Annotated in this window: 41 protein-coding genes, 1 tRNA gene and 1 pseudogene (1 of these 43 cut by a window edge); 35 read left to right on the top strand and 8 right to left on the bottom strand. The window is 38.0% G+C overall.

Annotated elements, in window-relative coordinates:
• The 4 genes from BLR83_RS06530 to BLR83_RS06515 form a co-directional block, all read left to right on the top strand.
• The coding region (locus BLR83_RS06530; RefSeq protein ID WP_234793115.1) for a GHKL domain-containing protein at positions 1-240 on the top strand (240 nt) is incomplete at its 5' end.
• A complete protein-coding gene (locus BLR83_RS06525; RefSeq protein WP_234793114.1) occupies positions 233-1,615 on the top strand; it encodes a sensor histidine kinase in 1,383 nt (460 codons plus the stop codon). The genes BLR83_RS06530 and BLR83_RS06525, both read left to right, overlap by 8 nt.
• Entirely contained in the window at positions 1,612-2,988 is a 1,377-nt protein-coding gene (locus BLR83_RS06520; protein ID WP_074560925.1) for a sensor histidine kinase, read from the top strand. The genes BLR83_RS06525 and BLR83_RS06520 overlap by 4 nt, the downstream gene beginning before the upstream one ends.
• A 661-nt stretch (positions 2,989-3,649) precedes the next feature.
• Positions 3,650-4,384: a LytR/AlgR family response regulator transcription factor gene (locus BLR83_RS06515; protein ID WP_074560924.1), complete on the top strand. Its 735-nt coding sequence runs from the start codon at positions 3,650-3,652 to the stop codon at positions 4,382-4,384.
• A gap of 41 nt (positions 4,385-4,425) precedes the next feature.
• Here BLR83_RS06515 and BLR83_RS06510 read toward each other — a convergent pair.
• Positions 4,426-4,514, bottom strand: a tRNA-Ser gene (locus BLR83_RS06510).
• Between the two features lie 187 nt (positions 4,515-4,701).
• On the opposite strand from BLR83_RS06510, the gene rsgA reads away from it, so the two are divergent.
• From rsgA to BLR83_RS06485, 5 genes are read left to right on the top strand one after another with little or no spacing between them, the layout of a single operon-like run.
• Positions 4,702-5,574 carry a ribosome small subunit-dependent GTPase A gene (rsgA, locus tag BLR83_RS06505; protein WP_074560923.1) on the top strand — a complete coding sequence of 291 codons (873 nt, stop codon included), beginning with the start codon at positions 4,702-4,704 and terminating at the stop codon, positions 5,572-5,574.
• A 6-nt stretch (positions 5,575-5,580) separates the two neighbouring features.
• The gene (rpe, locus tag BLR83_RS06500) at positions 5,581-6,243 is read left to right on the top strand and encodes a ribulose-phosphate 3-epimerase (protein ID WP_074560922.1); all 663 of its coding nucleotides are present in this window, start codon (positions 5,581-5,583) and stop codon (positions 6,241-6,243) included.
• The gene (locus BLR83_RS06495) at positions 6,236-6,868 is read left to right on the top strand and encodes a thiamine diphosphokinase (RefSeq protein WP_074560921.1); all 633 of its coding nucleotides are present in this window, start codon (positions 6,236-6,238) and stop codon (positions 6,866-6,868) included. Before rpe ends, BLR83_RS06495 begins: the two co-directional genes overlap by 8 nt.
• Before the next feature lies 1 nt (position 6,869).
• The gene (gene rmuC, locus BLR83_RS06490; RefSeq protein ID WP_074560920.1) at positions 6,870-8,144 is read left to right on the top strand and encodes a DNA recombination protein RmuC; all 1,275 of its coding nucleotides are present in this window, start codon (positions 6,870-6,872) and stop codon (positions 8,142-8,144) included.
• Entirely contained in the window at positions 8,134-9,072 is a 939-nt protein-coding gene (locus BLR83_RS06485; RefSeq protein WP_006531898.1) for a 3'-5' exoribonuclease YhaM family protein, read from the top strand. The genes rmuC and BLR83_RS06485 overlap by 11 nt, the downstream gene beginning before the upstream one ends.
• Positions 9,073-9,172: 100 nt before the next feature.
• Here BLR83_RS06485 and BLR83_RS06480 read toward each other — a convergent pair whose 3' ends face one another.
• Positions 9,173-9,637, bottom strand: a complete 465-nt coding sequence (locus BLR83_RS06480) for a DUF3642 domain-containing protein (protein ID WP_159427754.1) — start codon at positions 9,635-9,637, stop codon at positions 9,173-9,175.
• Between the two features lie 360 nt (positions 9,638-9,997).
• On the opposite strand from BLR83_RS06480, the gene purR reads away from it, so the two are divergent.
• The 12 genes from purR (at position 9,998) to BLR83_RS06415 (ending at position 26,365) form a co-directional block, all read left to right on the top strand.
• Positions 9,998-10,813 (top strand): pur operon repressor, encoded by an 816-nt coding sequence (purR, locus tag BLR83_RS06475; protein WP_039696241.1) that lies wholly within the window; start codon positions 9,998-10,000, stop codon positions 10,811-10,813.
• Between the two features lie 243 nt (positions 10,814-11,056).
• Entirely contained in the window at positions 11,057-11,470 is a 414-nt protein-coding gene (rpsL, locus tag BLR83_RS06465; RefSeq protein WP_003066537.1) for a 30S ribosomal protein S12, read from the top strand.
• Between the two features lie 21 nt (positions 11,471-11,491).
• On the top strand, positions 11,492-11,962 hold the full coding sequence (rpsG, locus tag BLR83_RS06460; protein ID WP_004233289.1) for a 30S ribosomal protein S7: 471 nt from the start codon (positions 11,492-11,494) through the stop codon (positions 11,960-11,962).
• Between the two features lie 201 nt (positions 11,963-12,163).
• Positions 12,164-14,242 carry an elongation factor G gene (gene fusA / locus BLR83_RS06455; RefSeq protein ID WP_074560918.1) on the top strand — a complete coding sequence of 693 codons (2,079 nt, stop codon included), beginning with the start codon at positions 12,164-12,166 and terminating at the stop codon, positions 14,240-14,242.
• 207 nt (positions 14,243-14,449) lie between these two features.
• Complete coding sequence (gene gap, locus BLR83_RS06450) at positions 14,450-15,463, top strand: type I glyceraldehyde-3-phosphate dehydrogenase (RefSeq protein ID WP_021143165.1); 1,014 nt, start codon at positions 14,450-14,452, stop codon at positions 15,461-15,463.
• A gap of 181 nt (positions 15,464-15,644) precedes the next feature.
• Positions 15,645-16,841 carry a phosphoglycerate kinase gene (locus tag BLR83_RS06445; protein ID WP_033153373.1) on the top strand — a complete coding sequence of 399 codons (1,197 nt, stop codon included), beginning with the start codon at positions 15,645-15,647 and terminating at the stop codon, positions 16,839-16,841.
• A 132-nt stretch (positions 16,842-16,973) separates the two neighbouring features.
• Positions 16,974-17,519 (top strand): FUSC family protein, encoded by a 546-nt coding sequence (locus tag BLR83_RS06440; RefSeq protein WP_074560917.1) that lies wholly within the window; start codon positions 16,974-16,976, stop codon positions 17,517-17,519.
• An 81-nt stretch (positions 17,520-17,600) separates the two neighbouring features.
• Positions 17,601-17,972 carry a MerR family transcriptional regulator gene (locus BLR83_RS06435; RefSeq protein WP_015695674.1) on the top strand — a complete coding sequence of 124 codons (372 nt, stop codon included), beginning with the start codon at positions 17,601-17,603 and terminating at the stop codon, positions 17,970-17,972.
• A gap of 48 nt (positions 17,973-18,020) precedes the next feature.
• The gene (gene glnA / locus BLR83_RS06430) at positions 18,021-19,367 is read left to right on the top strand and encodes a type I glutamate--ammonia ligase (protein WP_074560916.1); all 1,347 of its coding nucleotides are present in this window, start codon (positions 18,021-18,023) and stop codon (positions 19,365-19,367) included.
• Positions 19,368-19,558: 191 nt separating this feature from the next.
• Positions 19,559-24,076 carry a glutamate synthase large subunit gene (gltB, locus tag BLR83_RS06425; RefSeq protein WP_074560915.1) on the top strand — a complete coding sequence of 1,506 codons (4,518 nt, stop codon included), beginning with the start codon at positions 19,559-19,561 and terminating at the stop codon, positions 24,074-24,076.
• Position 24,077: 1 nt separating this feature from the next.
• Positions 24,078-25,517 (top strand): glutamate synthase subunit beta, encoded by a 1,440-nt coding sequence (locus tag BLR83_RS06420; protein WP_074560914.1) that lies wholly within the window; start codon positions 24,078-24,080, stop codon positions 25,515-25,517.
• Positions 25,518-25,696: 179 nt separating this feature from the next.
• Complete coding sequence (locus tag BLR83_RS06415; protein WP_419177391.1) at positions 25,697-26,365, top strand: CHAP domain-containing protein; 669 nt, start codon at positions 25,697-25,699, stop codon at positions 26,363-26,365.
• Between the two features lie 99 nt (positions 26,366-26,464).
• Here BLR83_RS06415 and rnjA read toward each other — a convergent pair whose 3' ends face one another.
• Positions 26,465-28,147 (bottom strand): ribonuclease J1, encoded by a 1,683-nt coding sequence (gene rnjA / locus BLR83_RS06410; protein WP_074560912.1) that lies wholly within the window; start codon positions 28,145-28,147, stop codon positions 26,465-26,467.
• 1 nt (position 28,148) lies between these two features.
• Complete coding sequence (locus tag BLR83_RS06405; RefSeq protein WP_039696258.1) at positions 28,149-28,379, bottom strand: DNA-dependent RNA polymerase subunit epsilon; 231 nt, start codon at positions 28,377-28,379, stop codon at positions 28,149-28,151.
• Positions 28,380-28,567: 188 nt separating this feature from the next.
• On the opposite strand from BLR83_RS06405, the gene tsaB reads away from it, so the two are divergent.
• The 5 genes from tsaB to BLR83_RS06380 all read left to right on the top strand — a co-directional run bounded on the left by tsaB (position 28,568) and on the right by BLR83_RS06380 (position 31,859).
• Positions 28,568-29,260 carry a tRNA (adenosine(37)-N6)-threonylcarbamoyltransferase complex dimerization subunit type 1 TsaB gene (tsaB, locus tag BLR83_RS06400; protein WP_081340996.1) on the top strand — a complete coding sequence of 231 codons (693 nt, stop codon included), beginning with the start codon at positions 28,568-28,570 and terminating at the stop codon, positions 29,258-29,260.
• A 1-nt stretch (position 29,261) separates the two neighbouring features.
• Positions 29,262-29,678: a ribosomal protein S18-alanine N-acetyltransferase gene (gene rimI / locus BLR83_RS06395; protein WP_234793113.1), complete on the top strand. Its 417-nt coding sequence runs from the start codon at positions 29,262-29,264 to the stop codon at positions 29,676-29,678.
• A gap of 14 nt (positions 29,679-29,692) precedes the next feature.
• Positions 29,693-30,703 (top strand): tRNA (adenosine(37)-N6)-threonylcarbamoyltransferase complex transferase subunit TsaD, encoded by a 1,011-nt coding sequence (gene tsaD / locus BLR83_RS06390; RefSeq protein WP_074560910.1) that lies wholly within the window; start codon positions 29,693-29,695, stop codon positions 30,701-30,703.
• A gap of 144 nt (positions 30,704-30,847) precedes the next feature.
• Positions 30,848-31,543 carry an AzlC family ABC transporter permease gene (locus tag BLR83_RS06385; protein WP_074560909.1) on the top strand — a complete coding sequence of 232 codons (696 nt, stop codon included), beginning with the start codon at positions 30,848-30,850 and terminating at the stop codon, positions 31,541-31,543.
• Positions 31,533-31,859, top strand: a complete 327-nt coding sequence (locus BLR83_RS06380) for an AzlD domain-containing protein (RefSeq protein ID WP_074560908.1) — start codon at positions 31,533-31,535, stop codon at positions 31,857-31,859. The genes BLR83_RS06385 and BLR83_RS06380 overlap by 11 nt, the downstream gene beginning before the upstream one ends.
• On the opposite strand, the pseudogene BLR83_RS06375 reads toward BLR83_RS06380, so the two are convergent.
• A pseudogene (locus tag BLR83_RS06375) lies at positions 31,848-32,093 on the bottom strand (MarR family transcriptional regulator); the annotation flags it as partial. The gene BLR83_RS06380 and the pseudogene BLR83_RS06375 sit on opposite strands and share 12 nt — an antisense overlap.
• Here BLR83_RS06375 and BLR83_RS06370 point away from each other — a divergent pair.
• Positions 32,085-32,450, top strand: a complete 366-nt coding sequence (locus tag BLR83_RS06370; protein WP_074560907.1) for a GNAT family N-acetyltransferase — start codon at positions 32,085-32,087, stop codon at positions 32,448-32,450. The pseudogene BLR83_RS06375 and the gene BLR83_RS06370 overlap by 9 nt on opposite strands.
• 64 nt (positions 32,451-32,514) lie before the next feature.
• Here the strand turns inward: BLR83_RS06370 and rpsN are convergent, their stop codons facing one another.
• A complete protein-coding gene (rpsN, locus tag BLR83_RS06365; protein ID WP_024343539.1) occupies positions 32,515-32,784 on the bottom strand; it encodes a 30S ribosomal protein S14 in 270 nt (89 codons plus the stop codon).
• A 139-nt stretch (positions 32,785-32,923) separates the two neighbouring features.
• The gene (locus tag BLR83_RS06360; RefSeq protein ID WP_074560906.1) at positions 32,924-34,096 is read right to left on the bottom strand and encodes an aminoacetone oxidase; all 1,173 of its coding nucleotides are present in this window, start codon (positions 34,094-34,096) and stop codon (positions 32,924-32,926) included.
• 221 nt (positions 34,097-34,317) lie between these two features.
• Here BLR83_RS06360 and BLR83_RS06355 point away from each other — a divergent pair, with 221 nt between their 5' ends.
• The 3 genes from BLR83_RS06355 (at position 34,318) to BLR83_RS06345 (ending at position 36,348) form a co-directional block, all read left to right on the top strand.
• Complete coding sequence (locus tag BLR83_RS06355) at positions 34,318-34,863, top strand: DUF536 domain-containing protein (protein WP_074560905.1); 546 nt, start codon at positions 34,318-34,320, stop codon at positions 34,861-34,863.
• Between the two features lie 74 nt (positions 34,864-34,937).
• Positions 34,938-35,525, top strand: coding sequence for a 3'-5' exonuclease (locus BLR83_RS06350; RefSeq protein WP_074560904.1), 588 nt, complete (start codon positions 34,938-34,940; stop codon positions 35,523-35,525).
• 103 nt (positions 35,526-35,628) lie between these two features.
• Positions 35,629-36,348, top strand: a complete 720-nt coding sequence (locus BLR83_RS06345) for a MerR family transcriptional regulator (protein WP_074560903.1) — start codon at positions 35,629-35,631, stop codon at positions 36,346-36,348.
• Positions 36,349-36,389: 41 nt separating this feature from the next.
• Here BLR83_RS06345 and BLR83_RS06340 read toward each other — a convergent pair whose 3' ends face one another.
• Positions 36,390-36,689, bottom strand: coding sequence for a YbaB/EbfC family nucleoid-associated protein (locus BLR83_RS06340; protein WP_024343543.1), 300 nt, complete (start codon positions 36,687-36,689; stop codon positions 36,390-36,392).
• Positions 36,690-36,917: 228 nt separating this feature from the next.
• On the opposite strand from BLR83_RS06340, the gene BLR83_RS06335 reads away from it, so the two are divergent.
• The 5 genes in view from BLR83_RS06335 to phoU are tightly spaced (at most 9 nt apart) and all read left to right on the top strand, a layout consistent with a single transcriptional unit that may run on beyond the window.
• Positions 36,918-37,799, top strand: coding sequence for a substrate-binding domain-containing protein (locus BLR83_RS06335; protein ID WP_074560902.1), 882 nt, complete (start codon positions 36,918-36,920; stop codon positions 37,797-37,799).
• 9 nt (positions 37,800-37,808) lie between these two features.
• A complete protein-coding gene (gene pstC / locus BLR83_RS06330) occupies positions 37,809-38,654 on the top strand; it encodes a phosphate ABC transporter permease subunit PstC (protein WP_074560901.1) in 846 nt (281 codons plus the stop codon).
• Between the two features lies 1 nt (position 38,655).
• Positions 38,656-39,534, top strand: coding sequence for a phosphate ABC transporter permease PstA (pstA, locus tag BLR83_RS06325; protein WP_074560900.1), 879 nt, complete (start codon positions 38,656-38,658; stop codon positions 39,532-39,534).
• The gene (pstB, locus tag BLR83_RS06320; protein ID WP_074560899.1) at positions 39,527-40,276 is read left to right on the top strand and encodes a phosphate ABC transporter ATP-binding protein PstB; all 750 of its coding nucleotides are present in this window, start codon (positions 39,527-39,529) and stop codon (positions 40,274-40,276) included. The genes pstA and pstB overlap by 8 nt, the downstream gene beginning before the upstream one ends.
• On the top strand, positions 40,273-40,762 hold the 5' portion of the coding sequence (gene phoU / locus BLR83_RS06315) for a phosphate signaling complex protein PhoU (protein WP_074560898.1). Its footprint extends 164 nt past the window's final position; only the first 490 of its 654 coding nucleotides appear in the window; the start codon lies at positions 40,273-40,275; its stop codon lies beyond the right edge, outside the window. Before pstB ends, phoU begins: the two co-directional genes overlap by 4 nt.

The following is a 40,762-nucleotide window of genomic DNA, read 5'->3' as shown; positions in this document are numbered from 1 at the left end:
TATCAAGATGGTGACTTTGTTTTTATGATTGAGAATTCAACTAAGGAAAAATCGGTGGATTTAACTAAGATTTTTGAGCGTGGCTATTCAACCAAGGGAGACAATCGCGGACTTGGTCTAGCAACACTGATGGATTTCCAAGATGACTACGAAAATTTGTCAGTTGAAACCCGCAGTTCAGATTATACATTTACACAAGTAGTGAGAATATACGATAGAGAAGGTAAAAATATTGGATAATTTAATAATTATTTTTGGCCTTTTGGTTAATTTTATAGGTTTTATTATATTAGGAATTTTATTTCAACAGATAACAAAGGTTAAAATAACGTTTTTAGAGTGGATATTGATAATAATATTTGTTCAAACTGGTTCATTTTTAATGGACCCTAAAAAATGCTCGACGGTTATTTTAGTACTAATAAAAGATATTTCAGTGATTTTTTGTTTAATCTCACTTTCATTTCGCCATAATCCTAAAATAGGGATAAGATATCATATTTTTTATGCTTTGTATCCGATTAACCTTTATATGATTTTACAGGGAGTTTATGGTTATGGTATATTAGCAATCTTTTCAATAAAATTAAATCCATTCGCAATGACTTCACCATCGTTAGGAATTCTGATTGTCATGATGACTGAGGTTATTATTCCACCGATTTTTTACTATTTAATTTCAAAATGGTTGAATATTGATATTTCAAATGTTCGAAAAACGCTTAAAAATTACCTTAGTGCAAGAGCACTTAGGCTTGTTAATGTTGCTTTGCTGATTTTTTATCCAGGAATGGAATGTTTTGCCGCACTAACGCCTTTTGAGGATATGTCAACGAATAGAAATATTTATAGAGCAGTTATCTTCGTCTATTTCATCCTTCTTTTTATCTTTCTCTTTTATCTTAATTTCCGTCATGGGCAGGAGCAAAAAAATGAATTGCTTCGCAATCAGGAGATGGAGCTTGTGGCACTTGAAAATTATAGCAAGCACGTGGAAAGTTTGTATCAGGAGGTTCGCAGCTTTAGACATGATTACGCTAACGTCCTGATGAGTTTAAAAATGGGGATTGACCAAGGCAATCTTGATGACATCAAAAAAATTTACGAAGAAATCACGGCCGATTCGACGAAACTGGTCAAAAATAATAAATTTGATTTGACTCGTTTGGCTAACATCACAGACAGCGGCGTCAAAAGTCTCATGTCAGCTAAGTTTTTGCAAGCTGAAAATCAGGGCATCGAGATTAGCCTAGAAGTTGCCGAAAAAATGGGAACTCCTATGATTCCATTGATTTCTTATATTCGAATTTTGTCGATTTTGTTTGATAATGCCATAGAAGGTGCTTTGGAGTCTGCGGATCCTAAAATCTCAGTTGCTAACTTTTATCAAGATGGTGACTTTGTTTTTATGATTGAGAATTCAACTAAGGAAAAATCGGTGGATTTAACTAAGATTTTTGAGCGTGGCTATTCAACCAAAGGAGACAATCGAGGACTTGGTCTAGCAACACTGATGAATTTTCAAGATGATTACGAAAATCTGTCGGTTGAAACCCGCAGTTCAGATTACACATTCACACAAGTAGTGAGGATATATGAGGGAGATAGTAGATGATTGAGATTGTTGTATTTATTATTACAATGCTTTTGAATTTTGTGGGATTCGTTATAGTAGGGATTCTATTTCAACAAATAACAAAGGTTAAATTAACGTTTTTAGAATGGGTATTGATAATCATATTTCTTCAAGTAGTTTCTTTTTTAATGAATCCTCAGAAATATTCACAGGTTATTTTAGTATTAATAAAAGATATTTCCGTGATTTTTTGTTTAATATCACTTTCATTTCGTCATAATCCTAAAATAGGAATGAGGTATCATGTATTTTATGCTTTATATCCAATTAATCTTTATATGATTCTACAAGAAGTTTATTGTTATATTATATTTGCAATTTTTTCAATGAAATTGACTTCATTTACAATGGCTTCACCATCGTTAGGAAAAATAATTGGAATGATAGTTGCAGTTATTATTCCGCCATTTTTTTACTGCTTGATATCAAAATGGTTAAATATTGATATTTCAAATGTCAGAAAAACACTAAATAATTATCTTAGTGCAAGAGCGCTCAGGCTTGTTAATGCTACTTTGTTGATTTTTTATCCGGGAGCGGAATGTTTTGCGGCTATAGCACCTTTTGAGAATATGTCGACAAATAGAAGTGTCTATAGAGCGATAGTCTTCCTCTATTTCATTCTTCTTTTTATCTTCCTCTTTTATCTCAATTTCCGTCATGGACAGGAGCAGAAAAACGAATTGCTTCGCAATCAGGAGATGGAGCTTGCGGCACTTGAAAATTATAGCAAGCACGTGGAAAGTTTTTATCAGGAAGTTCGCAGTTTTAGGCATGATTACGCCAATGTTTTGATGAGCTTAAAAATGGGGATTGATCAAGGTAATCTGGATGACATCAAAAAAATTTATGAGGAAATCACCGAAGATTCGACGAAACTGGTCAAAAATAATAAATTTGACTTGACTCGTTTGGCTAACATCACAGACAGCGGCGTCAAAAGTCTCATGTCAGCTAAGTTTTTGCAAGCTGAAAATCAGGGCATCGAGATTAGCCTAGAAGTTGCCGAAAAAATGGGAAATCCTAGCATTCCATTGATTTCCTATATCCGAATTTTATCGATTCTGTTTGATAATGCCATAGAAGGAGCTTTGGAATCTGCGGAGCCAAAAATCTCAGTCGCTAACTTTTATCAAGATGGTGACTTTGTTTTTATGATTGAGAATTCAACTAAGGAAAAATCGGTGGATTTAACTAAGATTTTTGAGCGTGGCTATTCAACCAAAGGAGACAATCGAGGACTTGGTCTAGCAACACTGATGGATTTCCAAGATGATTACGAGAATTTGTCGGTTGAAACCCGCAGTTCAGATTACACATTCACACAAGTAGTGAGAATTTACGAGTCATAATTTTCTTAAAAAGCTAATTTTTGTCCTCTTAGGAATGTTTTTTGTCCTTTTAGGAATTGGGCGTCAAATTGGCACGAAAAAAAGGTATGATAGATATGGTTATCAGAGGATAACTTCTTAGTTGGAACATTGACAGATTAGATTTTTTATCGCTTTTGCTTTTTGGGTTAGTGGCAAATGAGTTTAGAAATCTTAAGAGTTTTATTGATCAATCAGCCTGCTATTTCAGGTCAGTTATTATTGGAGATTAGGGGGAAATAATAGCTGACATTATTGTCAAGTATTAGTTTAACTTTTGACATCTGTTTTTTCAGAGAATACTTACAATACTTTTAAAATCATTTCTGGGGAAGATAAAGGTGATTTATGCGCTAGTATTAGTGTTTTTCTGGGAGAAAAATCCATCCATAAAAAAAGAACTACTTGATATTAAAAGGAAATAGTTTGATGAGATTGTAGAGAGAAAGACGAGCGGAGCACTAGTATCCTTCATCGACCGCACACCAACCCTTTCTACGCATCGAGTCATGAGTGTTGAGTTTAGAAGATAAGACGTTTTTGTTTGCAACTAATAGTTTTTTAGTCCCTGTCGGTCGATAGGGATTTTTTATATGTTACAATAATAGATGATCAATGATGTTATTGTTTAAGGGAGAAAACAATGCTTGATATCTATGTATTGGAAGATAATGTAAATCAGCAGTTCCGTATTGAGAAAATGATTGGAGACTTACTTGAGACGAATCAGTGGGAAACTCGTCATTTTGATTTATTTAGTGAACCTGATTGTTTAACTAACCTAGTTGAGGAGTCTTTTCCTCAAATTTTTTTCCTGGATATTGATATTCACGGAGATAATACCAAAGGAATCGAAGTGGCTAAGGCGATAAGGGAAAAATCACGTACGGCAACAATTGTTTTTGTGACGACTCACTCTGAATTCATGTTATTAACTTATCGAGCACAGGTTAGTGCACTTGATTTTATTGATAAAACAGATAAAGATGATGCGATAAAAGATAACTTAAAAAAATGCTTGCAAAAAGTTTTTGAGGATCAAGGACTTAACATTCCTAAGGAAATATTTGTTTTTGAAAATAACAAAACGAAAATCCGCATTCCTATGGAAGATATCCTTTATTTTGAAACCGCAGAAAGCCATCGTCTAAAGTTGATTACAAAGACTGGGCAACGTCACTTTTATGGTTCAATCAAAGAAGTGATGCAAGCTAATCAGAAATTATTTAGATGTCATAAATCATATCTTATTAACCTAAATAATATTGTTAGGTTAGATAAAAAAGAAGGTTTGGTTTATTTTGACGATGATAAAGCTTGTTATGTTTCTAGAAAATATATCAAAGACTTAAGATCAAAAATGGAAAATCTGAAATAGAAAAAACGCCAGCTTGTTAGTTGGCGTTTTGTGCTTTAAAAAGGAAAGGACGGGATTTGAACCCGCGTGTGAAAGGATTCCACTTGCCAGATTTCGAGTCTGGTGCCGTACCAAGCTGGGCCACCTTTCCAAGCTCTAATAGGAATGTGAAGTGTACTTAATCAAAAACACTAGTTAAGTCCGCATTTCTAAAAGACAATGTCATTATACTCCTTTGGAGTAAAAAAGCCAATCAAGTGAAATCTTTTGGCTTGATTACTGAATAAACGCCCATTTTTTGCTATAATGGGACTATCAATCAAAAAAAGGAAATACATTTGCAAGGTAGAATTATCAAGTCTCTAGCAGGTTTCTATTATGTAGAATCTGATGGAGTTGTTTATCAAACACGTGCGCGTGGAAATTTTAGAAAAAAAGGTCAAACACCTTACGTCGGTGATTTTGTTGATTTTTCAGCAGAAGACCATTCAGAAGGTTATATTTTAGCGATTCATGACAGAAAAAACAGTCTTGTTCGCCCACCAATTGTCAACATCGACCAAGCGGTGGTCATCATGTCAGCTAAGGAACCTGATTTTAATGCTAATTTGTTAGATCGTTTCTTGGTTTTATTAGAGCATAAGGCGATTGAACCAATTGTTTATATTTCAAAAATGGATTTATTGACAAATCCTGATGAGATTGCAGCGATTCAAAAACAATACCAAGAAATTGGCTATCAATTTTGCACATCTTTAGACGAATTGCTTCCGCTCTTGACGGACAAAGTGACCGTCTTTATGGGACAGACAGGTGTTGGAAAATCAACGTTGTTAAACAAGATTGCTCCTGACTTAAAACTAGAAACAGGTGAAATCTCAGATAGTCTTGGGCGTGGTCGACACACGACACGAGCTGTTAGTTTTTATAATGTCAACGGTGGTAAAATCGCTGACACGCCAGGATTTTCTTCACTGGATTACGAAATAACTAATGCAGAAGATTTGAACAAAGCTTTTCCAGAGCTGCGTCGCTTAAGTCATTTGTGTAAATTCCGTTCATGTACGCATACTCATGAACCATCGTGTGCGGTCAAAGACGCCGTTGAGTCTGGAGAACTTTGGCAGTCACGTTATGATAACTATCTTCAATTTCTCAGTGAAATTGAGAATCGTCGCGAAACATATAAGAAAGTTGTAAAAAGAAAGTAGGTACTTATGTCAAACAATAAAATCGCTCCATCAATTTTAGCTGCTGATTATGCTAACTTTGCTTCAGAATTAAAACGTATTGAAGAAACAAGCGCTGAATATGTGCACATTGATATTATGGATGGCCAATTTGTACCTAACATTACTTTCGGTGCAGATGTTGTGGCTAGCATGCGTAAACACAGCAAACTCGTTTTTGATTGCCACTTGATGGTTGTCAATCCAGAACGATTTGTTGATGCTTTTGCACAAGCTGGTGCTGATATCATGACAATTCATGCAGAGTCAACCCTTCACATTCACGGTGCCCTTCAAAAAATTAAAAAAGCTGGCATGAAAGCTGGTGTTGTTATCAATCCAGGTACACCTGTTTCAGCTATTGAACCTGTTTTGAGCTTGGTTGACCAAGTGCTTATCATGACAGTTAACCCAGGATTTGGTGGTCAAGCCTTTATTCCTGAAATGCTTGACAAGGTTCAAAAAGTCGCTAAAATTCGTGACGAAAAAGGTTATGACTTTGATATCGAAGTTGACGGCGGTGTGGATAACAAGACTATTAAAGCTTGCTACCAAGCTGGAGCTAATGTCTTTGTTGCAGGATCATATCTCTTTAAAGCTAGCGATTTGACTGCACAAGTAGAAACATTGCGCGTGGCTTTAGATGACTAAGGTAGCTGTATTTGCTGGTGGTCAATTATCAGATTTCTCCACTGGATTTGATGTCTTTGTTGGTGTGGATCGAGGCAGTTTGTTTTTGTTAGAAAATCAGCTTCCACTGGATATTGCAGTTGGTGATTTTGATTCAGTTAATCAAGATGAATTGCAAGGGATTCAGCATGAGGCAGGTGTTTTTATAAAAGCTAATCCTGAAAAGGATGACACTGACACAGAACTAGCTCTAAAAACTGTTTTTGAGCAGTATCCGAAAGCCCAAGTGACTATTTTCGGAGCTTTTGGTGGTCGAATTGATCATATGATGTCAAATCTCTTCTTGCCTGGGGATCCTGATCTAGCACCATTTATGCGTCAGATAACGTTGCGAGACAAGCAAAACAGTATTCAGTTTTATCCAGCAGGGACTTGCCAAGTTTTGCCAGAAGCCGAAATGACCTATGTGTCTTTCATGGCTGATGGGGATGCGGATTTAACCATTGAAGGAGCTAAATATAATTTGAATGCTAAGAATTTTTTCAAAAAGAAAATCTATTCTAGCAACGAATTTTTAGACCAGCAGCCTATTACAGTTACCTTAGCATCGGGTTATCTTATCGTTATTCAAAGTAAGGATAGGTAATATGTTAGTAATGACTTTATTGTTAGGAGTCATCGGAGTTGCTTTGTTGATTTACCTTTTATCAAAAATTGCAAAGCTAACTGATGATTTATCACAAAAAATGGACGATAATGCAGATAATTTATCTGACCAAGTATCTTACCAACTTGATTTAGCTCAGAAAGATCAGGTCTTGGCTTTGAATAATCAGCTTAATCGTCTGCAAAATGATTTATACACACAATTAAATGATATTCGCGATGTGCTTCACAAAAGTTTGAGTGAAAACCGCGACCGTTCTGACCAACGCTTAGAAATCATTAATCGTAATTTGACAAATTCTGTCAAAGAAATGCAAGCGTCTAATGAAAAACGCTTAGAAGAAATGCGTCAGACCGTTGAAGAAAAGCTAGAGCAGACTTTGCAGAATCGTTTGAAAGCTTCGTTCGAGACAGTTTCAAAACAATTAGAATCTGTTAACCAAGGCTTGGGTGAGATGAAAACAGTCGCTCAGGATGTTGGTACCTTGAACAAGGTGCTTTCTAATACGAAAACACGTGGTATTCTCGGTGAGTTGCAATTAGGGCAAATTATCGAAGATATTATGACGCCAAGTCAGTACGAACGTGAAGTGCCAACCGTTTCTGGCTCAAGCGAACGCGTGGAATATGCCATCAAACTCCCAGGAGTTGAAGACGATGGTTATGTTTATTTGCCAATCGATTCAAAATTTCCGTTGGAAGATTATTATCGCCTAGAAGACGCTTATGAAAGTGGCGATAAAGAACAAGTTGAACTTTATCGTAAGTCACTTTTAAATAGTATCAAACGCTTTGCTAAAGATATCAATAAAAAATACTTAAATCCACCTGAGACAACCAATTTTGGTATTATGTTTTTACCGACAGAAGGATTGTATTCAGAAGTGGTTCGCAATGCTAGCTTCTTTGATAGCTTGCGACGTGATGAGAATATTGTTGTGGCAGGTCCGTCAACGCTGTCAGCTCTGTTAAATTCGCTTGCTGTCGGATTCAAAACTCTTAATATTCAGAAAAATGCGAACGATATCAGCAAGATTCTAGGGAATGTTAAGGTGGAATTTGAGAAATTTGGCAACATGCTTGTTAAAGCTCAAAAACAAATTAACACTGCAAATAATACCTTGGATAGCTTGATTTCCACACGAACAAATGCGATTATCCGTGCGTTGAATACAGTAGAATCTTACCAAGATCAAGCTACGAAAAGCTTGCTTAACCTCCCACCATTAGAAGAAGAGGACAATCATGAAAATTAGTCAAATGAAAAAAGACGAACTCTTTGAAGGGTTCTACTTGATAAAATCTGCAGAACTTCGTAAGACAAGAGCTGGTAAAGATTACATCGCCTTCACCTTCCAAGATGATAGTGGTGAAATCTCAGGAAATCTTTGGGATGCTCAGCCTTATAACGTTGAAGAATACACTGCAGGTAAAGTTGTTTATATGAAGGGACGTCGTGAGGTCTATAACGGCACACCTCAAGTGAACCAAATTACGCTACGTAATACACGAGAAGGTGAGCCAAATGACCCACGTGATTTCAAAGAAAAATCACCTGTTGATGTTCTTGATGTTAAAGAATATCTTGAACAGATGATGTTTAAAATTGAAAATGCGGTTTGGCAACGTGTGGTCCGTGCACTTTATCGCAAATACGACAAAGAATTCTTTACATATCCAGCTGCTAAAACCAACCACCATGCTTTTGAATCGGGCCTAGCCTACCATACAGCAACTATGGTTCGTTTGGCAGATGCAATTGGTGATGTTTATCCGCAGCTTAATAAGAGCTTGCTTTACGCTGGTATTATGCTCCATGACTTGGCTAAAGTTATTGAATTGACAGGGCCAGACAACACAGAGTACACAGTTCGTGGTAATCTAATCGGTCACATTGCTTTGATTGATGAAGAAATTACAAAAGTTCTGACAGAGTTAAATATCGATGATACGAAAGAAGATGTTATCATTCTTCGACACGTTGTTTTAAGTCACCATGGTTTACTGGAATACGGTAGTCCAGTCCGTCCACGTGTCATGGAAGCAGAAATTATTCACATGATTGATAATATCGATGCTGAAATGATGATGATGACAACGGCCCTAAGCCGTATCGATGAAGGTGAAATGACAAATCGTATCTTTGCTATGGACAACCGTTCTTTCTATAAACCAAAGCTATAATTAATCGATTTAAGAAATTCTAACCGTGGTTCGTCCACGGTTTTTTTAATATAAAAAAGGTATCCAGACGGATACCTTTAATGATGTACAGTTGTATTATTTATGGCTTAGTATAGATATCTTGATCGCCATCACCTTCAGTCAAAGTGAGTTGATTACCGTCTAATTGATAGGTTTTCATATCATCACCGATTAGGATAATCTGCTTGTCAGCATTGACTTTTACGGGATCAATATCGATTTCTCCATCGTATTCTTTGGTTTCTAGTTGCCCAGTTCCGTTTTTGATGGTCAAAGTTTTTACTTCATCAAATCTCTCTAGGACATAAGTTCCATCCAAAACAGTTGATGGCGCTGCGTTAGAAATATCTGAGCTGGAAGGACTAGATCCTGGATTGGTTTGGCTTGGCGTGGAAGTAGTAGAGCTTGAGCTAGAGCTACTTTCTGAGATAGTTGAGCTAGTTGTTGCAGTTTGATTTGAAGGAGTAGCGTTGTTTTGCGCCTGACAAGCTCCTAAAAAAATCGTTAAGAGTAGCAACCCAGTTAATGTAAACAGCTTTTTCATAATCGAACCTCCGTTTCTCATTGACTCGTGTGCAAATGCACGAGGGATTATCAATTAAACCAGAAATATTAGTTATATTATTTACAGCAGCTTTTCTTACCATTATTATATCATCGAGCATTTTTTACTGTCAAAAGATATCGCTTACAACGTTGGTGTGACAACTTTTCTTCCGATTTTTAGGGCGAAATATCATGGTTAGAAAAATATCAAATAACAAAATATTTTAATATTATGCTCTCTGGAATACCTTTACATTAGGAAAAAACATAAAAAATGTAGTTTTTTTATTAAAATGTTCGTTTTTTTCGTCTTCTTATGTTATAATAACAAAAACAGATACTAAAAAATGGAGAAATTATGAAATTACGACGTAGTGAACGCATGGTTGTCATCTCCAACTATTTGATTAACAACCCTTATAAGTTGACAAGCTTAAATACTTTTGCTGAAAAATATGAAGCAGCAAAATCTTCGATTTCTGAAGATATCGCCATCATCAAAAAAGCTTTTGAAGAATCTGGAATTGGCGAAATTGAAACAGTCACAGGGGCAAGTGGAGGTGTCATTTTTACACCAGGAATCTCTGAAGAAGAAGCAAGAGCGGTTATTGAAGACTTACGTGATAGTATGTCAGAAAGTAATCGTATCCTTCCAGGTGGTTATATTTATTTATCAGACTTGCTAAGTACCCCACGCATTTTACAAAGTGTTGGGCGTATTATTGCTAATGCCTTTAAAGGACACAAGATTGATGCTGTTATGACAGTTGCAACAAAAGGTGTGCCACTAGCTAATGCTGTAGCGAATATTTTAAACGTACCTTTTGTTATCGTCCGTCGAGACCTTAAAATCACTGAAGGGTCTACGGTTTCTGTCAATTACGCAAGTGGATCAAGTGACCGTATTGAAAAGATGTTCTTGTCAAAACGTAGCTTGAAACCAAATAGCCGAGTATTGATTGTCGATGACTTCCTTAAAGGTGGTGGTACTATTTCTGGTATGGTTAGCCTTTTGACAGAATTTGATAGTACATTAGTTGGAGTTGCTGTTTTCGCTGAAAATGCACAAGAAAAACGTGACCGTATGAACTACAAATCATTGTTAAAAGTTTCAGAAATTGACGTTAAAAATAACCACGTTAAAGTTGAACTTGGTAATATCTTTGACAAATAATCAGAAAGAGGCGATAGCCTCTTTTTGTATCTCCGAAAATAATGTTTTAAAACAGGAAAAACAAGCAAAATCAGTTGACATGTTGCTAGTCTTATGGTATTATTATGAACGGTACTTTTTACTTTTGGTCTCTCCAGAGTGTACAGAGACGTGCTGACAAATGTTGCAAAGTACACATTTTAGATAGGAACTGTCACCAAGCGTCCTATCAACCAAAATAAAAATCTTACAGGAGAAAAGTAGATGCCTACAATCAACCAGTTGGTACGTAAACCACGTAAATCTAAAGTTGAAAAATCTAAATCACCAGCTCTTAACGTTGGTTACAACAGCCACAAAAAAGTTCAAACTAACGTATCTTCACCACAAAAACGTGGTGTTGCAACACGTGTTGGAACAATGACACCTAAAAAACCTAACTCAGCCCTTCGTAAATTCGCTCGTGTACGTTTGAGCAACCTTATCGAAGTTACTGCATACATCCCAGGTATCGGACACAACCTTCAAGAACACAGTGTTGTTCTTATCCGTGGTGGACGTGTAAAAGACCTTCCAGGGGTACGTTACCACATCGTTCGTGGTGCACTTGATACTGCAGGTGTTGCTGACCGTAAACAAAGCCGTTCTAAATACGGTGCTAAACGTCCTAAAGGATAATAAGAAGGGAGATAAGAAAGAATGAGTCGTAAAAATAGAGCGCCAAAACGCGAAGTATTGCCAGATCCATTATACAATTCACAACTTGTAACACGTCTTATCAACCGTGTTATGCTTGATGGTAAACGTGGTACTGCTGCATCAATCGTATATGATGCATTTGAACAAATTAAAGAAGCTACTGGAAACGATGCACTTGAAGTATTCGAAACAGCTATGGAAAACATCATGCCTGTTCTTGAAGTACGTGCTCGTCGTGTCGGTGGTTCTAACTACCAAGTCCCAGTTGAAGTTCGTCCAGAACGTCGTACAACTCTTGGACTTCGTTGGTTGGTAAACGCATCACGTGATCGTGGTGAACACACTATGAAAGATCGTCTTGCAAAAGAAATCCTTGATGCCGCTAACAACACTGGTGCTTCAGTTAAAAAACGTGAAGATACACACCGTATGGCAGAAGCAAACCGTGCATTCGCACACTTCCGCTGGTAATCTGCAAGATAATGATACGTCGCTTCGAATGCATTTAACTTGTTTTACTACTGACATTCGAAACTGGCTTAATCAGAATTTATTTCTGTTTAAGTTGTATCAAATTTAATAAAACATCTTTAGAACGGGTAGGTCCTGCCTATCCGTTCTAAAAGTATGTTATAATAAAGTAGTAAACTAAATTTATAATAGGAGAAAAAAATGGCTCGCGAATTTTCACTTGAAAAAACTCGTAACATCGGTATCATGGCTCACGTCGATGCTGGTAAAACAACAACAACTGAGCGTATTCTTTACTATACTGGTAAAATCCATAAAATCGGTGAAACACACGAAGGTGCTTCACAAATGGACTGGATGGAACAAGAGCAAGAACGTGGTATCACAATCACTTCTGCCGCTACAACTGCACAATGGAAAGACTACCGCGTAAACATTATCGACACACCAGGGCACGTGGACTTCACAATCGAAGTACAACGTTCACTTCGTGTTCTTGATGGTGCGGTTACAGTTCTTGACTCACAATCAGGTGTAGAACCTCAAACAGAAACAGTTTGGCGTCAAGCTACTGAATACGGTGTTCCTCGTATCGTATTCTCAAACAAAATGGACAAAATCGGTGCTGACTTCCTTTACTCAGTAAGCACACTTCACGATCGTCTTCAAGCTAACGCTCACCCAATTCAATTGCCAATCGGTTCTGAAGATAGCTTCCGTGGTATCATTGACTTGGTTCGTATGAAAGCTGAAATCTACACTAACGACCTTGGTACAGATATTCTTGAAGAAGACATCCCAGCAGAATACGTAGATCAAGCTAACGAATACCGTGAAAAATTGATCGAAGCAGTTGCTGAAACTGATGAAGAATTGATGATGAAATACCTTGAAGGTGAAGAAATCACTGAAGCTGAATTGAAAGCTGCTATCCGTAAAGCAACTATCAACGTTGAATTCTTCCCAGTTCTTTGTGGTTCTGCCTTCAAAAACAAAGGTGTTCAAATGATGCTTGATGCGGTTATCGACTACCTTCCAAGCCCACTTGACATCCCTGCAATCAAAGGTATTAACCCAGATACAGATGAAGAAGAAGAACGTCCAGCTTCAGATGACGAACCATTTGCAGCCCTTGCGTTCAAGATCATGACTGACCCATTCGTAGGTCGTTTGACATTCTTCCGTGTTTACTCAGGTGTATTGAACAGTGGTTCTTACGTTCTTAACACATCTAAAGGTAAACGTGAACGTATCGGACGTATCCTTCAAATGCACGCTAACCACCGTAACGAAATCGAAACAGTTTACGCTGGTGATATCGCCGCTGCTGTTGGTTTGAAAGATACTACAACTGGTGACTCATTGACTGATGAAAAAGCTAAAGTTATTCTTGAATCAATCGATGTTCCAGAACCAGTTATCCAATTGATGGTTGAACCTAAATCTAAAGCTGACCAAGATAAAATGGGTATCGCTCTTCAAAAACTTGCTGAAGAAGATCCAACATTCCGTGTTGAAACTAACGTTGAAACTGGTGAAACAGTTATCTCTGGTATGGGTGAACTTCACCTTGACGTCCTTGTTGACCGTATGAAACGTGAATTCAAAGTTGAAGCTAACGTAGGTGCTCCACAAGTATCATACCGTGAAACATTCCGTCAAGCTACTCAAGCACGTGGATTCTTCAAACGCCAATCTGGTGGTAAAGGTCAATTCGGTGATGTTTGGATTGAATTTACTCCAAATGAAGAAGGTAAAGGATTCGAATTCGAAAATGCTATCGTCGGTGGTGTGGTTCCTCGTGAATTCATCCCTGCAGTAGAAAAAGGTCTTCAAGAATCTATGGCTAACGGTGTTCTTGCTGGTTACCCAATGGTTGACGTTAAAGCTAAACTTTACGATGGTTCATACCACGATGTCGACTCATCTGAAACTGCCTTCAAGATCGCTGCATCACTTGCACTTAAAGAAGCTGCTAAAACTGCACACCCAGTTATTCTTGAACCAATGATGCTTGTTACAATCACAGCTCCAGAAGAAAACCTTGGTGACGTTATGGGTCACGTTACAGCTCGTCGTGGACGTGTTGATGGTATGGAAGCTCATGGTAACAGCCAAATCGTTCGTGCCTTCGTTCCACTTGCTGAAATGTTCGGTTACGCAACAGTTCTTCGTTCTGCAACTCAAGGACGTGGTACATTCATGATGGTATTTGACCACTACGAAGACGTTCCTAAATCAGTTCAAGAAGAAATCATCAAGAAAAATTCTGGTGAATAATTACTCATAAAAAGGATGCTCAAATGAGCGTCCTTTTTTGTAATGAAAACGGTAATAATATTTGCAATTTTAGCGAAATAGTTATATAATAATAGCGTTGAAAGGTTGATTTGTGCCTACGTAAGTTAATCTTTTCACAATTGTCTAAAAGGGAAACCTTTTAAAATAAAAAATTTTTTTTTGATTTTCATAAGGAGGAAATCACTAATGGTAGTTAAAGTTGGTATTAACGGTTTCGGTCGTATCGGTCGTCTTGCATTCCGTCGTATCCAAAACGTTGAAGGTGTTGAAGTAGCTCGTATTAACGACCTTACTGACCCAGCTATGCTTGCTCACTTGTTGAAATACGATACAACTCAAGGTCGTTTCAACGGTGATGTTGTTGTTAAAGATGGTGGTTTTGAAGTTAACGGTCAATTCGTTAAAGTTTCTGCTGAACGTGACCCAGAACAAATCGACTGGGCTAACGACGGTGTAGAAATCGTTCTTGAAGCAACTGGTTTCTTTGCAACTAAAGCTGCTGCTGAAAAACACTTGCACGAAGGTGGAGCTAAAAAAGTTGTTATCACTGCTCCTGGTGGATCAGATGTTAAAACAATCGTATTTAACACTAACCACGAAATCCTAGATGGTACTGAAACAGTTATCTCAGCTGGTTCATGTACAACTAACTGTCTTGCACCAATGGCTGACGCTTTGAACAAAAACTTCGGTCTTAAAGTTGGTACAATGACTACAGTTCACGGTTACACTGGTGACCAAATGACTCTTGATGGACCACACCGTAAAGGTGACTTCCGTCGCGCACGTGCTGCTGCTGAAAACATCGTTCCTAACTCAACTGGTGCTGCTAAAGCTATCGGTCTTGTTATCCCTGAATTGAACGGTAAACTTCAAGGTCATGCACAACGTGTACCAGTTCCAACTGGATCACTTACTGAACTTGTTTCAGTTCTTGACAAAAAAGTAACTGTTGAAGAAGTTAACGCTGCTATGCAAGCTGCTGCAACTGAATCATTCGGTTACAACACTGACCAAGTAGTTTCAAGCGATATCGTAGGTATCTCATTCGGTTCATTGTTTGACGCAACTCAAACTGAAGTAACTGAAGCTGCTGACGGTACTCAATTGGTTAAAACTGTTTCATGGTACGACAACGAAATGTCATACACTTCACAACTTGTTCGTACTCTTGAATACTTCGCAAAAATTGCTAAATAATCATTGAGTTGATCAGTTAAAGAGAGGATTTATTCCTCTCTTTTTTTGTTTTCTGTAAATATGTTCCTTAGATCTCGTGCGCTTGTAGGAGGCGAGGGACAAATTCTATTGATTTAACTACCTCTTTTACAGGTTTTGTGATATAATTAGCATGTATAAAAAATTATAAGGAGTCCTATCAATGGCTAAATTGACTGTTAAAGACGTTGATTTGAAAGGTAAAAAAGTCCTTGTCCGTGTTGACTTTAACGTACCTTTGAAAGATGGCGTTATCACTAATGACAACCGTATTTCTGCGGCTCTTCCAACAATCAAGTACATCATCGAACAAGGTGGTCGTGCAATTCTTTTCTCTCACCTTGGACGTGTTAAAGAAGAAGCTGATAAAGAAGGTAAATCTCTTGCTCCAGTAGCAGCTGATTTGGCAGCTAAACTTGGTCAAGATGTTGTCTTCCCAGGTGTTACACGTGGTGCTGAACTTGAAGAAGCTATCAACAACCTTAAAGATGGTGAAGTTCTTCTTGTTGAAAACACTCGTTTTGAAGATGTTGACGGTAAAAAAGAATCTAAAAACGATCCAGAACTTGGTAAATACTGGGCTTCACTTGGTGACGGAATCTTCGTTAACGATGCATTCGGTACTGCACACCGTTCACACGCATCTAACGTAGGTATCTCTGCAAACGTTGAAAAAGCTGTTGCAGGTTTCCTTCTTGAAAACGAAATTGCTTACATCCAAGAAGCTGTTGAAAACCCAGTTCGTCCATTTATCGCAATCCTTGGTGGTTCAAAAGTTTCAGATAAAATCGGTGTTATCGAAAACTTGTTGAAAAAAGCTGATAAAGTTCTTATCGGTGGTGGTATGACTTACACATTCCTTAAAGCACAAGGTATCGAAATCGGTAACTCACTTGTTGAAGAAGACAAACTTGATGTTGCTAAAGAACTTTTGGCTAAAGCTAACGGTAAATTGATCTTGCCAGTTGACTCAAAAGAAGCTAACGCTTTTGCTGACTACACTGAAGTTAAAGATACTGAAGGTGCAGCTGTAGATGCTGGATTCCTTGGTCTTGATATCGGTCCTAAATCAATCGCTAAATTCGACGAAGAATTGACTGGCGCTAAAACAGTTGTTTGGAACGGACCTATGGGTGTATTTGAAAACCCTGACTTCCAAGCTGGTACAATCGGTGTAATGGACGCTATCGTTAAACAACCAGGCGTTAAATCAATCATCGGTGGTGGTGACTCAGCTGCCGCAGCTATCAACCTTGGCCGTGCAGACAAATTCTCATGGATCTCTACTGGTGGTGGAGCTTCTATGGAACTTCTTGAAGGTAAAGTACTTCCAGGTCTTGCTGCATTGACTGACAAATAATTCTCAACTTTGAGAATAGAAGAGCCCTTTGGGGCTCTTTTTTGTTTACACTTGAAAAAGTAAACGCATTCCAGTCTAGCGAAAACGATTTAAAATGTGTTAAAATAAAGAAAATAAATTGGGTTGTGGGTTATGAAGTATTTGAAAGATCTTTTATCAAATTATAAATTTGATCCGAGTAAGTTTAAGTTAGGGATGCGAACGCTGAAGACAGGTTTGTCTGTCTTTTTGGTTCTTTTATTATTTCATTTATTTGGTTGGGAAGGGCTGCAGATTGGAACGCTGACGGCTGTTTTCAGCTTACGTGAAAGTTTGGATAAAAGTGTTCACTTTGGTTTTTCACGTATTGTTGGAAATAGTGTCGGTGGTTTTCTGTCTTTGCTCTTCTTTTTAATTAATCAATTTTTCCACAACCAATTTTGGGTGACTTTGATTTTTGTTCCAGTATTTACAATGCTTGGGATTATGATCAATGTTTCGATTAATAATAAAGCAGGGATTATTGGTGGAACTTCGGCACTTTTAATTATTACGTTGTCCATTCCTGCTGGGGATACGATTTTATATGTCTTTGCAAGGGTGTTTGAAACATTCTGTGGAGTCTTTGTTGCTATACTCATTAATTCTGATGTAGATATGGTTCGCGAGTGGTTGAAAAATAAAAATGAAAAAAATTAATCCTTAATGTTATATTTTCTAACATATGGGGTTGACAGTTTAGAATTTTCAGACTATAATAATTATCGGAAGGAGGTCATCATGAAAGAAAAAGAACTCAGACGTTCCATGGCGGTTTTTCCCATTGGGACAGTAATGAAATTGACCGATTTAACAGCACGTCAGATTCGTTATTATGAGGATCAAGGGTTAATAACCCCAGAACGTACTTCAGGTAACCGTCGTATGTTTTCATTAAACGATATGGATCGATTGCTTGAAATTAAAGATTTCCTTGACGAGGGGCTTAACATTGCGGCTATCAAACGTGAATACGCAGATAGACAAGATAAAGCACTTCAAAAGCAGAAGTCTTTAACTGATGCTGATGTTCGTCGAATCTTACAAGATGAACTCCGAAACCAAGGTCGTTTTTCGGCCCCATCACAGTACATTAGCAATTGGCGCATCTAAAAATAAGCGCCGCTCGGTTATTTCGGTTTTAAAAGGAGACCTAAATTCATGACTATTACAGCAGCTGACATCCGTCGCGAAGTCAAAGAAAAAAATGTTACATTTTTACGCTTGATGTTCTCAGATATCGCTGGAACATTGAAAAACGTAGAAATCCCAGCAACTGACGAACAACTTGACAAAGTATTGTCAAACAAAGCAATGTTCGATGGTTCTTCAATCGAAGGTTTTGTACGTATCAACGAATCTGATATGTTCTTGCACCCAGATCTTGATACATGGACAGTGTTCCCTTGGGGTGGTGAAAATGGTGCTGTTGCAGGTTTGATCTGTGATATCTACACTGCTGAAGGTGAACCATTTGCAGGTGACCCACGTGGTAACTTGAAACGTGCACTTCGTCACATGGAAAAAGTTGGTTTCAAATCATTTAACCTTGGTCCAGAACCAGAATTCTTCTTGTTCAAATTGGATGAAAAGGGTGAACCAACTCTTGAAGTAAACGACCGCGGTGGTTACTTCGACCTTGCACCAACTGACCTTGCAGATAACACTCGTCGTGAAATCGTTAATGTTTTGACTGAAATGGGATTTGAAGTTGAAGCAAGTCACCACGAAGTTGCAATCGGTCAACACGAAATCGACTTTAAATATGCTGATGTTTTGAAAGCATGTGATAACATTCAAATTTTCAAACTTGTTGTTAAAACAATTGCTCGTAAACATGGTCTTTACGCTACATTCATGGCTAAACCTAAATTTGGTATCAACGGTTCAGGTATGCACTGTAACATGTCATTGTTCGATTACGATGGAAACAATGCTTTCTTTGATACTGAAGATCCAAAAGGTATGCAATTGTCTGAAACAGCATATTACTTCCTTGGCGGTTTGATGAAACACGCTTATAACTACACTGCAATCATGAACCCAACTGTAAACTCATACAAACGTTTGGTTCCTGGTTATGAAGCACCTGTTTACATCGCATGGGCTGGACGTAACCGTTCACCACTTATCCGCGTACCTGCATCACGTGGAATGGGTACTCGTTTGGAACTTCGTTCAGTTGACCCAACTGCTAACCCATATCTTGCTCTTGCTGTCCTTCTTGAAGCAGGTCTTGATGGTATTGAAAACAAAATTGAAGCACCAGCTCCAGTTGAATCAAATATCTACATCATGACTCAAGAAGAACGTAAAGAAGCTGGAATCCGTGATCTTCCATCAACATTGCACAATGCCGTTAAAGCATTGCAAGATGATGAAGTAGTTAAAGCTGCTCTTGGAAATCACATCTTTACAAACTTTGTGGAAGCTAAGAAAATTGAATGGTCAAGCTATGCGGCCTTTGTTTCACAATGGGAAATTGACAACTATCTAGATCTTTACTAAGAAGTAGTAGTAAGTAAGACAGCTTCTGGCTGTCTTTTTTTTACCAAAAAATACCACATTCTAAATAGAAAGTTTAAATAAGAGCTATTCTAATTAGAGAGAATGTGGTATAATGTGAAGTAAATATTCTGAATAATTAGACTATTTTAGTCAGTTTTAGACTATTTGTATTAATGATAGGAGTAAGAGCTATGAATGAAAGTGCTTTGAGGGCGCAACAGACAACGCTTTGGGATCCATCTTTTGAATCAGATGCCTGTGGGATGGGGTTTGTTGCACAACTCGATGGTGAAGCAAGTCATACTTTGATTGATTATGCCTTGACAATGTTGACACGTATGAATCACCGTGGTGGTACAGGTGCAGAGCCTGATACTGGTGATGGTGCCGGAATGTTGCTTGCTTTGCCAGATGAATTTTTCCAAGTAAAAGCAAAAGAAGCAGGTTATGATTTACCTAAAAAAGGTGACTACGCTGTTGCACAACTATTTTTACCTCAAGATGCTGAGGCTAAAGATAGCCTTCTAGAAGCAGTTAAAGCAGAAATTAAATCAGCTGGTTTCCATGTCTTGATGACTCGTGATGTGCCATTTAATTATGATAATTGTGGTCCAGCGGCACAAGAAATTATGCCAAGCTTTGTTCAAGTTTTTGTTAAAAAACCTGATGATACAAAAGCTGGTCGTGATTTTGAAGACAAATTGTTCCGCTTGCGTCGTCAACTTGAAAAGAGCTTTTCATCTGATGAATTTTTCATCTGTTCTCTTTCAAGCAAAACAATTGTGTATAAAGGGATGCTTCATGCCTTCCAAGTAGGACTATTCTACCCTGACTTGCAAGATGAACATTTTAAATCACACATTGCATTGACACACTCACGTTTCTCTACTAATACTTTCCCTTCTTGGGACCGTGCTCAACCATTCCGTTTCTTGGCACATAATGGTGAAATCAATACCCTTCGTGGTGCAGAAAACTGGATGCACAGCCACCAGATTGAAGTTTATAATGAAGAAAACTCAGATTCTGCCAAGTTGGAAAACTGTTTGGAGTACCTTTATCGCAATGGTCGTGATATTCCACAAAGTCTTTTGATGATGGTACCAGAAGCTTGGGGTGACGAGTCAGGTCTTCCTGATGACCTTAAAGCATTTTATGAATATGCATCAAGTTTTGTAGCTCCATGGGATGGTCCAGCTGCTCTTGTCTTTACAGATGGTGACATGGTTGGTGCTCGTTTGGACCGTAATGGTTTGCGTCCTAGCCGTTATTCATTGACAAAAGATAATTTCTTGATCTGTTCAAGTGAATCTGGGGTTGTTGACCTTGAACCAAGCCGCGTTATCGAAAAAGGTGTGCTTGGTCCTGGTAACATGATGTTGATTGACACAACTTCTGGTAAATTGATGCGTAATGAAGAGGTCAAAGCATACTATGCTGCTCAACATCCATACAAAGAATGGGTTGAAGAAAATATTGCACATCTTAATGACTTTGAAGCTTCAGAATTAACTCAAGAAACAAATGACATTGAAACAATGTGGAAAGCTTACGGATATAATGAAGAAGTTATTCGTACAGTTATCCTCCCAATGTCTGAAAAAGGTGAAGAACCTGTTATTTCTATGGGATTTGATAGCCCGCTAGCAGTTCTTTCTAATAAGAGTCAATCTCTTTTCACTTTCTTTAAACAACAATTTGCCCAAGTTACAAACCCACCAATTGATGCGATTCGTGAACAAATCGTCGTTTCAACAAGTGTTTACCTTGGTGGCGATGGTAACTTCAAAGTTGATGGTGCTGATAACTGTGTTAAAGTCAAAATTGACAGTCCTGTTCTTTCAAGTGAAGATTTTGCAAAAATCGCTAACTTGAAAGATGAACGTTACCGTGCAACAACTCTCTCAACAGTTTATGATGTGGTTGAACCATCACATAATCGTTTGCAACGTGCCTTGGAAAATCTTTTCAAAGCCGCTGAGAAAGCTGTTGATAAAGGTAGCAAGATTATCATCCTTTCAGACCGCAATGTAAAAGAAAAACAAACAACAATCCCAATGCTTTTGGCTGTATCTGGTTTGAATAACTACATGGTTGTCAAAGGAAAAGCTAGTCAATTCTCAATCGTTGTGGATACAGCAGAAGCAATTGAAGTTCATCACTTTGCTACTTTGGTTGGTTATGGTGCTGCAGCTGTTCACCCTTATGGTGCTTATGCAACATTGAAAGAATACGGTAAAGATGAAACAGCATTTGAAAAATACCGTAAAGCCGCTGAAAAAGGTATCGTTAAAGTTATGAGCCGTATGGGGATTTCGACAATCCTAGGTTACAAAGGAGCTCAATTGTTTGAAGCAGTTGGCCTTTCAGACTCAGTTGTTAACAAATACTTTACAGGTACAGTAACACGTATCGGTGGATTGTCACTTGACCAAATTGAAAAAGAATATCTTCAACGAATGGAAGATGCTTTTGGTCCTCGTCGTGGTGACTATTTGCAAAGTGGCGGTATTTATCAATTCAAAGCTGACGGTGAATATCACCTATTTAATCCACATACAATCTACAATTTCCAACAGGCTGTTCGTAAAGGAGATTACAAACTCTTCAAAGAATACACAGCAGAATTAGATAAAGAAGCCTTGTCTACTCCGACAACTCTTCGCTCAATTTGGGAATTCAAATCAGATCGTCCAAAAGTTGACCTTTCTGAGGTTGAACCTGCAGAAGCAATTGTTAAACGTTTCAAAGTTGGTGCCATGAGTTTTGGTTCACTTTCTAAAGAAGCGCACGAAACAATCGCTGAAGCAATGAACTCAATTGGAGCTAAATCTAACTCTGGTGAAGGTGGCGAAAACCGTAATCGTTTCAAAGTGCAACCAGATGGTCGTAACTTGAACTCTAAGATTAAACAAGTCGCTTCAGGACGTTTTGGTGTCAACGCTGAATACCTTATGTCTGCTGAAGAAATCCAAATCAAGTTGGCACAAGGTGCAAAACCTGGTGAAGGTGGTCAGTTGCCTGGCCAAAAAGTCTTCCCATGGGTTGCTGAAATTCGTGGTGCAACGCCTGGTGTGCGTTTGATTTCACCACCACCTCACCATGATATCTACTCAATCGAAGATTTGGCTCAATTGATTTATGACCTTAAAGCTATCAATCCTTATGCTAAAATCAATGTTAAATTGGTTTCAAGTACTGGTGTTGGTACAATCGCTACAGGTTGTGTAAAAGCTGGTGCTGACAAGGTTGTTATCTCTGGTTATGACGGTGGTACTGGAGCTTCTCCTCGTAACTCTGTTCGTGATGCAGGTCTTCCATGGGAAATGGGATTGGCTGAAGCTCACCAAACATTGTCACTTAACCGCCTTCGTCAACGTATGACACTTGAAACAGATGGTAAATTGATGACAGGTCGTGATGTTGCCATTGCCACACTTCTTGGTGCAGAAGAATATTCATTTGCAAGTTTGACATTGATTTCTATCGGTTGTGTCATGATGCGTGTATGTTCTCTTAATACTTGTCCTGTTGGTGTTGCAACGCAAAACCCAGAACTTCGTAAACACTTCGCTGGTAAACCTGAACATGTTATCAACATGATGATGTTTATGGCAGAAGAATTGCGTGAATACATGGCTGAGCTTGGTTTCCGTTCTGTTGATGAAATGGTTGGACATTCAGAAATCTTGAAAGCTAAATTTGTTCCAAAAGGTAAAGCTAAATCACTTGATTTCTCTCGTATGCTTGGAACAGCTTATCCAATTGAACGTAAGACAGAAGATCCATTTGCTGAAGCACGTCAATGGAAAGAATTGGATGGATTTGCCAAAGCCGCTGTCGATAGTGGTACAAGCGTAACAGTCAAAGAAACAATCAACAATGTTCAACGTGCTGTCGGAGCTCGTATGGCAGGTTGGATGGCTGAACGTTATGGTAACTACTCAGTTGAACCTGGGTTGATTAAGTACGAATACACTGGTATTGCTGGTCAATCATTTGCAAGCTTTATTACTCAAGGTATGGAATTGACTTTGGTTGGTGAAGCCAATGACTACATTGCTAAATCTATGTCAGGTGGACGTTTGATTGTGAAACCACCACATGATGCTGCTTATGATATCGAAAATTCACCAATCGTTGGTAACGTTGCCCTCTTTGGTGCGGTTAAAGGTGAAGCTTACTTCGCTGGTCGTGCTGGTGAACGTTTCTGTGTTCGTAACTCAGGTGCGAAAGTTGTTGTTGAAGGTGTCGGAGCCCACGGTTGTGAATACATGACAGGTGGTGTTGCGGTTATCCTTGGTACAACAGGTCGTAACTTCGCTGCTGGTATGAGTGGTGGTGTTGCTTACGTTTACGATGCTGATGGTGATTTCGCTGAAAAAGTTAACCGTCAAATGGTTGATCTTTACAAAGTTGGTGAAACACGTGGTGATGATGTCTTGGTAGACATGATTCAAAAACACTACGAATACACTGGCAGTGCCAAAGCTAAACGTTTGCTTGATAACTGGGCACAAGAAGTTGATAAATTTGTCAAAGTTTACCCAACTGAGTTCCACGAAATCAATAACATTGAGTATGCTCTTGCTAACACTGGTCTAGAAGGTGACGAACTTGAATTGCGTACTTTCGAAATTGCAACTGGTGGAGCTGAAACAGCAGCAGAAAAAGAAGAACTTCTCGCACAAGTAACAGGGGGTAAATAAAATGGCTAATCCGTTTGGATTTTTGAAATATGATCGAAAAGACAATCCGTTTCGTCCTGTTGCTGAACGCATCTTGGACTTTGAAGAATTACAAGTTCCATTAACAGCAGAAGAGCGTCAAAAACAAGCTGCGCGTTGTATGTCTTGTGGGATTCCTTTCTGTCACTCAGGACAATTTTACGGTGGCGGACGTGCGGTTTCAGGTTGTCCAAATGACAACTTGATTCCTGAATGGAATGATCTTCTCTATAAAGGTGATTACAAGCGTGCATTTGAGCGTTTATCACGCACTAATCCGTTTCCAGAGATGACTGGACGTGTTTGTCCAGCTCCATGTGAAAAAGGCTGTACAGAGGGTCTCAATGGCTCTGGTGTTACTATCCATGATAATGAACGCTTTATCATTGATACAGCCTTTGAAAATGGTTGGGTAGAAGAATCAGGTCGCCCTGCTTTCCGTACTGGATTTAAAATTGCTGTAATTGGTTCTGGTCCTGCAGGTCTTTCAACAGCATGGCGTCTTAACAAACTTGGTCACAGTGTCACAGTTTATGAACGTAGCGATCGCTTCGGTGGACTTTTGATGTATGGTATTCCAAATATGAAGTTGGATAAAGAAGTTGTTCAACGTCGTATCGATCTTATGGAAAAACTTGGTATCAATTTTGTTGCCAACACAGAAGTTGGACGTGACATCACTGCTGATGAATTGTTGAAAGAATATGACCGTGTAGTTCTTGCAACTGGTGCTAGTGTGCCACGTGATTTGGATGTTCCTGGTCGTCACTTGACTGGTATTCGATTTGCAGTTGATTTCTTAACAGAAACAACTAAAAATGTTCTTGCATCTGAAAACAAAAAACTTGGTCCAACGCTTGAAGGTAAACACGTTCTTGTTATCGGTGGTGGGGATACTGGTAATGACTGTATCGGTACAGCGGTTCGTTTAGGTGCAGCAAGCGTTAAACAGCTTGAAATCACTCCAGAACCGCCAGAAAAACGCTTACCAACTAATCCATGGCCACAATATCCAATGATCAAACGCGTTGGATACGGGCAAGAAGAAGCCAATTATGTGCAAGACACAGATTTGACAACTTATGCAACATCAACAACAGAATTTATTGGTGCTGATCGTGGTCAAGTCATTGCTGCGAAAACTATCAAAGTTGGTCCTGGTTTCAAACCAATTGAAGGTACAGAAGAAACGATTAAAGCTGACCTTGTCTTGTTAGCAATGGGATTCACTGGCGCTGAAAAATCACTCTTTGAACAATTTGGTGTCCAAAGTGTTTATGATGATTATTCAACTAACAACGATCGTGTCTTTGTTGCTGGTGATGCTCGTCGTGGTCCAAGTCTTGTCATTTGGGGAATCCGTGAAGGACGTAAGGCTGCAGAACAAATCGACCAAGGCCTTCGTGTCATGGTTGCTCAATAATGAATTAATCTAAGCGTTTAACACACATTCTTGTTTTCAATCATAAAAAAGCTGCCCATTGGGCAGTTTTTTTGTAACGTTCATTTTGCGAATTTAGATATTGTGACATATAACGCTTACATTTTCTTATATAGTTTGTAATATTGGCTTGCTATACTAGTGTTCATAAAGGGAGGAAGATTTTTATGAATTACAAAACAAAATTAGTTCTAGCAACCGCAACTTTATCAGGAGCTTTGCTATTGTCACAGGTCGATGCAAAAGCAGACACCTATACTTTGCAAAGTGGTGATTCATTTTATAGTGTGGCACAGATGTATGGACTGAGTGTTTATGATTTAGCAGCCTTAAATGGTATGTCGATTTATGACACTATTGTTCCTGGGCAAGTGCTGCAGATACCTGATAAGACACCGATTGATCCATTTGTGACTAATTTGTTAACATCAAGTAGGAATTCTGAGGCAAGCCAAATTGATGCGCCAGTGTCAAAGCAGGACAGCTCGACTAATACTTACCCTGTTGGGCAATGCACTTGGGGTGTAAAGCAAGTAGCAACTTGGGCAAGTAATTGGTGGGGAAATGCTGGCGATTGGGCAGCCAATGCCGCTTCACAAGGCTATGTGGTTGGGACACAGGCTGAAGTAGGAGCTATTGTCTGCTGGACTGATCCTGATAGTTATGGGCATGTGGCTTACGTGACAGCTGTAAACGCTAGTGGGCAAATTCAAGTTTTAGAATCTAATTATGGCAATAAACAATGGATTGATAATTACCGTGGCTGGTTTGATCCAACAAAGAGCAACACTGCTGGGACTGTCAGCTACATCTATCCAGAAAGTTATTAACAAGATAGAATAAGTCTGGAAATATTCCAGACTTTTTTAGTTTCTGTGGATAAGTTGTTGATAAAAAAAGCTAGTTGATTATATCAACTAGCTTTTTGATTATTTATCATCTGGTGTGAGAATCATTGGAATGATGATTGGCTCACGTTCAGTTTTTTCGTATAGGAATGGACGAAGTGCGTTAACGATAGCACCGTTAACAGATTGGATACTTGCGTCTTTGTTCTTCAAAGCAATGCGGATAGCATTGAAGAGAACACGTTGACTTTCACGAATGAGGTCACCAGATTCTCGCATGTAGATAAACCCACGACTAAGAATGTCAGGACCAGCCAAAATCATTTGGCTATCAAAGCCAACAGTAGCTACGGCAAGCACAACACCGTCTTCAGACAAATCACGACGATCGCGAAGTACGGCAGCACCGATATCCCCGATACCATTACCGTCAACATAGATATCTTGGGCGTTAAAGTGTCCAGCACGACGAGCTGAATTAGCTGTAAGAGCTAGAACATCACCGTTTTCCATGATGAAGATATTGTCTTTTGGCACACCTGTATCCATCGCTAAGCCAGCATGGATTTTAAGCATACGGTATTCACCATGAACAGGCATGAAGAATTTTGGTTTCATCAAGCGGAGCATAAGTTTTTGCTCTTGTTGTCCACCGTGACCAGATGTGTGGATGTTGTTAACTTTTCCGTGGATAACTTCTACACCAGCTTCTTGGATAGTGTTGATAAGTTTGTTAACACTTGTTGTATTACCAGGAATTGGGCTAGAAGAGAAGATGACAGTATCGCCAGGTTGTAGTGTAACTTGACGGTGTGTACCATTAGCAATACGTGCTAGCGCAGCCATTGATTCACCTTGGCTACCTGTACACATAATCAAGATTTCACTAGCGTGGTAGTCTTTGATTTCGCTTGGTTCGATAAATGTTCCTTTTGGAACTTTGATGTAACCAAGTTCAATACCGTTTACAATGGCTTTTTCCATTGAACGTCCGAAGACTACGATTTTACGTCCAGTTTTAACAGCTGCTTCGGCAGCTTGTTGGAGACGGAAGATATTTGAGGCAAATGACGCAAAGATAATACGTCCGTGAATACCTTCAATAATCTTCATAATAGATTGTCCAACAACTTTTTCTGAGTTTGTAAAGGTTGGAATTTCTGCGTTAGTAGAATCAGATAGCAAACATAGGACGCCGTCCTCACCAAGTGCAGCCATGCGGTGGATATCTGCTGGTTCACCAACTGGTGTCCAGTCAAATTTGAAATCCCCTGTGCAGACAATTTTACCTTGTGGTGTGTGGATAACGATTCCTAGAGGTTCCGGAATTGAGTGGGTTGTACGGAAGAAAGTAACGCTAAGGTTTTTAAAAGTCAACTCAGTATTGGCGTTGATTTCGTAAAGTTTAGCGTCACGTAAAAGTCCGTGCTCTTCCAATTTTCCCTTAATAAGTGAAAGCGCAAGTGGTCCAGCATAAATTGGAATATTGGCTTGCTTCAAAAGGAAAGGAATCCCACCGATGTGGTCTTCGTGCCCGTGAGTAATCACAAGGCCTTTAATGCGATCGATATTGTCAACGATATATGAATAGTCTGGAATAACGTAGTCAATACCGAGCAAATCGTCTTCTGGGAATTTGATACCAGCATCTACGATAATGATTTCATCTTGATATTCAATACCGTAAGTGTTTTTACCAATTTCTCCGAGACCACCAATCGCATAAACCCCAACTTCTTCGGGTTTTAAATTGATTTGTGACATGTTATAACTCCGTTAATTTAAAGGCACCTGTTTCTTTTTCGTAGGCTAGGTGTTTGTCTGAAAGAAGTTCAATGTATTCAACGTTGTAAGGTGTTTTTGCCTCTACAAGTTCACGAGTTTTGATACGTCCTTCAAGTTCGTTAGCTGCGTCAATTTCTAAATAAAGAGCTTTAGTTTGTTCGCGGCGTGGGTTACGTTCTTTTGTTTCTTGATAAAAAACTTTATAAATCATAGTTTTTTCCTTTCTTGATATACCTGTGGTTAATCAAACTACACAAAACACGTCAACTAGCTTGTATTTACTTGCTACTTGACCAGTTCTTATTAAATTTTTTCTGAGTAATTGATTTAACCTTGATTCGTTGCAATTATTAAAATTATATCATAAAATAAGAAGTATAATCAAGTGAGGGAATTTAAATGATGAAAGTTTTAGCCTTTGATACTTCAAGTAAGGCTTTGTCTGTTGCCATCTTGGATGGTGAAAATTTACTAGCCGATGTAACGGTCAATATTAAGAAAAATCACAGCATTAATTTGATGCCTGCGATTGATTTTTTGATGAAAGCAGTTGATTTAAAACCAACTGATTTGGATAGAATTTCAGTAGCTCAAGGTCCAGGTTCATATACTGGTCTTCGTGTGGCAGTTGCGACTGCTAAAACGCTAGCTTATACGTTGAACATTGAATTGGTAGGTGTTTCTAGTCTTTATGCACTTGCTGCTGCAGCTGATTTTGATGGCTTAGTTGTCCCAGTGATTGATGCTCGTCGTAACAATGTTTATGCTGGTTTTTATAAAGACGGTCAATCTGTTAAAGACGATCAACACATGAACTTTGCCGATGTTCTTGAAGCAGTTAAAGATGAAGAAGCTGTTATGTTTGTCGGTGAAGTGGCTAATTTCAGCGACCAAATTGCTGAAAGTCTTCCACAAGCTAAGGTTCTTTCTGTTTTGCCGTCAGCTTATGCTATTGGAAAATATGGTCAAAGTCTTGAACCAGCTGATGTTGACAGTTTTGTGCCAAGTTATCTAAAACGTGTCGAAGCAGAAGAAAATTGGCTTAAAACACACACAGAAAATCCAGACGCAAACTATGTCAATCGCATCTAATATGAAAGATTTACAAGCAAGTGTTGCTACTGTTTATGAGATATTGTCAGATGTTTATCCAGTATCTCCTTGGTCTGAAAAGCAGATTTTATCAGACATGCAACAAGATAATGTTGATTACTTTTTTGTCAAAAAAGATGAGAAAATTGTTGGCTTTTTAGCTATTTCGCAATTGGCTGGGGAACTAGAAATTACAAATATTGCTATAAAAAAAGCTTATCAAGGACATGGCTTAGGCAGTCAATTATTGGCTAATCTTGACCATGTTGACTTTCCCATTTTCCTAGAAGTGAGAGCGTCAAATGCTCCTGCACAAGCTTTGTATAAAAAATTCGACTTTGACATTATTGGTAAACGTAAGCAATATTATCATGAACCAGTAGAAGATGCGATTATCATGAAGCGTGAAGGTAAATAAGAGGTAGTTAATCGATGAAAGATAGATATATTTTGGCCGTAGAAAGTTCTTGTGATGAGACAAGTATTGCGGTTTTGAAAAATGAAAGTGAGATTTTAAGCAACGTCATCGCAAGCCAAATCGAAAGTCATAAGCGTTTTGGTGGTGTTGTGCCTGAAGTTGCTAGTCGTCACCATGTTGAAGTGATTACAACGTGCTTTAAGGATGCTTTGGAAGCTGCAGGAATCGAAGTTAGTGACCTAGATGCGGTTGCAGTCACTTACGGACCTGGTTTGGTTGGTGCGATTCTGGTTGGAATGGCTGCTGCTAAAGCTTTTGCTTGGGCAAATAACTTGCCGTTGATTCCAGTTAACCACATGGCAGGGCACTTAATGGCTGCGCGTGAGGTAAAAGAACTTCAATACCCATTGATGGCTCTATTGGTTTCTGGTGGTCACACAGAACTTGTCTATGTGTCTGAACCAGGTAACTATAAGATTGTTGGTGAAACACGTGATGATGCTGTTGGTGAGGCTTATGACAAAGTTGGTCGTGTGATGGGCTTGACTTACCCAGCAGGACGTGAAATCGACCAATTGGCTCATAAAGGGAAAGATATTTATGATTTTCCACGTGCGATGATTAAAGAAGACAATCTCGAGTTTTCATTCTCAGGGTTGAAATCAGCCTTTATTAATCTCCATCATAATGCGGCTCAAAAAGGTGAAACTCTTTCAAATGAAGATTTGTCAGCATCATTCCAAGCAGCTGTCTTAGATGTTTTAATGGCTAAAACCAAAAAAGCTTTGGAGAAATATCCAGTTAAAACCCTTGTAGTAGCAGGTGGTGTGGCGGCAAACCAAGGCCTTCGTGAACGTTTAGCAGATGAAATCACAGAAGCAGAAGTTGTCATTCCGCCACTTCGTCTATGTGGTGATAATGCGGGAATGGTTTCACTAGCTGCAGCTATCGAATACGACAAAGGACATTTTGCAGGACTTGATTTAAATGCCAAACCAAGTTTAGCTTTTAATAGTTTGGATTAGGAAGATGAAGATAATAGAAAAACTCTTGAAAATTTATTTTCAGGAGTCTTTTTATGTGCTATAATAGAAAAAATTATTTGAACAATGAGTAGCTGCAGAGACTTTATATGGGTTCTCTGCTTATTGAATATTTAGGGAGTTTATATGCAGGAAAAAGGGTTTAAAGCGGGGCTTCAAGATGCGCTTCCAACGGCTTTGGGTTATATTTCGATTGGATTAGCTTTTGGAATTGTGGCGTCTGCTTCAGGATTATCAGCTTTAGAAGTTGGCTTGATGAGTCTTTTGGTCTATGGTGGTTCAGCTCAATTTGCCATGTGTGCCATGTTGCTTGCTCATGCTGATTTGGCTTCAGTAACGTTGACCGTTTTTTTAGTTAATTTGCGTAATATGTTGATGAGTTTGCATGCAACAACTATTTTTACCAAAACAAGCCTTCTCAATAACATTGGGATAGCTAGCCTAATTACAGATGAAAGTTATGGTGTTTTGTTGGGAGAAAATGTTCACAATAAATCAATTGCAGCTAGCTGGATGCACGGTAATAATCTACTGAGTTATGTAGCATGGGTTTTATCTACAATTGTAGGGACACTCCTAGGAGGTATTATCCCCAATCCAGAAAGTTTTGGGCTTGATTTTGCTTTGATTGGTATGTTTATTGGTTTACTTGTCTTTCAATTTGATGCGATGATGAGTGAAGGCATTAAAAAACTATTGCTTGTACTAGCAGCTGTGGCTATTAGTTTTTTAGTCTGTGCTGTTTTTTTATCAAGTGCCTTAGCGGTTTTAGTGTCAACGTTAATTGGTTGTAGTGTGGGGGTAATGTTGGATGAGCGTTAGTAGTTATGTTTTGGTAGCCATTCTTTTAGGATTTGTTGTGTCGTGGGTTCCGCGAGTTGCCCCTTTTATCTTGGTAAAATATAAAGGCTTGTCCGAAATTGTCATTCGTTTTTTGAAATATTTGCCCGTTTCCATTTTATTTGCTTTGACGTTTTCAAGCCTTTTTGACGTTGAAATTGGGCATTTGCCACAAGTAAAGGACTTGGAAGTTCTAGCCAGTCTTCCCACTTTTTATGTCGCCTTAAAATCTAAAAATTTATTATATGCTGTCATTACAGGAATTGTTAGCATGGCGATTTTACGGTTAATATTTTAATTTTGCCATTAATTGTTTAAGTTGAGCAATTTCTTTTGTGGATAAGTTTGATAAAAGAAAATCAGATTGCTTTTGTTCATATTCGTGAAGCTGTGGATAAATGTCCATGGCTTTTTCTGTTGGATAAACACGTTTGATTTTCTGGTTAACAGCATCTTTCTTTAGTTCAAAATAGCCGAGCGTAGCTAATTTTTTTATCGTTCTAAAGGCAGTTGTACGGTCAATTTGGACATTGAAAATTCTTATCAAAAACAAGGTGGTCAATTCTGGGTAGCTATCAATGAGAGGAAAGAAGTGCTAGGGTGTATTGGCTTAGTGGCTCTTGAACAAGACAATGTCGCTTTAAAGAAAATGTTTGTAAGTAAAAATTACAGAAAAGCAGGTTTAGGAAAAGAATTATTGAAGACTTTTGTAGCTTATTGCCAAAAAGAGCAGAAGAAGGCTATTTTTCTTGGAACAACAACAGATTTTGAGGCTGCTCAGCACTTTTACCGAAAATTTGGTTTTCAAGCAATTGAATCGTCAAATTTACCTGCTGATTTTCCACGTTTAGCTGTGGATAATCGTTTCTATACTTATATTATTAACTAAAAAAGCTGGGGACATCCCAGCTTTTTGTGTGATAAAAACTTTTGTCTTTCTATTTTTTTGAGGATTACCAGCTGGCTTTTGTGACACCTGGGATTTTTCCTTCGTGAGCAAGATTACGGAAGTTGATACGGCTCATGCCAAATTTTCGCATGTAAGCATGAGGACGTCCGTCAATGCGGTCACGGTTTTTCAAGCGATTTGGATTTGAGTCGCGCGGTAATTTACGAAGGGCTTCGTAATCACCTTTAGCTTTTAGTTCGCGACGCAAGTCTGCATATTGTTCAATGAGTTTTAATTGTTTATTGTATCTAGCGATTTTTGATTTTTTAGCCATAATATCTCCTTTTAGTTAACTGGTTAACAAAATTAATTATAGCACTTTTGAGCTAAGAATCAAGCAAAAAACCTTAACTAGTTAAATATTTTTTAAAAAATATAAAAAAGAAATCCAATTTTGGATTTCTCAACAATTGTTAATAATGTAAACTTCCGGCAACCCAGCCTGTACACAAAGCAACTGTGATATTAAAGCCACCTGTGTGGGCATTGATATCAAGGACTTCGCCAGCAAAGTGCAAACCTGGAACTTGTTTGCTTTCAAGGGTTTTAGGATTGATTTCTTTTAAGTCAACGCCACCTTTGGTTACAAAGGATTTTGCGAGAGACATTTTTCCAGTGACCTTGATTGGTAAAGCTTTTATCTTATCCACAAGCTCTTTTTCTTGATTTGGTGTCAGTTGTTTAACTTTTTCAGGAAATGGCTGAGCAAAAAAGCTTGCTAAGCGCTCAGGAACAAGCATTTTAAGAGTATTCTTGAGTGACTTTTCACGATGCTCTTCTAAGAAGGCAAGAAGTTCATCTGTGGATACTTTGGGGATAACATCAAGTGTGATAGTTTCTCCACCTTTAATAAAGCTAGACATGCGAAGCGCAGCTGGTCCAGATAGCCCAAAGTGGGTAAAGAGTAAATCGTGTGTAATGTGATGTTTCCCATAAGATAGGCTAATATCGCTTAGAGAAATTCCTTGAAGTTCCTTGTGTGGAAAATCTGTTAATAAAGGACTTTCTGCAGCTTCAAGTTCTGTTAAGTTTAACTTGAAGTGACGAGCGATTTCATAGCCAAATCCAGTCGAACCAGTTGATGGGTAAGCTTTCCCACCAGTTGTGACAATGAGTTTTTCACAGACAAACTCATCTGAAGCAGATTTGATGTGGAAAAGGTTATCGATTTTTTTCACAGAAACGACTTCGGTATTTGTTAAAACAGTGCCCCCGAGTTCACTAATTTTGTGTGCTAGAGCATCGATGATTGTTTTTGATTTGTCAGTCTTTGGAAAGACGCGCCCATGGTCTTCAACTTTTAAAGCAACGCCATTTTCTTCAAAAAAGCGCATAATATCATGGTTATCAAATTGTGAAAAGACACTGTATAGAAAACGCCCATTGCCAGGGATGCCTTCCATCAGGTCATCGATGGTACCGCTATTTGTGACGTTGCAACGACCGCCACCCGTACCAGCCAATTTTTTACCAAGACGTTTATTTTTTTCGATCAGTAATGTTTTGTAGCCATAGTAGCTGCTAGAAATAGCAGCCATCATTCCAGCAGGTCCACCGCCGATGATAATTGTATCGTATTGTTTCATATAATCATTGTAGCATAAAATACTTCTATCCCGTAGTCAAATACTAGTGGATATTTTTGAAATAAATGAGCAAGTTTACAGAAAATGACAGAAAGTTGACACGATTACAAAAAAAGCCCATTATTTCAAGCTTTAGGGAGTCAAGCAATCGGCTAAAAATTGACAATCAGGTGTTCATGTGTTATCCTTTTCATAAGTATTTCAATGTAAAAGAGGATATTATGGCAATCGAGAAAACAGTTAGTGAAATTGCTGAGATTCTAGGAGTTAGCCGTCAAGCAGTTAATAATCGTGTTAAGAATCTCCCAGAAGAAGATGTAGATAAAAATGAAAAAGGTGTTACGGTGGTTAATCGTAGCGGCTTGATTAAACTAGAAGAAATCTATAAAAAAACCATTTTTGAAGATGATCCAATTGACGAAGAAACAAAACAACGTGAACTTTTGGAAATTTTAGTTGATGAAAAAAATACAGAAATTACACGTTTGTATGAGCAACTAAAAGCTAAAGACAAACAATTGGCTTCAAAAGATGAGCAACTTCGTGTTAAAGATGTTCAAATTGGTGAGAAAGACAAGCAACTAGATCAACAACAACAGTTGACACTGGCTGCTATGGAAGATAGCAAACGTCTTCAACTTGAACTTAATGAAGCTAAGGCTGAGTTCGAGGAAATTCAAACAAAAACTGAAGAAGCCATTCAAGAACAAGAAGAGCAAGCAGCTGCTCCGAAAGGATTCTTTGCGCGTCTCTTTGGTAAAAAATAAGCTTATTAGGCGGAGCTGGGACGAAAGTTCCAGCTTATTTTATAACGAAATGATTATATTTTTAGGGAGGAATTATGGAAAAGCTATCTGAGTACATTGCTTTTGACTTGGAATTTAACACTGTTGCTGAAATCAGTCACATCATTCAGGTTTCTGCTGTAAAATTTCGAGATGGTGTAGAAGTTGACAACTTTGACACTTACGTTTACACAGATGTTCCTTTACAATCTTTTATTAATGGCTTAACAGGTATTACATCTGAAAAAATTGCTAAGGCGCCAAAATTGGATAAAGTTTTGGCTGATTTTAAAGATTTTGTTGGAAAAACAGCTCTTGTTGGGTATAATGCCTTGAAATCAGACCTTCCTTTGTTAGCTGAAAATGATTTAGACTTGACAGAGCTTTACAAGGTTGATCTTTATGATGAAGCTTATGAACGTCGTAGCTCGGATTTAAATGGTATTGCCAATCTTAAGTTAACAAGTGTTGCCGACTTTTTAGGTATTTCTGGACATGGGCATAATTCTTTAGAAGATGCTCGTATGACAGCACTAGTCTACGAAAAATTCATGGAATTTGATGAGAATAAATCTTATTTGACTCAACAAGAAGAAGAGCATGGTGACAATCCATTTGCTGCTTTGGGTGGCTTTTTTGATTAAGAGCTCAGCTATTTTTCAAAAAAAGAAAAAATCATCTAGAGTAACCTCTTGCTTGTGACCTTAGGTTATGTCCTATAATGAAGGCAGAAAGGAGGTGGAGGAAATGTCTCAGACTTACACAACTGGTGATTTGGCTAAATTGGCTGGTGTTTCGGTTCGCACAGTGCAGTACTATGATAAGCGTGGTATTTTGCTACCGTCACAATTGACAGAAGGTGGTCGTCGTATCTATACCGAGAGTGATTTGGAACGGCTACATCTGATATGTTTTTTACGAGAATTGGATTTTTCGATTGAGCAGATTAAGCGTCTTTTTGCTGAAGAAAATGCCAAGCAGGTTTTAGAACTTCTTCTTGTAGAGCATATCAAAGACACCAAAGAGCAGCTTGCTGAAAAGAAGGCGAAACTTGACACTGCTGTAAACTTACTTGACAGAGTTAAGAGCCAGTCAGGACAATCACTAGACTTTTTATCAGACATTTCTCTTACCATGAAAAATCAATTATCTTTGAAAAAGGTTCATCGGAAGATGTTTTTCATTTTTTTGCCTTTAATTATCCTTCAAGTGGGAAGCATAGTATGGGCAATTGTGGCAAAGAATTTTTGGATTTATCTGCTTGCTGAAATCATCATACTACCTTTTGCAATCTGGTTTGCAAAGGTATATGCTCAAAATGTTGCTTATGTTTGCCCAAATTGTCATCACCGATTTCAACCAAATTTTAAGACATTCTTCTTTGCACCTCATACGCCAAAAACACGAAAACTCACTTGCCCGCATTGTCATGAAAAAACTTATTGTTTAGAAGTTGCAAGTAAATAAAAAGCTCGAACCAATTGGTTCGAGCTTTTTTGATGTTTAGCTTAGAATGGCAATTTACCTGCGAAAGCACCAAGTGTTTTTTGAGTGGCAGCATCAACTTGAGCAAGAGCATCGTTGATAGCTTGGGTTGTCATATCTTGAAGAGTTTCGATATCATCTGGGTCAACGATAGCATCTTTGAATGAGATGTTAACCAATTTTTTATCACCTGTGAATTCAGCGACAACTAATTCTTGAGCTGATTTTCCAGTGAAAGTTGTGCTAGCAAGCTCAGCTTGTTTTTTCTCCATTTGTTTTTGAAGTTTTTGAGCTTGACGCATCATGTTTTGCATGTTCATCATAATAGTTATAAGATTCCTTTCGTATCAGGGGATGAGTCTTTATCAATTTGGAAAAGATATTAATATTATAGCATCTTTCCTATAGAACTTAAAGTTTTGAGGTATTCTTTCTATTTGGCTTTTTTTGTCTAAGAAGAGTTATTTTACAAAGATTTTACAAAAATTAGGTAGTAGATTTGATGTTGTCTGATTATAATGACGACTATAAAGATAATAAAGGAGAATATCATGAAAAAAATGAAATTATTCGCTGGTTTTGCCCTTCTAAGTTTAGGAGCAGGGGTTGCTTTATCTGCTTGTGGAAAATCAACTAAGAGTGAATCGGGTTTGGGACAGATAAGTGTTGTTTCTCGTGAAGAGGGGTCAGGTACACGTGGCGCCTTTGTGGATCTATTTGACTTAAAAGATAAAAATAGTAAAGGTGAAACGGTTGATACGACAACATCGAATGCTATTGTAACGAATTCTACTTCGGTAATGTTAACAACTGTATCTGGAGATAAGGCAGCTATTGGTTATGCTTCATTAGGTGCTCTTAATAATAGTGTCAAAGTTTTAAAAATTGACGGGAAGAAAGCTAGTGTTAAGGCGATTAAAAATGGTTCTTACAAAATTTCTCGACCATTCAATATTGTTACAAAAGCTGAAATCAGTAAGTCAGCAAAAGATTTTATTGATTATGTTTTAAGTAGTGATGGTCAGAAGATTGTTGAAGATAATGGATATATTCCTCTTGAACACCGAAAACCTTATCAAATTAGTATGACTTCTGGAAAAGTTGTAGTTTCTGGTTCAAGTTCAGTAACTCCAGTTATGGAAAAATTGAAAGAAGCTTATAACAAGGCAAATCCTGGTGTTAAAGTAGATATCCAACAAAGTGATTCATCTACAGGTATTAATGATGCTATTGATGGAACATCTGATATTGGTATGGCGTCTCGTGAATTGGAGAATGCTGAGAAATCTAAGGGTGTTTCATCAACAGTTATTGCGATGGATGGTATTGCACTTGTCGTTAACAAGACGAATAAAGTGGATAACTTGACTAGTCAGCAGGTTAAAAAAATTTTTTCTGGAAAATTAACAGAGTGGGAAGGTTTGAGTGAATAAGAGGACATCATGAATCGGAAAAAAGAAAAAATCATGCAGGGAGTTTTCTTTTTAGCAGCAAGTATTTCGGTTGTTTCAGTTTTGCTGATATGTATTTTCTTGTTGCTAAATGGATTTCCGGCTATAAAAGAAATAGGAATTAAAAATTTTCTTTTTGGAGAGATTTGGAGACCTTCTAGTAACGAATTTGGCATATTGCCTATGATTGTAGGTTCACTTTATGTGACATTAGGTGCGCTAGTTATTGGGGTTCCGCTTGGAATTTTGACGGCTGTCTTTATGGCTCGATTTTGTCCCCCAAAAATGTATAAACCTTTAAAGGCTATTATTAACTTAATGGCTGGGATCCCTTCTGTTGTGTATGGCTTCTTTGGTCTTGTTGTTCTTGTTCCATTTGTTCGTAACTATATTGGAGGTTACGGCATGGGTGTTCTGACGGCATCAATTCTTTTGGGAATAATGATTTTACCAACAATTGTTAGTGTATCAGAATCAGCTATTCGTGCTGTACCCAATCATTATTATGAAGGAGGTTTAGCCTTAGGTGCCTCACATGAAAGAAGTGTATTTTTTGTATTACTTCCAGCTGCTAAACGTGGTATTTTGGCGGCAATAATACTTGGTTTAGGTCGTGCTGTTGGAGAGACGATGGCTGTAATTATGGTTGCAGGGAATCAGGCGATTTTACCAAGCTCATTGACTTCGGGTGTTCGGACGCTAACGACAAATATTGTTATGGAAATGGGATATTCAACGGGACTTCATAGAGAAGCTCTGATTGGTACAGCAGTTGTTCTATTCCTATTTGTGTTAATTGTTAATATTGGTTTCTCATTATTACGAAAAGAGGAGTAGTATGAAAAATATCAATCGGAAGAATATAAAACAGCAGATTGATTTTCGTAGAAAAGATACCTTGTCAATGATTTTATTTTTTATGGTGTATCTAGCAGCTTTTTTATGTTTTTTAGTTATTATTTTTATCATCATTTACATTTTAGTCAGAGGAGTACCAAATCTTAATAAAGATTTATTTGCTTTAAACTATACGACAGAAAATGTTTCCTTACTTCCAGCATTGATTAATACCTTATCGATAACTTTATTGACATTATTTATTGCTGTTCCTGTTGGAGTAGGTGGTTCTATTTATTTGACAGAATATGCTAGAAGAGACAATTTTATAGTTGGACTTATTAGGGTTGCTACTGAAACATTATCAGGAATTCCATCAATAATCTATGGTTTGTTTGGAGCACTTTTCTTTGTAAAATACGCACATTTTGGCTTGTCTCTATTATCTGGTTCAATTACGCTAAGCATTATGATTCTTCCTTTAGTTATGAGAACAACAGAAGAGGCTTTGTTGTCTGTACCTGATAGTTATAGGGAAGGTGCATTTGCTTTAGGAGCAGGTAAGCTTCGAACAATTTTTAGAATTGTTTTACCAAGTGCAGTACCAGGTATCTTTTCAGGAGTTATTTTAGCTATTGGTCGTATTATTGGAGAATCTGCAGCTCTGATTTTTACAGCAGGAACTGTGGCAGAAGTGGCAAAAAGTATCTTTAGTTCTTCCAGAACTTTAGCAGTTCACATGTACGCGATATCTGGTGAAGGAATGTATCTTAAGCAAACTTATGCAACGGCTGTAGTTCTTTTAGTTTTAGTAATTGTAATCAATATCTTATCTGGCTTTGTTGCCAGACGTTTAGGAAGTGAGATGGGTGATGAGTAAGTTAATTGTTGATAATTTAGATTTGTATTATGGAGATTTTCATGCTTTGAAGTCAATTTGTTTAGAAATTCCGGCTAATGGTATTACAGCCTTTATTGGACCATCAGGATGTGGAAAATCAACGCTACTAAAAAGTTTGAATCGCATGAATGATTTGGTTAAAGACTGTCGAATCACCGGGCAGGTGATTTTGGATGGTAAAGATATTTATCAAGAGTTAGATGTTAATGGACTTCGAAAAAAAGTTGGCATGGTTTTTCAAAAGCCAAACCCATTTCCGATGAGCATTTATGATAATATTGCTTTTGGCCCAAGAACACACGGAATCCATTCAAAAGCTCAATTAGATGAGATTGTTGAGCATTCTTTAAAACAAGCAGCTATTTGGGATGAGGTCAAAGATCGTTTGAGTAAATCAGCTATGGGTTTATCTGGTGGACAGCAACAACGTTTGTGTATTGCGCGTGCGCTGGCTATTGAACCTGAGGTATTGCTAATGGATGAACCGACAAGCGCTCTTGATCCGATATCAACTTCTAAAATTGAAGATTTGGTATCTAAATTGAAAGAAAAATACAGTATTGTCATGGTAACTCATAACATGCAACAGGCTGTGAGAGTTTCAGATCAGACAGCTTTCTTTTTAATGGGAGAGCTGGTTGAAGTGAATAAGACAAGCCAACTATTTTCATTACCACAAGATGAAAGAACAGAAAATTATATTACAGGGAGATTTGGATGATTCGTTCAACATTTGAAAATCAATTGCAGGATTTAACGAAAAATGTCATTCTAATGGGAGCTTTTTGCGAGGATATTATTTCAAAATCTGTTCAAGTTTTAAAAAAAGAAAATCCTTCTTTAGTTAATGATGTTACTAAAACATATCAAAAAATTGAGCAATTTGAGAGAGATATTGAGGAACAGTGTTTAAAAATTCTTTTACGTCAACAGCCCGTTGCAAAAGATCTCAGACGTGTTTCAGCAGCCTTAAAGATGGTTTATGACATGAAGCGAATTGGAGCTCAAGCATCAGAAATAAGTGAAATTGTTAATCAAGGACATATTAAATCTGGAGTAGAGTTAGAGTATTTACAGAAGATGGTAGCTCATGTGGTTAGAATGGTAACAACTAGTGTTGATGCTTTTGTGTATAATGATGAAAAATTAGCTAATAGAGTCATCTCCTATGACAACACAGTTGACCAAGATTTTGATACAATAAAGG

Origin of the sequence: Streptococcus equinus (genome assembly GCF_900101445.1) — a bacterium.
Taxonomy (GTDB): Bacteria; Bacillota; Bacilli; order Lactobacillales; family Streptococcaceae; genus Streptococcus; species Streptococcus equinus_B.
Note: the sequence above shows the minus strand (reverse complement) of the source record. Positions and strands in the feature narration are given on the sequence as shown.

What these genes read in the sequence shown, in the direction of transcription:
- BLR83_RS06520 (WP_074560925.1), top strand. Translation starts at nt 1,612, where the DNA reads ATGATTGAGATTGTTGTATTTATTATTACAATGCTTTTGAATTTTGTG.
- BLR83_RS06515 (WP_074560924.1), top strand. Translation starts at nt 3,650, where the DNA reads ATGCTTGATATCTATGTATTGGAAGATAATGTAAATCAGCAGTTCCGT.
- rpe (WP_074560922.1), top strand. Translation starts at nt 5,581, where the DNA reads ATGTCAAACAATAAAATCGCTCCATCAATTTTAGCTGCTGATTATGCT.
- BLR83_RS06495 (WP_074560921.1), top strand. Translation starts at nt 6,236, where the DNA reads ATGACTAAGGTAGCTGTATTTGCTGGTGGTCAATTATCAGATTTCTCC.
- rmuC (WP_074560920.1), top strand. Translation starts at nt 6,870, where the DNA reads ATGTTAGTAATGACTTTATTGTTAGGAGTCATCGGAGTTGCTTTGTTG.
- BLR83_RS06485 (WP_006531898.1), top strand. Translation starts at nt 8,134, where the DNA reads ATGAAAATTAGTCAAATGAAAAAAGACGAACTCTTTGAAGGGTTCTAC.
- BLR83_RS06480 (WP_159427754.1), bottom strand. Translation starts at nt 9,637, where the DNA reads ATGAAAAAGCTGTTTACATTAACTGGGTTGCTACTCTTAACGATTTTT.
- purR (WP_039696241.1), top strand. Translation starts at nt 9,998, where the DNA reads ATGAAATTACGACGTAGTGAACGCATGGTTGTCATCTCCAACTATTTG.
- rpsL (WP_003066537.1), top strand. Translation starts at nt 11,057, where the DNA reads ATGCCTACAATCAACCAGTTGGTACGTAAACCACGTAAATCTAAAGTT.
- rpsG (WP_004233289.1), top strand. Translation starts at nt 11,492, where the DNA reads ATGAGTCGTAAAAATAGAGCGCCAAAACGCGAAGTATTGCCAGATCCA.
- fusA (WP_074560918.1), top strand. Translation starts at nt 12,164, where the DNA reads ATGGCTCGCGAATTTTCACTTGAAAAAACTCGTAACATCGGTATCATG.
- gap (WP_021143165.1), top strand. Translation starts at nt 14,450, where the DNA reads ATGGTAGTTAAAGTTGGTATTAACGGTTTCGGTCGTATCGGTCGTCTT.
- BLR83_RS06445 (WP_033153373.1), top strand. Translation starts at nt 15,645, where the DNA reads ATGGCTAAATTGACTGTTAAAGACGTTGATTTGAAAGGTAAAAAAGTC.
- BLR83_RS06440 (WP_074560917.1), top strand. Translation starts at nt 16,974, where the DNA reads ATGAAGTATTTGAAAGATCTTTTATCAAATTATAAATTTGATCCGAGT.
- BLR83_RS06435 (WP_015695674.1), top strand. Translation starts at nt 17,601, where the DNA reads ATGAAAGAAAAAGAACTCAGACGTTCCATGGCGGTTTTTCCCATTGGG.
- glnA (WP_074560916.1), top strand. Translation starts at nt 18,021, where the DNA reads ATGACTATTACAGCAGCTGACATCCGTCGCGAAGTCAAAGAAAAAAAT.
- gltB (WP_074560915.1), top strand. Translation starts at nt 19,559, where the DNA reads ATGAATGAAAGTGCTTTGAGGGCGCAACAGACAACGCTTTGGGATCCA.
- BLR83_RS06420 (WP_074560914.1), top strand. Translation starts at nt 24,078, where the DNA reads ATGGCTAATCCGTTTGGATTTTTGAAATATGATCGAAAAGACAATCCG.
- rnjA (WP_074560912.1), bottom strand. Translation starts at nt 28,147, where the DNA reads ATGTCACAAATCAATTTAAAACCCGAAGAAGTTGGGGTTTATGCGATT.
- BLR83_RS06405 (WP_039696258.1), bottom strand. Translation starts at nt 28,379, where the DNA reads ATGATTTATAAAGTTTTTTATCAAGAAACAAAAGAACGTAACCCACGC.
- tsaB (WP_081340996.1), top strand. Translation starts at nt 28,568, where the DNA reads ATGATGAAAGTTTTAGCCTTTGATACTTCAAGTAAGGCTTTGTCTGTT.
- rimI (WP_234793113.1), top strand. Translation starts at nt 29,262, where the DNA reads ATGAAAGATTTACAAGCAAGTGTTGCTACTGTTTATGAGATATTGTCA.
- tsaD (WP_074560910.1), top strand. Translation starts at nt 29,693, where the DNA reads ATGAAAGATAGATATATTTTGGCCGTAGAAAGTTCTTGTGATGAGACA.
- BLR83_RS06385 (WP_074560909.1), top strand. Translation starts at nt 30,848, where the DNA reads ATGCAGGAAAAAGGGTTTAAAGCGGGGCTTCAAGATGCGCTTCCAACG.
- BLR83_RS06380 (WP_074560908.1), top strand. Translation starts at nt 31,533, where the DNA reads ATGAGCGTTAGTAGTTATGTTTTGGTAGCCATTCTTTTAGGATTTGTT.
- rpsN (WP_024343539.1), bottom strand. Translation starts at nt 32,784, where the DNA reads ATGGCTAAAAAATCAAAAATCGCTAGATACAATAAACAATTAAAACTC.
- BLR83_RS06360 (WP_074560906.1), bottom strand. Translation starts at nt 34,096, where the DNA reads ATGAAACAATACGATACAATTATCATCGGCGGTGGACCTGCTGGAATG.
- BLR83_RS06355 (WP_074560905.1), top strand. Translation starts at nt 34,318, where the DNA reads ATGGCAATCGAGAAAACAGTTAGTGAAATTGCTGAGATTCTAGGAGTT.
- BLR83_RS06350 (WP_074560904.1), top strand. Translation starts at nt 34,938, where the DNA reads ATGGAAAAGCTATCTGAGTACATTGCTTTTGACTTGGAATTTAACACT.
- BLR83_RS06345 (WP_074560903.1), top strand. Translation starts at nt 35,629, where the DNA reads ATGTCTCAGACTTACACAACTGGTGATTTGGCTAAATTGGCTGGTGTT.
- BLR83_RS06340 (WP_024343543.1), bottom strand. Translation starts at nt 36,689, where the DNA reads ATGATGAACATGCAAAACATGATGCGTCAAGCTCAAAAACTTCAAAAA.
- BLR83_RS06335 (WP_074560902.1), top strand. Translation starts at nt 36,918, where the DNA reads ATGAAAAAAATGAAATTATTCGCTGGTTTTGCCCTTCTAAGTTTAGGA.
- pstC (WP_074560901.1), top strand. Translation starts at nt 37,809, where the DNA reads ATGAATCGGAAAAAAGAAAAAATCATGCAGGGAGTTTTCTTTTTAGCA.
- pstA (WP_074560900.1), top strand. Translation starts at nt 38,656, where the DNA reads ATGAAAAATATCAATCGGAAGAATATAAAACAGCAGATTGATTTTCGT.
- pstB (WP_074560899.1), top strand. Translation starts at nt 39,527, where the DNA reads ATGAGTAAGTTAATTGTTGATAATTTAGATTTGTATTATGGAGATTTT.